Source organism: Bradyrhizobium sp. Ken64 (genome assembly GCF_055807555.1).
The window spans coordinates 1-56,479 of the sequence record NZ_JBVVPA010000030.1 but is presented as its reverse complement, the minus strand read 5'-3'; the positions used below and the strand labels follow the sequence as shown (position 1 = coordinate 56,479).

Below are 56,479 nucleotides of genomic sequence, written 5' to 3'. Positions count from 1 at the left end.
CGGCAAATCCCGACTGGCAAGACAAGCTTCGCGCGGAAGTCATGGCGCTGGGGCTCGCCCCTGATGCGCCGAGCAGCTTCGGCGATCTCGAAAAGATGCCGCTGTCGGAGATGGCGTTCAAGGAAGCGCTGCGGATCAAGCCGCCGGTGCCCTCGATGCCGCGCCGCGCCATGCGCGATTTCAGCTTCAAGGGCTTTACGATTCCGGCCGGCACCGCGATCGGCGTCAATCCGCTCTACACCCACCACATGAAGGAGATCTGGCCGGAACCGGATCGGTTCGATCCGCTGCGTTTCACCGAAGAGGCCCAGCGCAACCGCCACCGCTTCGCCTGGGTGCCGTTCGGCGGCGGCGCGCATATGTGCCTCGGCCTGCACTTCGCCTACATGCAGGCCAAATGTTTCGCGCGGCACTTCCTGCAGAACATCGAGGTCTCGCTGGAGCCGGGTTACAAGCCCGACTGGCAGATGTGGCCGATCCCGAAGCCGGGCGACGGATTGCGCGTGCGGGTGAAGGCGGTTTAGCGCTCCATTTGCGTGTCCCGGACGCGCGAAGCGCGAGCCGAGACCCAGAATCGTGAGCCACGTTCCGTGCGAGAGATGGGCCCCGGCTCTGCGGAGCGGCACTTCGCGCCGCGCCGCGTCCGGAGCACGAGACCAACCTCCTACGCCCCCTGATCGAACGCCTTGCGCAGCGCCACATAGCCCTGCTGCTGCTGGCTCCAGTTGCGGCCGCCGGTCATCGCGCCGTCGATGACGAGGTCATGGCCATTGATGAAGCTGGATTCGTCGCTGGCCAGGAACACCGCTGCATGGGCGATGTCATCGGGAAGGCCGGCGCGCGGGATCGGCTGCGCGGTCTTGTAGATCTCGCGCATCACCGCGGGCGTCTTCTCCGCCGCGTCGGTCGAAAGCCCGAGCGCCTTGCCGAAAATACCGGTCGCGATGGCGCCGGGCGAGATCGAGTTGACGCGGACGTTGGATTCGCCGAGCTCCATCGCCACGCATTTGGTGAGATGGATCACCGCCGCCTTGGCCGCACCATAGACCATCGACGACGAGAAGCCGGCAAGACGGCCGGCGATGCTGCCATTGTTGATGATGCTGCCAAATCCCTGCTTCTTCATGTGCGGCGCGGCGTGCTTCATGCCGAGCATGACGCTGCGCACCAAGGTGGCCATCGCCGCGTCGAAGCGCTCGACCTCGAGGCCTTCGATGCCGCCGGTCTGCGCGGGGCCGCCGGCATTGTTGAACAGGCAGTCGATGCGGCCGAATTTGTCCACCGCGAGCGCGATCAGCGCCTGCATCTCCGCTTCGACCGTCACATCCGTCTGGCGGAAGACGCAATTCGCCCCGAGCTGCTTCGCCAGCGCCTCGCCTTCCGGTATACGCCGCCCCGCGATCACAATTTTGGCACCTTCGGCAACGAAGACTTCTGCAGTCCGCAACCCGATCCCGCTCGTCGCGCCCGTGATCACCGCGACCTTGCCATCCAGCCTGCCCATGGAATGTCCCTGTTTTCGAACCCCTTGACGCCAAATGGCGGACACCGATCGACGACGGCGCCAAGACGGTCGGCGCCGCAGCAGGCACTATTCCTGCCGGCTTCCGAGAAGGCAAGCTTTGCTTGGGGCCAGCGACATGCGTAACATTCCTGGCGACCGCTCGATTGTCGAACGCATATCGCGACCGGACTGCTTATGGGGAAGCTGATCGACGAATTCCGCAAGGGCTGGCAGGGCGTGGCACCGCCATCGCTCGGCCTGAGCCTTGCGTTTGCGGTCGCCTGCCTGCTGGTTGCGACGCTGGCGCGCTGGGCTCTCGCCCATGTGCGGCCCGACGTCTATTTCACGCCGTATTTCCCGGCCGTGTTCTTTGCGGCCGCGTTCGGCGGCTTCCGCATCGGCATCATCACAGCGCTGGTCGGCGGCGTGCTCGGCGTCGTTGTGAATTTCGGCGATGCCCTTGCCGATCACGCGCGATTCGCCCTGCTGGCGCTCTATTGGGCGGTCTGCGCGCTCACCATCTGGGGCGTCGAGCACTATCGCACGCTCCTCGTCGAGCAGCGCCGGATTTCCAGGCGCCTGATCGAAGAAGAAGACTACCGCAAGCTGCTGGTCGACGAGCTCCAGCACCGGCTGAAGAACAAGCTGTCGACGGTGCATGCGGTGCTGCATCAGGTGCTGCACGATCAGCCGCAAATCTGGGCCCGGATTGATCCACGGCTGCGATCGCTCGCCGCGACCGACGATTTGATTTCGCGGATCGACAAGGCCGGCTGCGACATTCGCGACCTCCTGATCTCCGAGCTCGGCCCTTACGGCCATGTCCGCTTCACGCTCAACGGCGAACGGCTGTTCCTGCCGCCGAAGCTTGCGGTCACGCTGTCCCTGATGTTTCACGAACTCGCCACCAACGCGGGCAAATATGGCGCGTTCTCCGCGCCGCGCGGCTTGTTGCAGGTGTCATGGACCGTCAGCGACGACCGCCTGACCGTGACCTGGGATGAAACCGAAGGCCCGAGCGTCGACAAGGTCTCCGAGCCGGGTTTCGGCACCAAGCTGTTGAAGTCGGCGCTGTCGGCCTTCGACGGCAAGACGGAGGTCTCCTATCTCAGGACCGGACTTCATTGCACCATGCAATGCCGAATCCCCAAGGACGGTTAGACACGGCGCAAACGAAACGCGTTCGCGTGCGCCGTTCGCGGTTTCGCCGGACGCGTTGACGCCCTGTTAATGACGATAGGCTGCGCGCGTCGCATCGCCGCAAAACACCACCGTAATTCTCCGGACCCCTTAACCAAACTTAAGAGGGAACCGCGCAAGATCGCGGTCATTGCAAAAGCGCGCTGAAACAACAAGATTCATGACTTCTATGAACGACAACAAATATTCCGGCGCGAGCGAAGCCGAACTCGGATTTCTCAAGGAAATCGTTAGAATGCTGCCTGCCGGCCTGACCGTGCAGGACGCACAAGGCGAACTTCTCCTGGTCAACGATGTCGCGGCCGCCCAGCTTGGCATGGACGGCAGCCGCCCCTCGCGCGATCTCGCGCCGCGCCAGGAAGCCTGCCGGCAGGCCCTCAGCTCCGGCCGTGCGGTCGTCGCCGAGGAAGCGCTCCACGACGGAGCCGCGCGCCAGGTGCTGCTGACCACTCATCGTCCGGTCCGCTTCGATGGACGCGAGCTGCTGATCTCGGCCTCCTCCGACATCACCGAGCAGAAGAATTTCGAGGACCAGCTGTTCCGCTCGGCCTATTTCGACGAGCTGACCGGTCTGCCCTCGCGGCGCGTGATCGAACATCGCGCCACCAGCCTGCTCGCGCAGGGTCGCGCCGGCGAGCGCTTTGCGCTCGCCTTTCTCGACGTCGATAATTTCAAGCACATCAACGACTATTACGGCCACGCGGTGGGCGATGCCCTGCTGGTCGAGCTGTCGAAGCGGCTTGGACGCGGCCTGCGCGACTCGGACATGCTGTCGCGCATCTCCGGCGACGAATTCCTGCTGCTGCTGTCGCCGATCCAGAACCAGGAGGAAGTCGCCGAATTCATGCAGTCGACGCTGGAGCGGCTGACCGCGCCGTTCTTCATCGACAATTCGGAAGTCTTCGCCTCGACCTCCGTCGGCATCAGCCTCTACCCCGATCACGGAAGCAGCTTCGAGACACTGCGTCAGAACGCCGACATCGCGATGTACCGCATCAAGAATGACGGCAAGGGATCGGCAGCCTTCTTCGACTCCAGCATGGAGCGCGAGGCGCTGGCCCGGATGAAGATCGAGCAGTCGCTGCGGCTCGCCATCCTCGAGAAACGCTTCTGCTGCGCCTTCCAGTCCAAGGTCGACATCCGCACGCAGGACGTGAAGGGCATCGAGGCCCTGGTGCGGCTGCGCGACGACGAGGGCGTGATCCAGGCGCCGGGCTCGTTCATCAATCTTGCCACCGAACTCGGGCTGATCGACGAGCTGACCCATCTCGTGCTCGCCGAGATCGTCAAGTCGATCGACCTGATCAACGAGACGTTCGGTGCGGAAGCGACCATCAGCATCAACGTCGCGGCCAAGCAGGCCGGCAACCCCGAGTTCATGCGCAGCTTTGCCCAGGCGCTCGACGACACCGGTTTCCCGCAGCGCTTCATGATCGAGGTGACGGAAGACGCCTTCGTCGCCAAGAATCATTTCCAGGCCGAGATCCTGCCGATGTTCCGCAAGCTCGGCGTCGCCATCTCGATCGATGATTTCGGGACCGGCTATTCCTCGCTCTCGGCGCTGGCCGACATCACCGCGGACGAGATCAAGATCGACCGCTCCTTCATCACCGATATCCATAAGCGTCCACGCAACCAGGGAATCTTGCGCGCGATCGAATCCCTGAGCGAAGCGCTCGGCATGACCGTGATTGCCGAAGGCATCGAATCTTACGAGGAGCTCGCCTACCTCCAGGCTGCGACCAAGATCCGTTACGCGCAGGGTTATTATTTCTCCCGGCCGATCTTCCTGGAGGAGCTGAAGCTCGCAACGCCCATCTCCAGCGAAGCACGCGCCAGCGTCACAAACCGCTCGACGCAACAGAACCGGCAGGGCTATTCGCGCGCGAACGGATACCGGCGGTAACTCGGGCCTGATCGTTACTTTGCAAGGCTTGAGCAACCCGGTCCACGGGTGAGGTCAACATTTGCATCTGCCGATTTCCTCGGCAGAAGCGATCCAGCGCGGCCGCGCCGGGACAATGTCACACATGCTCGTCGCGTGGTCCGCCGGAAGGTGGAATTGCAATGTCCGCACGGTTGTGCAAATCGCTATGGCCAAAGAATTCTTCAGGAGGGACCATCGTGCGCCGATCGCTCATCTTAGCAACAACCATCCTCGCCCTCGCCGCGGGCACCTCCGCACAGGCCGACGATCTCAAGGTCGCGCTGATCTATGGCAAGACCGGCCCGCTCGAGGCCTATGCCAAGCAGACCGAGACCGGCCTGCAGATGGGTTTTGAATACGCCACCAAGGGCACCATGACGCTCGACGGGCGCAAGATCGTCGTCATTACCAAGGACGACCAGGGCAAGCCCGATCTCTCCAAGGCCGCGCTCGCGGAAGCCTATCAGGACGACAAGGCCGACATCGCGATCGGCACGACCTCGTCGGCTGCGGCACTCGCGATCCTGCCCGTCGCCGAGGAGAACAAGAAGATCCTGATCGTCGAGCCCGCGGTCGCGGATCAGATTACCGGCGAGAAGTGGAATCGCTACATCTTCCGCACCGCGCGCAACTCGTCGCAGGACGCGATCTCGAACGCGGTCGCGATCGGCAAGCAGGGCGTCACCGTCGCAACGCTGGCGCAGGACTACGCCTTCGGCCGTGACGGCGTCGCCGCCTTCAAGGAGGCGCTCGGCAAGACCGGCGCGACGCTCGCCGCCGAAGAATATGCCCCGACCTCCACCACCGACTTCACCGCGGTCGGCCAGCGCCTGTTCGACGCGCTGAAGGACAAGCCGGGCCGCAAGGTGATCTGGGTAATCTGGGCCGGCGCCGGCAATCCGCTGGCAAAGCTCCAGGACATGGATCCGAAGCGCTACGGCATCGAACTGTCCACCGGCGGCAACATCCTGCCGGCGCTCGCCGCCTACAAGGGCCTGCCCGGCATGGAAGGCGCGACCTATTATTTCTACACGATCCCGAAGAACCCGGTGAATGACTGGTTCGTCGCCGAGCACCAGAAGCGCTTCAACGCGCCGCCGGACTTCTTCACCGCGGGCGGCTTCGCCGCCGCGATGTCCGTCGTCGCCGCCGTCACCAAGGCGAAGTCGACCGACACCGAGAAGCTGATCAGCGCGATGGAAGGCCTGGAGTTCGACACGCCGAAGGGCAAGATGATGTTCCGCAAGGAAGACCATCAGGCGCTCCAGAGCATGTATCACTTCAAGGTCAAGGTCGATCCGAATGTCGCCTGGGCCGTGCTCGAGCCGGTGCGCGAGCTGAAGATCGAGGACATGAACGTTCCGATCAAGAACAAGCGCTGAGTTTTTTGACTTCACCTCTCCCGCTTGCGGGAGAGGCCGGGAGAGGGCTCTGTCCTCTTGGGGGTTCTCGATTGCGGAGACACCCTCTCCCCAACCCTCCCCCGCAAGCGGGGGAGGGAGCCCAGCGTGATCGCGGAAATACTCTCTCTCATATTTGCCAGACGCCCATGACGCTCTCTCTCGAAACCCGCGACCTCACCATCCGCTTCGGCGGCCATGTCGCGGTCAACAGCGTCACCTGCAGCTTCCGCCCGGGCGAGCTCACCGCGATCGTCGGGCCGAACGGCGCCGGCAAGACCACTTATTTCAACCTGATCTCCGGCCAGCTGCGCGCATCGAGCGGCAGCATTCTGTTCGACGGCACCGACATCACCCAGCATTCCGCGCCGATGCGGACGCGCGCAGGCCTGGGGCGCGCCTTCCAGCTCACCAATCTCTTTCCGAATCTGTCGGTGGAGGAAAACGTCCGCCTCGCCGTGCAGGCCGCCGCCGGCACTCACTACGACATGCTGCGGCCTTGGATGGTCCGCCGCGATCTGATCGTCCGCGCCGATGCTATCCTCGACCAGGTCGCACTCGGCGGTCGCCGCGGCGTCGCCGCGACCGCACTGTCGCATGGCGATCAGCGCAAGCTCGAGGTCGCGCTGATGATGGCGCTCGAGCCAAAGGTGTTCATGTTCGACGAGCCGACCGCAGGCATGAGCATCGACGAGGTGCCGGTCGTGCTGAACCTGATCGCGCAGCTCAAGCAGGACAGGAGCAGGATCATTCTGCTCGTCGAGCACAAGATGGACGTGGTGCGATCGCTCGCCGACCGCATCATCGTGCTGCATAACGGACAGCTTGTTGCGGACGGTCCGCCGGCCGAGGTGATCGCGTCACCGGTCGTACAGGAAGCCTATCTCGGCGTCGCGCCCAAGACAGTTGAAGGGAAGACGGCTGCAGGGAGCGCCGCATGACCGACCTGTTAAAGCTCTCCGGGGTGCACACCCATATCGGCCGCTATCACATCCTCCAGGGCATCGACCTCGCTGTCGCGCAGGGGCAGACCACGATGCTGCTCGGCCGCAACGGCGCCGGCAAGACCACGACATTGCGCACCATCATGGGCCTCTGGCAGGCCTCCTCCGGCGAGATCAGCCTCGCCGGCGAGCGCATCGAGAGCCGTGCGACGCCTGACATCGCGCGGCTCGGCGTCGGTTACGTGCCGGAGAGCATGGCGGTGTTCTCCGACCTCACGGTGAAGGAAAACCTGGTGCTGGCGGCGCGCGACGGACCACTCGACGACGCCCAGCTCGACTGGATTTTTGGCTTCTTCCCCGCGCTGCGCCGGTTCTGGCTGTCGCGCGCGGGAAGTCTCTCGGGCGGACAGAAGCAGATGTTGTCGATTGCCCGCGCCATCATCGAACCGCGCAAGCTCTTGCTGATCGACGAGCCGACCAAGGGGTTGGCGCCGGCGATCGTGATGGCGCTGATCGAGTGCCTGAAAGAGATCAAGCGCAAGGGCGCCACCATCCTGCTGGTCGAGCAGAACTTCTTTGCCGCCCGCGAGCTCGGCGACAACGTGCTGGTGATGGACAACGGCACCATCGTTCATCGCGGCGAGATGGCGGCCCTGGCCTCCGACGTGCCACTGCAGGAGCGGCTGCTCGGCCTGAGCCTGGAGACGCATCAATGACCGAGCTCGCCTCAACCGATCCGCTGCCGAAGCCGAAGCGCGACATCGCGCCCATCCTGCTGCCGATCGCGGTCGCGCTCGTGATGATCCCGCTGATCGGCTCCCCCAGCACCTGGCTGACGCTGACGGCCGCGAGCCTCGCGATGGGCATGATGATCTTCATCATGGCCTCCGGACTCACGCTCGTGTTCGGCCTGATGGACGTGCTCAATTTCGGCCATGGCGCCTTCATCGCGGTCGGGGCTTATGTCGCAACCCTGGTACTGGCGCCGTTCGCGACCTCGCTCCAGGTGGATTCGCTGTGGGTGAACCTCGCGGTGCTGGCGCCGGCTGCATTGCTGTCGATGGCGGTCTCCGGCGCGCTCGGCCTGATCGTCGAGCGGGTGCTGATCCTGCCCGTCTACGGCCAGCATCTGAAGCAGATCCTGATGACGACGGGTGGCCTGATCGTCGCCGAGCAGACGCTCTATGCGGTGTGGGGGCCGCAGATCATCCCGACGCCGCTGCCGACGTCGCTGCGCGGCTCCTTCATTCTCGGCGACGTCGCGATCGCGAAATACCGCGTGCTGGCGACGCTGATCGGCCTTGCCGTCTTCATCGCGATCCAGCTCGTGCTCAACCGGACCAAGCTCGGGCTTCTGATCCGCGCCGGCGTCGAGAATCGCGAGATGGTCGAGGCGCTCGGCTATCGCATCCGCCGTCTGTTCCTCGGCGTGTTCATGACGGGATCGGCGCTCGCCGGCCTCGGCGGCGTGATGTGGGCGCTGTATCGCGAGCAGGTCCACGCCTCCATGAGCGACGACCTCACCGTCTTGATCTTCATCGTCGTCATCATCGGCGGCCTCGGCTCGATCGGCGGCTGCTTCATCGGCGCGATCCTGGTGGCGATGATTGCCAATTACGGCGGCTTCCTGGTGCCGAAGCTCGCCCTCGTCTCCAACATCCTGCTGATGGTCGCCATTCTGATGTGGCGGCCGCGCGGCCTCTATGCGGTGACCAGCCGATGATGATCCTGTCAGGCGATCCGCCGCGCAGCCGCGTGCTCACGCTCGTTCTCGTCGTCATCATCATGGCGCTGGTGGCGACGCCGTTCCTGTTCCCCGGCGCGAAGGCGCTGAACGTCGCGGCCAAGATCTGCGTCTTCGCCGCGCTGGTCGCCTCCTACGACCTCCTGCTCGGCTATACCGGCTCGGTGTCGTTCGCGCACACCATGTTCTACGGGATCGGCAGCTACGCGATCGCGATCGCGCTGTACGGGATGGGCCCGAATTGGGGCGCGGTCGCAACGGGCATCGTGGTCGGCCTGCCGCTTGCCGCGCTGCTTGCGCTTGCGATCGGGCTGTTCTCGCTGCGGGTCGCCGCGATCTTCTTTGCCATGATCACGCTCGCGGTCGCATCCGCCTTCCAGGTGCTGGCCTCGCAGCTGTCCTGGCTGACCGGCGGCGAGGACGGGCGCAGCTTTCAGCTGCCCGAGCTGCTCAGACCCGGCACGGTGCTGATGTCGAAGAACTTCATGGGATTCGAGGTCAACGGCCGCATCCTGACCTACTATCTGGTGTTCGCAGTCTCGGCCCTGATGATCCTCGCTTTACTGCGGGTGGTGAACTCGCCGTTCGGGCGCGTGCTGCAGGCGATCCGCGAAAACCGCTTCCGCGCCGAGGCGCTCGGCTTCCGCACCGTCTTCCACCTGAGCTACGCCAACTGCATCGCCGCACTGGTCGCCGCCGGCGCCGGCATCCTCAATGCGCTGTGGCTGCGTTATGCCGGTCCCGATACCTCGCTCAGCTTCTCGATCATGCTGGACATTCTCCTGATGGTCGTGATCGGCGGCATGGGCACGATCTACGGCGCGATCATCGGCGCCACCATCTTCATCCTCGCCCAGAACTATCTGCAGTCGCTGATGGGCGTCGCCTCCAAGGCGGCGTCGGAAGCCGGCCTGCCGCTGCTGCCCGGGCTGCTGCATCCCGATCGCTGGCTGCTGTGGCTCGGGCTGCTCTTCATTGCCAGCGTCTACTTCTTTCCGACCGGCGTGGTCGGACGGCTGCGCAATCTCGGCGGCGACAAGAGCGCGGACGGATCGCCTTAACGCGCGATTCATGATGCAGCGCGGCGGCTCGCTGGACACGACCGTGATCACGCAACGAGATTAACGCTCAGGTAACTGGCTTTCCTAAGCTTTACGCCATTTGTGTGATGTATTCCTGTCCCTCCAGGGAGGGGGAATGCGCCAGGTCTTTGCAAGGATCGCAGCCGGAATGTTCCTAGCCGCGAAGCACGGCTGGGAGGCAGCCATTCGGCGCGGACCGGTGCTGTGGCTCACTTTGTGCGGCGTGTTGCTGGTCGCGGGGATCTTCGCCGTGACCGCCATGGCCGTCGGCGAATTTCGCGAACGTACCCTGGCCAACCGCGAGCGCGAGCTGGAAAATACGGTGCAGCTGATCGCACGGCACTTCGATCAGCAATTTGAAGATTCCGACATCGTCGCCGCCGATGTGATCGGGCAGATGAACCTGCCGGAGATCAGTTCGGCCGCGATGTTCCGCGAGCGCATGTCCGGACCCGCGACGAACCAGATGCTGCGGAGCAAGATCGGCCCGGTGTCTTACCTCGGCGACATCGCGATCTACGATGCCGACGGCGAACTGATCAACTGGTCGCGGGCCCAGCCGCTCCCCAAGATCAACATCTCCTCGCGCGCCTACTTTCAGACCTTCAAAGCGAATCCGATGGCCGAACCGGTGATTCTGGAATCGGTCCGCAGCTTCATCATCGGCAAATGGACCACGGTCGTCGCGCGTCGGCTGAACGGCGTGGACGGCAGCTTCTTCGGCACGATGGTCCGCCGGATCGATCCGGACAGCTACCAGAACTATTTCGCATCCGTTGCGCTTGCGGAGGGCACGGCGATCTCGCTGTTCGACCGCAATGGCAAGATGCTGTCGCGCTACCCGCATGTCGAAGAGCTGATCGGCAGGGACTTCAAGGACGCGCCGCTGATGCGCAAGATGCTGGCCGAAGGCGGCCGGCACACCCTGCGCGTCAGGGGCCCGATCGACGGCGACGAGCGCCTCGGCTCCGGGGCCTCGCTTTCGCATTTCCCGCTGATCATCGTCGCGACCAACACCACGAGCGCGGCGCTGGCCGACTGGCGGCAGCAGACCGGTTTCATGGTCACCACCGCCGCGCTTTCAGCAACCGTGATTGCGCTGATCCTGTTCCTGATCGTTCGCCAGATCAACCGGCAGAACCGCGAGGCGCAGCAACGGCTGGAAGCGGAGCGGGGCCGGCTCGACACCGCCTTGAACAACATGTCGCAAGGGTTGATCCTGTACGATGCCGCCGGATACATCGTCACCTGCAACCGCCGCTACGCCGACATGTTCGGCCTCTCGCACGACGTCATCAAGCCCGGCTGCCACATCCATGAGGCGATGCTCCATCGCAAGGAGCGTGGCGCGTTCGGCGGCGACGTCGATGCGTTTTGCGTCGACGTCATGAAGGTCGTCGCCGAAGGCACGGTCTCCACCAGGCTGCACGAGCTGCCTAACGGCCGCACCTTTCAGGTCATCAACACCCCGCTCGCGCAGGGCGGATGGGTCGCCACGATCGAGGAGATCACCGAACGCCGCAAGCTGGAGCAGGAACGCGACCGCAACTACATGTTCTTGCGCGAGATCATCGACCATATCCCGTCACAGATCACGGTGAAGGATGCTCAAACGCGGCAATATCTGCTGGTCAACCGGACCGCCGAAGAACAATTCGGCCAATCGAGTGAAAACATCGTTGGCAAGACCCCCTTCGACATCTACCCGGATGCCTCCGCCAGGATCGTCACCGAAGATGACAGCAAGGCGCTGAAGTCGGGCGGGGGATTGTTCAAGGACGAGCATGCCTGGCAGAGCCAGGCCAAGGGAATGCGCTACATCACCTCGACCCGGATCGGAATCCGCGACGAATCCGGCGAGCCGCGTTACATCATCAACGTCGTCGAGGATGTCACCGAACGGCGGCGCGCCGACGAGAAGATCGCGCATATGGCGCATTACGATGCGCTCACCGACCTGCCCAACCGGGCGCTGTTCCGCGAGCAGATCGAGCGTGAACTGGAGAAGGTCGGCGGCGGCAGTCAGTTCGCGCTGCTCTATATCGACGTCGACGAGTTCAAGGGCATCAACGATTCGCTCGGTCATCACGTCGGCGACGAGCTGTTGAAGGGAATCGCCGCCCGCATCCGCGGCTGCCTCGGACCGGGCGACCTGATCGCGCGGCTCGGCGGCGACGAATTCGCGGTGATCCAAACCGGGATCGAATCGTCTGCCGACGTGGTGTCATTCGTGACGCGGATCTTCGAGGCGATCCGCCGGCCCTACCACTGCTTCGGCCATCAGCTCTCGACCGACGCCAGCATCGGCATCGCGATGGCGCCGCAGGACGGCACCGATCTCGACCAGCTCGTCAAGAATGCCGATCTCGCGATGTACGGCGCCAAGGCCGAAGGACGCCGCACCCACCGCTTCTTCGAGCCGGAGATGGATGCGAGCGCCAAGGCGCGCCTGAGCCTGGAGCAGGATCTGCGCCAGGCCCTGGTGAACGGCGGCTTCGAGATCCACTATCAGCCGCTGGTGGACCTGCGTACCAACGCGGTCACGGGCTGCGAGGCGCTGCTGCGCTGGCGGCATCCCCAGCGCGGCATGGTGTCGCCGGCGGAGTTCATTCCGATTGCCGAGGACACCGGCCTGATCAACGAGCTCGGCGACTGGGTGCTGCGCATGGCCTGCAGCGAGGCCGCAACCTGGCCGGCGCATGTGCGTGTCGCGGTCAATGTCTCGCCGGTACAGCTCAAATGCGACACGCTGGCACTGCGGATCGCCGGCGCGCTCGCCGCTTCCGGACTTGCTCCGTCCCGGCTCGAGCTCGAGATCACCGAGGCCGTGCTGATCCGCGACGACGAGGCGGCGCTCTCGATCCTGCACCAGCTCCGCGCCATCGGCGTGCGCATCGCGCTCGACGATTTCGGCACCGGCTACTCCTCGCTCAGCTATCTGAAGCGCTTCCCGTTCGACAAGATCAAGATCGACCGCTGCTTCGTCGCCGATATCGCCGAGGCGAGCGGCGCGCCCGTGATCGTGCAGGCGGTGGTGAACATCGCCGCCGCCAGCAACATGACCACGGTCGCGGAGGGCGTCGAGACCGAGGCACAGCGCGAGATGTTGCGTGCGCTCGGCTGCACGGAGATGCAGGGCTATCTCTTCAGCAGACCGAAGCCGGCCAGCGAAGTGCGAAAGCTGTTCGGCCCGAGCCATGCCTTGCCGGTGGCAGCGGTGGCCTGACATGGCGAAGCCGGGGAAAACGTCAGCCAAGACGGTCGACGTTGCGGATTCCTATGCCGTGCGGCTGATGCAGCATCTGGTGGTGCCGACCTTCGTGATCGATCCGAAGCGCCGCGTCGTGATCTGGAACAGAGCCTGCGAGCGGCTGACCGGCGTCGCCGCCTCCGAGGTGATCGGCACAAATAAGCATTGGCAGGCCTTCTACGAGACCAGGCGCCCTTGCCTCGCCGACCTCGTCGCGCTCGACCGCCCGGAACAGCTGCCGGAGTTCTATTCGGAATATGCCGCGCGCGGCCATAACGGAGTCGGCTTCAGCGCCGAGAACTGGTGCGTGATGCCGAAGCTCGGCAGCCAGCTCTATCTCGCCATCGACGCCGGCCCCATCCACGACGAGGCCGGCCATCTGATTGCGGTGGTGGAGACTTTGCGCGACCTTACCGACCAGAAGCGCGCCGAGATGGCCCTGAAGGAGCTCGCCACCAAGGACGGGCTGACCGGCCTGTCGAACCGCCGTGCGTTCGACCAGATGCTGATGAGCGAATGGGCCCGCGCCCAGCGGACGCAGAAGCCGATGGCGCTGCTGTTCGTCGATGTCGATCATTTCAAGCTGTTCAACGACCGCCACGGCCATCAGAGCGGCGACGAATGCCTGCGCGCGGTCGCGTCCGTCGTCAGCCGGTATGCCGTGCGCCCGCTCGATCTCGCCAGCCGCTATGGCGGTGAGGAATTCGCGCTGATCCTGCCGGACATGGATTGCGATACCGCCTGCGTCATCGCCGACGAGATCCGCTGCGCCGTGATGGCCTTGCGGATCGCGCATGGCGCCATCGGGGCCGGCGACCACGTCACCCTCAGCGTCGGCGTCGGCAGCCACATTCCCGGCGAAACCGACGGCGGCCCCGACCGGTTGCTGGGCGCAGCCGACCAGGCGCTCTATGCGGCCAAACGGCTCGGCCGCAACCGCATCATGTGTGCCGAACGGCTGCTCGCCGAGTTCGCCAAGCTCGGGCGGGACGGCGTGCCGGTTCCTGGCCGCACGCCCCGTAAATCAGCCTAGCCGGAGATGGCGGAAGCGGTTGCCCGCCCCCCGCCAATCGGCTAAATGAACCTCCACTAGCACCCGTAGCTCAGCTGGATAGAGCGTTGCCCTCCGAAGGCAAAGGTCACACGTTCGAATCGTGTCGGGTGCGCCAGTCTCTTCCGATGCAGGCTGGGGTCATCGCCTGCTCAGCCGAGCCACGCTCAATTCAGCATCGAGATGATCGCCTGGACCTGGTCGGAAGCCGACGTGACCAGTCCGTCGTACGACGTCTGACCGTGTGCGGCCGCCTTCAGGATGCATTCGGCTACGGCCGCTTTCAGGCCGAACACCGACTGATCGGGCGGCACGCTCGCCATCACGGCCTCGAGCGCCTGACGCATCGTTCGAATGAGTTCGGAGCTGTATTGCATGGGCTGTCCTCCGCGACCTCATATTAGATCGCATGCCCGTGCGTGCCACTCACAAGCCTGAGATTGCTCTGTGAATCACACCTCACCTCGCACTTCTCATCGCTCAATTGTATCATCCTGCCATGAGCGAATCCGACACGGTGGCCGGCGAGGCCTCGCCCGTCCGCAAGATCATCCATATCGACATGGATGCCTTCTACGCGTCCGTGGAACAGCGCGATCATCCGGAGCTGCGCGGAAAGCCGGTCGCCGTCGGAGGCTCCGCGGAACGTGGCGTCGTCGCGGCCGCCAGCTATGAGGCCCGCGAGTTCGGCGTTCGCTCCGCCATGCCATCCGTAACGGCGAAGCGACAATGTCCCGATCTGGTCTTCGTCAAGCCGCGCTTCGAGGTCTACAAGGCGATCTCCAGGCAGATCCGCGACATCTTCGCGGAGCACACACCCATCATCGAGCCGCTGTCGCTCGACGAGGCCTATCTCGACGTGACGGAAAACCTGAAAGGCATCCCGCTGGCGCGCGACATTGCACTCAGGATCCGCGAGAGGATCAAGGCCGAGACGGGTCTCAACGCTTCGGCCGGCATCTCCTACAACAAGTTCCTGGCCAAGCTCGCCTCCGATCATCGCAAGCCCAACGGTCAGTTCGTGATCTCACCGGAGATGGGACCCGCCTTCGCCGAGACGCTGCCGGTCGGAAAATTCCATGGGATAGGCCCGGCCACGGGCGCGAAGATGAACGCGCTCGGCATCTTCACCGGTCTCGATATTCGCCGTCAGACGCTTGAGTTCATGAATGCGAATTTCGGCAAGTCGGGCGCCTATTATTACTGGATCTCGCGCGGTGTCGACGAACGGCCGGTCCGGGCCAACCGGGTCCGCAAGTCCATCGGCGCGGAAACCACGTTCTCAAGCGATCTCACCGAATTCGACACGCTGGTCACCGAGCTCAAGCCGCTCATCGACAAGGTGTGGCGCCATTGCGAGGCGACGGGCAACCGTGGCCGCACTGTCACCTTGAAGATCAAGTTTGCCGACTTCGAGATCATCACGCGCAGCAGGTCCGCTCTTTCGCCGGTTGCAGGCCGGGACGATCTTGAGCGGCTGGCTTGCGGCCTGCTCGAACTCGAGATGCCGCTGCCCAAGAGCGTCAGGCTGCTGGGGGTCTCGCTGTCTTCCCTCCAGGCCGGGGACGATGCGGAGCCGCCGCAGCTGACTCTCGGCATCTGAACCAAACTGACGGGCTTTCGGCGGACGCAGACAGCCACGCAGAGCGCGCTCGCAACGCGAATCTACGGGGGCGGGCGTTCAGACTCGCCACCGAAGGTCGGTCCGCCGGCGCCGATCAATGCCTCACGTGCTCGAACACCACGATCACGCCCGTCGGCTGGGGCTCGTGCGCCATCAGGCGGGTCAGCTCGGAATCGCCCCAATCGGCGAGGCTGACGACTTCGCCGCTCTGGCGCTCGGTGCCGGGCGGCGCCGTGGGCTCGACGACCTTCAGCCCCGTCTCATCGACGAAGAAAGTGTGCTCGCCGAACATGCTGTTGAGCTGCGGCATCGCGGGATGCTCGTCGGGCAGCACTTGAGCGCCGAGCTGGTTGACGGTCTGCTTCACCTGTTCGGATGTGAGCTTCATGAGCTGCTCCGTTTCTGTCACGTCGGTTTCATTGAGCTGAGCCAGAGCGGGCGTTCCCTGCGCCGATGTTCGCGTGGCCCAATCTCCCGAACAGGTGCTACGCACAAATGTTCCGGAGAAATGCATTTCGTGATCGCGCGTCGCGTCTGCCGCGCTTGCGGCACGAGATCGCCACAGGACGCACATGATTCGACATTCCAAGAGCCGAATTCCAAGAGCCGAATTCGCTACTCGCTTCTGTTCTCGCCAACAGAGAGCGCGCAGATGCGTGACAGATATGTGTAGGACAGCCCGGTCTCCTCGGCCCAGGCGTTGAACTGCGCCTGCACTCTTGCCAGATCGCCCTTCGACTTGACCTCTTCGGCAATGTCGAGACCGGCATCGCGCAGGCACGCCACGACGTCCCTGGACGTCACAAAGCCGTCCCAGCCGACGAACCGCAACAGCATCTGGCCGGTATTGCCACCCAACCGGCTGCCGCGCTTGCTCAGGAAATCGAGCAGGCCGATCTGGTCGGACGGCGGCCATTTCGCCAGAAACTTGCCGAAACTGCCGTGCTCCTTTGCGATCTCCTGGACGAAGGCCGCGTTGTCGCGCACCGACATGATCTTGGCACCGTTGCGCACGATGCGCGCGTCGCGCAGCAGGCCCTCCCAATAATCCTCCGGCTGGAAGGTGAGCTTGGCCGGCTGGAAACCCAGGAAGGCGTCTTCAAACCCGTCCCATTTCGTCTCGATCACGCTCCAGGCAAAGCCGGCGCAAAACACACGCTTCGTCATCTCTGCGAGGATGCGGTCGTCGCCGCGTTTGGCGAGGCCCTTCAGGTCGGGCTTTTCGGGCATCAGCTTTTCGAGCGCCTTGGGCCCGCCCTTGCGTTTTTCGGCGCGAGCACGAATGGTCTTGAAGGAGGTCATTGGGGACGAGCTGTTGGGGACACGAGCTGTTGAGGATACGCCACGACATCAGAATTCGATGATCCGGTCCAGCCCGGCGACGCTTCGATGCTTGCACCCGCGGATGCGCCGCAGCATACTGCCCGCGTTGAATTGGCGAGAGATGCGGCTGGTCTGCTCTTGCGTTCAGATATTTTGCAATCCCGAGCATTTTTGACGTCTCACCCGTGGATTTCCAATGCGCTGCCTGGTCGTGGCCGACCTGCACTATTCGCTGCCTCAGCTCGACTGGCTCGTCAGCGCCGCTCCGCGATTCGACCTCGTGATCTTCGCCGGCGATGCGCTCGACATCGGCTCGATGGTGGATTTTCGCGCGCAGATCGTGGTGGTGAAGAAGTACCTCGCCCTGCTCGCCAGCAAGACCCGCGTGATCCTCTGCTCCGGCAATCACGACCTCGACGAGCGCAATGCGGAAGGCGAAAAGATCTCGCGCTGGATCTCGGAGGTGCGCGAGTTGGGCATTGCCTGCGACGGTGACGGCCTCACCGTCGGTGACACGCTGTTCACGGTGTGCCCATGGTGGGATGGGCCGCTGGTCAAGCAACGTCTCGTCGCGCAGCTCGGCGCCGCCGCGGCCGGCCGGCCGCAGCGCTGGATCTGGATCCATCATGCGCCGCCGGCGGATTCACCGACGAGCTGGGGCGGCAAGCGCTTCTTTGGCGACGTCGAGCTGGTGCAATGGATCATGCAGTACCAGCCCACGATGGTGATCTCGGGCCATGTGCATCAATCGCCGTTCATTAACGATGGCTCGTGGTTCGACCGGCTCGGCCAGAGCTGGGTCTTCAACACCGGCCTGCAGCCCGGCCGCCCGCCGACCTATATCGTGCTGGACCTCGACGCGGACAGGGCGTTCTGGCTTGCGGCCGGCGAGGCGCAATGGATCGATCTTGGCGCGCCGCTGCAGCGGCCCGCCGCTCCGATCGAGGCGCCGCCCGACTGGCTCACATTCTTGGATCGGATTGCCGATCCGAACCTGGCGAGACCTCGAGCGGCGGCAGGTTGATCATGCTCTGGAGCACCTCGCCGACCATGGCCAGATGGGTGCCATGGCCGGCATATTGCTGCTTGAGATCGGCGAGATAGGTGTTGGCCACATTGAGCCGCTGCGCCAGCATCTTGGCGATCAGAAGCGCCACGCCCGCCTCCTGACTGAGGAACGAGGCGGCATCCTCGAATTCGTAGACGACGGAATCGGAGCAGGCCCGTACGGTCGCCGTGTGCGGCTGCCCCAGCAGCACCGACATTTCGCCCAGCACCGCGCCGGGCTCGGCCACCGTGGCGACCACCATCTCGCCCTTCAGCACTTCGAGCTTGCCCTGCATCAGCACATAGAGATGACCGGTGGTGCCGCCCTCGGCGACGATAGTCGTGCCGGCCGCAACCTGCCGCTCGGTCCCGCCGGTGCAATAATCCAGAACTGCGCGCATCCGACCAAAGCTCCGTCGCAGGGAGATAATAGGGCACGATCGGCGTCGCGCGCTTGCTCAAATTTGTGGCAAGCCGCGCACCCGCGACAGACGCTTCGCGAGATGGACCGACTGCCAGTCTCCGAGACCAGTGTCCTCGAACCCAGCCTTCTTCGCAAGGCCGCGCATCTCGGCGTTCACGCGCGCGGTCTCGGCGGCAATCATCTCATGACCGAGATCGCTCGCGTGCCTCTCCATTGCCGTCATCATCCGGAGGCCGACGCCCTGGCGCTGAAAGACATCGGCGACGGAGATGGCAAAATCACCATGCCGTGCAGCCGCATCATAGGCGTATCTGGTTTCGCCGATGATGGTGCCTTGCCCTTCCTGCCTGATCTCGGCGAGCAGGGTGAAATGATCGGGATGGCTGGTCCTGGCGACGCATTCGGCCGCGACCATTGCAAAGTCCGCCCGCGCGCCCATGAAGCGCTTGCTGCGCGATGTCGTGGAGAGGCTCTTGAAATAGATCGAGAGGCTCTCGACATCGGACGCGCCGGCCGGCCTGATACGAAGCGTGGCGTTGGCTTCGGCTGACTCGACAATGGCATCCAGCAATGACTGTGACATGCGCAAGGCTTTCGGCAGGTTGCATCGAATGCACACCTAGCCGAGACCGCGCGCTTACCGCTTGGACGGTACTGCCAATCTTGCGGCCGAAAACGAACAGTTCGTTGCTCAGTGCCGGGCCTCACACGCGAGAGAGTGAAGGCACCTCCTCCGGCACGATCGCCTGCAGGCCGCCGAAGCGACGCTCGCGGCCGTGGAAGGAGACCAGGGCCGCGGCGAGATCACCCGCGTCGAATTCGGGCCACATCCGCTCGGTGAAGTGCAGCTCGGCATAGGCACCTTCCCAGAGCAGGAAGTCCGACAGCCGCTTCTCACCCGAAGTGCGGATGATGAGGTCGACGTCGCACAAACCGGCCTCGCCGGTGACGAGCTGCGAGAACGCCTCGCGGGTGAGGCTCGTCAGCGCCGCCGCCTTCGCCGCCGCGTTGAGGATGGCATCGCGGGCGGAATAGTCGACGGCGATGCGCAGATGAAGCGTGCCGCCGTGCGTGGTGGCATCTTCCGCACGCGCGATCGCGTTAGCAATCCCATCGGGCAGGCGGTCGCGGCGGCCGATCACGGTGAGGCGCACGCCGTTCTTGACCAGGCTCTGCACCTCGTTGGCGAGGTAGAATCGCAGAAGCGTCATCAGCGCGGCGACCTCGGTCTTCGGCCTTCGCCAATTGTCGGTGGAGAAGGCGTAGAGCGTCAGCGTGCCGATGCCCTGCTTGGGCGCGGCTTCGACGATGCGGCGGATCGCCTCGACGCCGGCCTCATGGCCGCGCACGCGCGACAGGCCGCGCCGCGTCGCCCATCTGCCGTTGCCATCCATGATGATGCCGATGTGAAGCTTCTCGTTGCGGGACGCAAGGTCACTTTGCATCGCAAAGTCTCCGGTCAAAAAAGGGGGAGGATCAGGTCGAGACGATGCCGAGACGGCCGAGCGGCGCCGCCTCGCGGCCGGCGGCCTTGGCGGCGTCGCGCACCAGGCGCTCGAGCACGGCGAGATAGTCGAGGAAGCGGCGGCGGCCGGCCTTGGTCAGGCGGCAGGTCGTGTGCGGGCGATTGCCCTCATAGCCCTTGGTCACCTCGACGAGGCCGGCTTCCTGGAGCACGGCGAGATGCCGGCTGAGATTGCCGTCGGTGAGGCCGCAGAGCTGCTTGAGATCGGCGAACGCCAGCCCCTTCGGATGCGCCATCAGCGAGGTCAGAAGTCCGAGCCTCGCCTTCTCGTGGATCACGCGGTCCAGCCCTTCATAAGAGAAGGGTGCGCTGTCAATCTTCGACATCATGGTCTCCGGATGCGAAATGCAGAATGCTCGCCATCACCGACTGCCCGATTGCGAAGGGCAGGCCCATGGTCCATGGCGACAGCGTGTGGGTTTGGCTCGCGAGCACGACGACCGCGAAGCCGGAGATGAAATACCAGGCGCCGGCGAGCGCCACGGTGCGTGGCAGCGAGCGGACGGAGGCGAAAATGCCGAGTGACACCAGGATCTGCCACAGGCCCGGCAGCAGCCACAGCGTTTCGCCCGCGAACTTCCACATCACCACCGCAAGCAGCACACCGGCAACGCCTGCGGGCAGGAACTGCTCGACGGCCTGGTGGATCATGGCATCGGCGAGGCCCGAATGATGGCGGCGCGAACGTGCGCGCATCTCGACACCGATCATCAGGCCGGAGAGCGCGGCGGCAATGAACCAGCCGAAGAAGAAACCGAGCGGCTCGCCGGTGGGATCGCCGAGCAGCCAGAATTCCAGGATTGCGGTGAGAAGCGCGACCGCACCGGTCGCGGCCATCGTCGCCGGGCCGTAGCCGCGGAATGCCGTGCCAGCCGCAATCTGGCTGCGGATCGCCACGATGTCGGCCAGTGCCTTGTCGAGATCGCGCATTGGCAACGCCAAAACCTCGTTCCGCCCATGTTTGCCGGGACTATCGGTCCCCGTTACTTTGTACCGCAAAGTATATCGGATGGCAAAGTAAAGACAAGCCCCCCAGCGCCGCCCGAGAAGTCCGGTCCTCGGCAGACAACTGCCGGTTGCACGACACATGCTCCCGCAGATAAGATGCACGCGAACGCGCTCTGGGGGGAAAGTATGTGGCTTAGGTCATTCATCGTTGCGTCTTTATTGCAGGTGAGCGTTGGCAGCGTTGCGCACGCGGCCGGACCATTCGGCAGCGTCAAAATCGGCAACTGGGTCGGCGGCGCGTTCAGCAATGACGAAACCGGAGCCTTCTCGCATTGTGCCGCGACGGCGGCTTATGCCAACGGCGTCATTCTCGTCGTCGGCCAGAATACTGGGGGCTCGTGGATATTGAGCTTTGCGAGTCCCAGCTACCGCTTCAAGCAGGGCGAGAACGCCGCGATCGACGTCGTCTTTGACGGACAGGAGCAGGCCAGACTGTTCGCGACGGCCAACCAGACGAACATGCTCAGCTCCGTCATGCCTGCCAACGTGGTACGAACGTTTCAGAAGGCAAGCCTGATGGTCGCGACGAGCGGCCGCACCGTGCTGAATTTCGACCTGACCTCGGCCGGGCCCGTGATTGCGGCATTGGCCAATTGCGTCACCAAGGTGAAAGCCGACGGGCTGAACAAGGCCGGCGATTTTACCAAGATCGCCGCCAAGCCGCAGGCCGCGCCGGACAAGCAGACGCCATCGGCCGGCAGCAAACCTGCCAGAGCCAAGAGCGGCACCGGGTTCGTCGTGAGTGCCAGCGGACACGTCGTCACCAATAACCATGTGATCAGTGGCTGCGTCGGCGACATCAAGGGCAATCTCACGGGCGAAGCCGGGATGGTTTTGCGGGTGGTGTCGAGCGACGCCAACAACGACCTCGCGTTGCTGCAGGCGCCGTCGACGACCACATTCAAGGAGTTCGCCCGGATCCGCGACCGCTCGATCCGCTCCGGCGATTCCGTCGTCGCGATCGGCTTTCCCTTCCATGGGCTGCTGACTTCGGACTTCACCGTGACGACCGGCATCGTCAGCTCGCTCAGCGGCATGCGCAACGATTCGCGTTTCCTGCAAATCAGTGCGCCGGTGCAGCCCGGCAATAGCGGCGGCCCGCTGTTCGACACGACCGGGCAGATCGTTGGCGTCGTTACGGGAAAACTGGACGGATTGCGGATGGCCGCTGCGACCGGCAACATCCCCGAGAACATCAACTTCGCGATCAAGACCGGCGCGCTGCGCGATTTCCTCGACAACTCCGTGGTGCCCTACCAGACTGCCGAACCGAAGAGCGAGATCAAGACCACCGACATCGCCGGCAACGCGCGACCGTATACGATGCTGATCTCGTGCAACGGCACGGAGCAGGCTGAGGCGAAGCGGTAGCAGGCAAGGCAGGCGGCGTCTGCGCGGCCGCCGCGAAACGCACCACGCCGTTTTATTCCAGATCGACGGGCGTTGGCGTGCAGGAAGCCTTGATACGCAAGAAAAAAGCCCTGCCGAACGGGCAGGGCTCCAATCGCGCACATCACAAGATCGCTACTCGACCTTGAGGCCCGCGAACTCGACAACCTTCTTCCATTTCTCGGTTTCGGCCTTGATCTCCTCGCCGAACGCCTCGGGCGTCTGCGCCCGCGGCTCGCCACCGAGCTCGACCAGGCGCTTGGCCATGTCCGGCTCCTTGATCAGCGTGTTGATCTCGCTGTTGAGCTTGGCGATGACCTCCTTGGGCGTGTTCTTCGGCGCTCCCATGCCGAACAGCGCGCTCGCCTCGTAGCCCTTCACGGTCTCGCCGATCGCCGGCACGTCGGGCAGCTGCGGCGAGCGCTCCGCCGTGGTGACGCCGATGGCGCGGAGCGAGCCGGACCGGATGTGCTGGATGATCGAGGGCATGTTGTCGAAGATCACCTGCACCTGGCCGCCGAGCATGTCGGTGATCGCGGGCGCGGCGCCGCGATAGGGCACGTGCTGCATCTTGCAGCCGGTCAGCGCCATGAACATCTCGCCGGACAGATGCACCGAGGTGCCGTTGCCGGAGGATGCCATGTTGACCTTGCCGGGATTGGCCTTCACGTATTCGATGAATTCGGCGACGGTCTTGGCCGGCACGTCCTTGTTGACGGTCATCACGTTCGGCACGCGCTGGAACGAGGCGACCGGCGCGATGTCGCGCACGAAGTTGAACTTCAGGTTGGCGTAGAGCGAGGCATTGATGTAGTTGGCCGGATTGATCAGTTGCAGCGTATAGCCGTCGGGCTCGGCGTTGACGACCGATTCGGTGGCGATATTATTGCCGGCACCCGGCTTGTTCTCGATCACGAATTGCTGGCCGAACTTCTCCGACAGCCGCTGGCCGATCAGCCGCGCCAGGATGTCGGTGGCCCCGCCCGGCGGATAGCCGACCACCCATTTCACCGGATGGGTCGGATAGTCGGCGGCAAGCGCCTTCGACAGCGGGCTGGCTGCAAGCGGACTGGCGGCGAGCAGGCTCAGCGCGGTACGGCGAGTGATCATCTCAAGGGTTCTCCCAAGTGTTGTTCTTGAAGCCAGATAGCTTGAAAATGGCGTCGGCGCGCTTGTACCAAAGCTTGCCACAGGCGGAAAGTGCACGGGGGGCATCGCGACGAAAGGATAAGGCATGGCGGTCAAGGTCGAAGCTCTCGATCATCTCGTGATCAACGTCGCGGACGTTGCAGTGACCGCCGAGTGGTACGGCAAGATTCTCGGCATGGAAGTCAAGGTGTTCGACCCCGGCGGCGGCAAAGCGCCGCGGACTTCTCTTCAATTCGGTAACCAGAAGATCAACGTCCGGCCCCGCGATGCCGACAAGGTGGAGTGGTTCACCGCGGACCACCAGACCGCCGGCAGCGAGGATCTGTGCTTCCTCACCTCCGCCAGTCCCGACGAGGTGGTGGCGCATTTGAAGGCACATGGCGTCGCGATCGAACAGGGCCCGGCTCCCAAGCAAGGCGCCCGCGGCACCCTGCACTCGGTCTATTGCAGGGATCCGGATGGCAGCCTGATCGAGATTTCGTCATATGAGGACGGCGGCCGGTAAGGCCAAGCCGCCTGCCCCACGCACCGTCATTGCGAGGAGCCCTTGCGACGAAGCCATCCAGGCTGCCTCCGGGGAGAGATTCTGGATTGCTTCGCTCCGCGCGCAATGACGGCGGAGAGAGCAGGAAGACGCAATCATCAAAACGCAGCCGCCGGCAAGATGCAGGCTGCACGGGAGGACACATGCCGAATTCGCAAGCCGCCGCCGGAATCGTCGGCCCATTCGACGGGCTCGACGTGCCCTGGCTGCTGAAGATGCGGGCCGAGGTGCGCAGCTCACATCCGTTCCTGATCTGGGCGCCGTTCGACGCGCCCGCGCGGCGCTGGAGCTATGGCGAGTTTCACGAGCGGGTCGGCGCGCTCGCGGCGGGACTGGCGAAGCGCGGCGTGAAGCCGGGCGAGTATGTGCTCATTCACCTCGACAATTGCATCGAGGCGCTGCTGGCCTGGTTCGCCTGTGTCGAACTCGGCGCCATCGCGGTGACCACCAACACGCGCTCGGCGCCGGCCGAGCTCGACTATTTTGCCGATCATTGCGGCGCAGTCGCCGCGATCACCCAGCCGGCCTATGCCGAGATCGTCGCGCAGAATTGCCGCAATATCCGCTGGATGGCGGTGACCTCGCACGATGCGGGCGCGGCGCCCGCGAACCCGGTCTCACGCGGCGACAGCTTTGAGGAGTTGTTCGCCGACAGTGCCGACCGTCCCAGGCGCGCGACCGATCCGCTCGCGCCGTGCAGCGTGCAATACACCTCGGGCACGACATCCCGCCCCAAGGCGGTGCTGTGGACCCATGCCAACGCGCTGTGGGGCGCCAAGGTCAACGCCGCGCACGAGGACCTGCACGCAAGCGACGTGCACCAGACCTATCTGCCGCTGTTCCACACCAATGCGCTGGCCTATTCGATGCTGGCGACGCTTTGGGTCGGCGCCACCTGCATGATCCAGCCGCGCTTTTCCGCCAGCCGATTCTGGGGCGCCGCGCGCGAGCACGGCTCGACCTGGACCTCGACGATCCCGTTCTGCATGAAGGCGCTGCTCGAGCAGGAAATCCCGAGCGATCACAAATTCCGTCTGTGGGGCACGGCGATCAACGAGCCGCCGGCCTTCGCCGCCTTCGGCGTCAAGATCATCGGCTGGTGGGGCATGACCGAGACCATCACCCACGGCATCGTCGGCGAGATCGACCAGCCCAACATCCCGATGTCGATCGGCCGCGCCGCGAGCGAATACCAGATCCGCATCACCGATGACGACGGCCGGCCGACGAAGGTCGGCGACACCGGCAACCTCTCGATCAAGGGCATTGTCGGGCTGTCGCTGTTCGCTGAATATCTGCACAACGAGAAGGCGACACGCGAGAGCTTCGACGAGCACGGCTTCTTTCTCACCGGCGACCGCGTGGTGCGGCTGGAGAACGGCACTATTCGCTTCGGAGATCGGAGCAAGGACATGCTCAAGGTCGGCGGCGAGAACGTCGCCGCGTCCGAGATCGAGCAGGTGATCGCAGTCGTCCCCGGCGTGCGCGAGGCCGCCGTGGTGGCGAAGACGCATCCAATGCTGGACGAGGTGCCGGTCGTCTTCATCGTCCCGCAGGGTGGCGTCGCCGGTGCGCGGCCCGATCTGCACGAGGCGGTGATGGCCGCCTGCCGCGCCGGCCTCGCCGACTTCAAGGTGCCGCGCGAGATCCGCTTCGTCGACGACATGCCGCGCTCGACGCTGGAGAAGGTGGCGAAGGCGGAGCTGAGGAAGATGGTGGGGTGAGTTTTTCTGTCGTTCCGGGGCGGTGCGAAGCACCGAACCCGGAACCTCGAGATTCCGGGTTCGCGCTTCGCGCGCCCCGGAATGACTCCTAAATCAGAACGATCCCAACGCCACCGGGCGGAACGCCTGCAACAGCTGCTGGTCCAGCTTGCCGCCCATGCCTTCCATCATCGCAAACGCGCGCGCGTGGGTGAAGGGCATGCGATAGGCGCGCTTCTCCACGAGGGCCGCGTAGATGTCGACGATGGTCGTGACCCGCACGATATCGCTGATCTGGTTCGACGAGAGATTGTTGGGATAGCCGGAGCCATCGAGGAATTCGTGGTGATGCAGCACGACGTCCAGCATCTCCGGCGGGAAGCCGCCTTGAGCTGCGAGCGCGTCATAGCCGCGGCGCGGATGCTGGCGGATTTCGGCCATCTCTTCGTCGGTGAGCTTGCCGGGCTTGTCGAGCAGCGCGGAGGGAACGAAGGCCTTGCCGACGTCGTGCAGCAGCGCGGCACGGGTCAGCCGGCGCTGGTCGTCCTCGCGCATGCCGAGATGCTGGGCGAAGGAGACCGCAAATCCGGTCACGAACAGGCAGTGGCGGTAGCTGCCGACATGGTGGCAGCCCACCGTGGTGAGCCACTCGCGCAGCGAGGAGTGCTTGATCGCCTTCAGGATCTTGCTCTCGGCGGCGATGACGTCGTCGAACGTGAGAGGTACCCCGAGCGGCAGCTTCTCGAACATCTTCTTCAGCACTGCGTGCGCGGCCTCGACGCCGCGGTTGAGCGTCTTGCCGCGATCGGTCGCATCATAGACGGCGGTGTCGGGGAAGGCCGCACGGATGCGCTGCAGGATGTCCTCGGGCTGAAGCGGCCGCGAGATGGTGTCGGTGGCGCCCAGCGCCCAGGCCTGCATGGTGCCGTGATGCAGGGCGTCCGCAAGCACGAACAGACGAGGCATGGCGCGATAGGCGTCGCCGCGCAGCTTGTTGCGCACCCGCTGCACGCTCTCGGGCGAGCGCAGATTGATGTCGACCACGAGGCCGGAGAGATCGCGCGAGGGCTGCTCGGGGAGCTCCTGCGTCGTCACTGTGGCAACGTCGCCGACCGCCTTGAGGATGCTGGCGAGTTCGGTGCTCTCGTCGCTCCGGTCGGAGGCGAGCAGAAGCCGGCGTTTGGCGGCGGGTTTGGTTGAGGCGTTCATGGCTTCCCCAAGAGCACGGGCGTGTTTCGGGCAGAAGCCTAAGCCGGATCAGGTTCTCCGGCCCTTAAGAGGCGTGCTCAATGGAACCCTGCGGAATCATCGACAATTTTACGGAACTCGGTTCCCCGGCGGTTCCAATCAAAAACCTCGAAAACAACCCCATGCACAGTAGAGATGTGCTTGCACAGAGCTTTTTTAACGACGAATCCGCCGGAGGCTGCCCCCCGGCGGATCATGTCAGGTCACAATCGCAACCAGCCTTACGCCTTCATCGCGCCCTTCACGGCCTCCGCCGTGATCGGCAGGGCCCGGACGCGGGCGCCTGAGGCGTTGAAGATGGCGTTGCCGATCGCCGGTGCGATCACCGTCACGGCAGGCTCGCCGACGCCCGTGGCTTTTTCGCCATTGGCGATCACGGCGATCGCGACCTCGGGCACCTGGCTCATGCGCAAGGGCGTGTAGCTGTCGAAATTGGTCTGTTCGATGCCACCGTCCTTGAGCGTCGCCTTCTCATACATCGCCAGCGACAGGCCCCACAGCGCCGCACCCTCGACCTGGGCGCGGATGTTGTCGGGATGCACCTGCGTGCCGACGTCGGTGGCGACCGTGAGCTTCTTCACGGTCACCTCGCCCGAGGGCGCGACGGCGACGTGGGCGACGCAAGCCGTCCAGCTTGCGGTCGCGCGTTCCTGCGACGAGACGCAGGCCACGCCCATGCCCTCACCTTTCGGCAGCTTCCTGCTGCCGTAACCGGCGAGACCCATCGCGGCGAGCAGCGTGTTGCGCAGCCGCTGCGCGCCGCCGTCGTTCTTGCCGGCGCCGTCGAGCAGTGAGATGCGGAACTGCGCGGGGTCCTTACCCGCGGCAACCGCGATCTCGTCGATCATGCTTTCGACCGCCCAGAAGGTCCAGCCCGGCGCGACGGAGCGGAGCTGGCCGGACGGCGTGGCGTTGTGCGCCATCTCGTTCTTGATCGCGCGCACATGATGGTTGGGCACGGTGTAGAAGAAGTCGGCCCCGTTCACCGTGAAGGAATCGAGCGGACCCTTCTTGTCGACAGAGGGCGTCAGGAAATCGGGGATTCCCCAGCGCTGGGTCGGCCAGGCCGAAACCACGTCGTGGCTGAGCGCGACGAGCTTGCCGTCGCCGTCCACGCCGGCCTTCACTTTCTGGTAGGTGAGCGGACGCGAGAAATCCATCGTCATGTCGTTCTCGCGCGTGTAGATCACCTTCACCGGCTTGCCGATGGCCTTCGCCGCCTGCACCGCCGGAATCATCATGTCGGCATCGAGCCTGCGGCCAAAGCCGCCGCCGAGCCACATCTGGTGCATGACGACGAATTTCGGATCGATCCCGGCCGCACCCGCCGCGATCGCGCCGGAGCGCGTTGCGAACTGATTGCCGGAATAGATGTGCAGGATCTCGCCCTTGAACTCCGCAGTGGCGTTCATCGGCTCCATCGGCGCGTGGATATTGATGCTGGTGGTGTACTCCGCCTCCAACACCTTGGCCGCCGTGCCGAACGCCGCCGCGGGGTCGCCGTCCTTGACGAAGAATTGCCCGGAATCCTCCAGCTTCTGAAGCCGCTTGGCCTCGTCGAGCAGCGACTGGCTCGACACCTTTGCGTTGGGGCCGCCGTCATAGGCGATCTTCAGCGCCTGCGCCGCTTTCTTGGCATTGGCGTAGGTGTTGGCCACCGCCACGACCCAGCCTGACGTCGTCTGCGTCTTGTCGTCGAGGGTGACGGCCTTGATGAAGCCCGGCACCTTCTTGGCGGCACTGTCGTCGACCGATTTGACCGTGGCGCCGAAGCGCACCGGCGGCGTCACCACCGCGCCATAGGCCATGCCCGGCAGCATCACGTCGATGCCGTATTTGGCCGTGCCATTGGTCTTGGAGGGGATGTCGAGCTGCGGCACCGACACGCCGATCATGGTGTATTGATCCGGCGTCTTCAGCTTGATCGCCTTGAGCTCGTCCGGCGTGAAGGTTTTTGTCGCCTTGCCGCTCTTGACGACGTCGGCGAACGACATCGTCTTCTTCGACTTCGGGTGCGAGATCATGGAATCGCGCACCACGAGTTCCGAGGCCGGCACGCCCATCGCGGCGGCCGCGCCTTCCGTCAACGCCATCCGTCCGGCGGCGCCGGCGCGGCTCATGGCGTCGAAGTTCATCATGGTCGACCAGCTGCCGCCGGTGATCTGCGCACCCAGCACGGGGTCGTTGAACTTCGGATCGTTGGAGGCGAGGTTGACCCGCATGTCGCTCCACTTCGCGCCCAGTTCTTCGGCCACGATCTGCGCCATGGTGGAGGCGATGTGCTGGCCCATGTCGGCCTTGCCGCAGGTGACGGTGACGAGACCATCCGGCGCGATCGCGTACCAGACGCTGGGCTCGAAGTTCGAAGGCGCGGCAAGCGCCTCACCGATGCCGGGGACGCCGGCATAGCCGAGCACGAGGCCGGTTGCGGCGGTGCCGACCAGGAAGGAGCGGCGGCTAAGATCAGCCGTTTCGGCTGTGACGGTCTTGATGTGCTTATTCATGTGGGCCTCCGTTCGTTGCCGGAGGCGGATGCGGTGCGCATCTCGGTTGCGGCGCGCATGATTGCCTTCTGGATCCGCGAATAGGTCATGCAACGGCAGAGATTGCCGTCCATATGCGCCACGACCTCTTCCTTGGTCGGATTGGGATTCTTCGCCAGCAGCGACGCCGCCTGCATGATCTGCCCGGACTGGCAGTAGCCGCATTGCGGCACCTGCTCGGCGATCCACGCCTTCTGCAAGGGATGGTCGCCCTTGGCGGCGAGGCCTTCGATGGTGGTGATCTTCTTGCCGGCGACATCGCCGACCATGGTCTGGCACGAACGCACGGCTTCGCCGTTGACGTGAACGGTGCAGGCCCCGCATAGGCCGGCACCGCAGCCGAACTTGGTGCCGGTCATCTGCAATTGCTCGCGGATCGCCCAGAGGAGCGGCGTGTCGTTCGCCGCATCCACGGACAGACTCCGCCCGTTGATGGTGAGAGTTGGCATAGGCGTCTTCCCCTGCCGGTGCATGAAGCCGCTTACGGCGGCAACTTGTGTTGACGGACGCCCACCGGGCCGGCGCCAGCCTTGCTCGCAAGAATGATCGGGTTCAGGCGCAGAGGCAAATGCAATTTGGAATCGATCGAAACAAACACCGGCGCGCGCATCTTGTGCGTTGCGAGAACAGCGGTGATGCAGCGGCTGAACGCAACAGAGTGCACGCCAAGCATGCGGGCCATCGCGGCACGGCGGTTTCTTCCAGTAACTTGGCGGGCTAGAGTACGAGCCCGCGTTGGGCGTCCCTTCTCCCCTTGCGGGAGAAGGTGGCATAGGCGGCCTTCGGCCGCCGTTCTAAAATGGACGCCGAAGCGAAGCTTCGGCTACGGCGCCGGATGAGGGGTATCTCTCCGCGGCCTCAACAGACAGTTTCGTGCGCGGATAGAACCCCTCACCCGTCTCGCCGCTTACGCGGCGAGCCACCCTCTCCCGCAAGGGGAGAGGGTGCACCGTCGTCGCAGCGAGAATAGAACAAAGGACGGATGCAATGCCTGGGATCAATCGGGACGGCGTCGAAATCTACTACGAGGTTCATGGCGAAGGTCCACCGCTGCTGCTGACCCACGGCTATTCCTCGACCTCGGCGATGTGGCATGGGCAGGTCGAGGCGCTTGCCAGGGATCACAAGCTGATCTTGTGGGACATGCGCGGTCACGGCCAGTCTGATTATCCCGACGATCCCGCCGCCTACAGCGAAGCGCTCGCGGTCGGCGACATGGCGGCGATCCTCGATGCGGTCGGCACTGAGCGCGCCATCATCGGCGGGCTGTCGCTCGGCGGCTACATGTCGCTCGCCTTCGCTCGCGCGCATCCAAAGCGCGTCCGCGCGCTGCTGATCATCGACACCGGCCCCGGCTTCAAGAAGGACGACGCACGCGAGGCCTGGAACGCGCGGGCGCTCGCCACTGCCGACAAGTTCGATCGCGAAGGGCTCGACGTGCTGAAGGCGGCGACGCGCGAGCGCGCCACCGCGAGCCATCGCAATGCCAGGGGATTGGCGCTCGCCGCACGCGGCATGCTGACCCAGCGCGATGCGAAGGTGATCGAGCTGCTGCCGGAGATCAAGGTGCCCAGCCTGATCGTGGTCGGCGCCGACGACACGCCGTTCCTCGCTGCGTCGGACTACATGGCGGCGAAAATTCCCGGCGCACAAAAAATCGTGATCCCCGCGGCCGGACACGCCGTCAACATCGATCAGCCGCAGGCTTTTGTTGACGCGGTGCTGCCTTTCCTGAAGAACTTGCCGGAATAGGACGATCTGACGGGAACACAGGCAATGAAGCGAGCGATGTTGGCTGCGGGCGCGGTGTTGCTGTCAGTATCCGCGCAAGCCGAGCCGTTCGGCGGGACACCGCCCCGCCTGCCCTTCGTCGCGACCTTGTCGAACAACACGCCGCTCGCTTTCGGCATGGATGCCGGGCAAACCGCGCGGGCGCTGGGGCAACCGTTGCAATATGTGCGCGGACGTCCCGGCAACGAGATCTATCTCGCGCTTCGCGACATCGGCGGCAGCGGACTGATCCCGTACCGTCACCGCCTGTTCCTGCAATTCCGTCATGGCCGGCTGGCGGGATGGAAGGAGGATTACGGCGAGAACTGGATGTGGGAGTGAGAGCGGGCGCACAAGCGCATCCCCTCATCCTGAGGAGCTTGCAAAGCAATCGTCTCGAAGGATGAAGGTTACGCTGCTGCATCTCGGCCTCTATCCTTCGAGACGCGCGCGAAGGGCGCGCTCCTCAGGATGAGGGGTGAGATTAGAGTTCGTAATAACAAGAAGGACAACCCGCGTGGGACAAGACATCAAGCTGACGGCCTCCGACAATTTCCAGCTCGGTGCCTATCGCGCTGACCCCGCGGGGACGGCGAAGGGCGCGGTGGTGGTGATCCAGGAAATTTTTGGGGTCAACCATCACATCCGCTCGGTCTGCGATCGCCTCGCCGGGGAAGGCTATGTCGCGATCGCCCCGTCGATCTTCGACCGGACCTCGCCGGGCTTCGAGTCCGGCTACACGCCCGACGAGATCGCGGAAGCGCGCAAGTTCGTTGCCAATCCGGATTGGGACGCGATGCTGCGCGACACGCAGGCGGCGATCGATGCGGTGAAGAGCGTCGGCCCAGTCGGCATCATCGGCTTTTGCCTGGGCGGCAGCGTCGCCTTCGTCGCGGCGACGCGGCTGTCCGGCCTGAAGGCCGCGATCGGCTATTACGGCGGCGCCGTCATGCGCTTCGCCGACGAAACACCCAAAGTGCCGACGCAGCTGCATTTTGGCGAGAAGGATGCCGGCATTCCCCAGACCGACGTCGAAACCATCAAGGCGAAACGTCCCGATGTCGAGGTCTTCGTCTATCCGGGCGCCCAGCACGGCTTCCATTGCGACGAGCGGGCGAGCTACGACAAGGCCAGCGCCGACATCGCCTGGCCGCGCAGCATGGAATTTTTCGCCAGGCATTTAAAATAGCCGGCCGTCATGCGCGGGCTTGACCCGGGCATCCATCAGGCGAAGCTTTTCGTCGATTGATGGATTGCCGGGTCAGGCCCGCAATGACACCTCAGCAGGAATCGGGTGGCTGCATCCTGCTGCCCGGCGATAGAGCTGGCCGATCAAGCCAACTCACGCCGGGAGATCGTCATGCAGCAGGCCAATACGAACATCGTCATCCGCAATCCGTTCGGCACCATGGACGTGCCCGCGCCGGATGATCGCGACGTCATGGATTATGCCGCAATCGCCACGCTTGCCGGCGATGCCGCCGACCTCAACGCGGCGGCTTGGGCAAAAATCGCGGCACGGTCAGACCCGCTCGACGGTATCTGGGCCAGCCGCTGGAATGGCGGCGCAGATCCGACCATTGCCGGCGATACGCCGCAAGCCTGGAAAGAAGGACGCGCGGAAGTGCGGGTCGCAGGCGGACGCATCTATCTGCGCTTCGATTGGGATCACGGCCGACGGCACGGGCTGATCGATGCTGCGCGCGAGGGCGCGCGCCTGGTGGGGAAATACATCAACCTAACCAATCCCGCGATCACGCGGCCATGGATCGGGCGCGTGGTCGATGCCGCGCGCATCGACGGATGTTTTCCGAACGGGCGGCTGGATTTCAGAAGGTGAGCTAGAACCAGCGTTCGCCGACGAACACGGTGTCGCCGGGGCTCAAGGGGGTGCCGAGTGGCACCACGGCGCGCATGGCGCCGCCGGCTTCGGTGTGCGTGACGGTGACCACGTCGCGCTTGGCGCGGGGCGAGAAGCCGCCGGCGATCGCGACGGCGCTTTCGACCGTCATGTTCGGCACGTAAGGATACTGGCCAGGCGCGGAGACTTCGCCGAGAATGAAGAACGGGCGATAGGCCTCGATCTCGACGGCGACGGAGGGCTCGCGGATGTAGCCGTTGCGCAGCCGTGCGGCGATCTCGCCGGCAAGGCCCGCCGGCGTGCGGCCGCGTGCCGGCACGCCGCCGATCAGCGGCATGGTGATGGAGCCGCCGGCGTCGATCGCGTAGCTGTTGGTGAGACCTTCCTGGCCGTAGACCACGACGCGCAGCCTGTCGCCGGCATCGAGATGGTAAGAGGCGTCATAGCGAACAGGCGCCGCCATCGGCGCGGCATAACCGACCGGCATGGGCGCCGGCGAGGAGGCAAAGGAATTGCTGAGCGCTGCGATGGCGCCGCCGCCGCTGCCGACGACGACCGGCTGCGGCGCGTTGTACGGCTGGCCATAGGCCATCGAATCGAGATCGGCGCGCGGCTGCACATAGGCGACGGGACCAGCGGTTTGCATGCAGCCGCCAAGGGTCAGCGCGGCGGACGCTGCCAAGGACGCTGCCAACTTCGACCATCGAAACGCGCGTGCAACCGGCACCGGACCTATCCCTCGAAACGAGACAGATCCAGTGATGCACCGGTTATGGTTAATAAAGCGTTGAGGGGGCGGGTGGCGCCACAGCGGCGTGAGCAAAGGGGCAAGGTGCGCTCCCTCTCCCGCTTGCGGGAGAGGGTTGGGGAGAGGGTGTCTCCGCACAGGGACGGTCCCCCAGAGGATAGAACCCTCACCCGGCGCTATGCGCCGACCTCTCCCGCAAGCGGGAGAGGTACACCACCTTCGTGGTTAGCTTACGCGCTCACACCCGCGCCGATCGGGCAGGACACGCCGGTGCCGCCCAGGCCACAATAGCCGGCGGGATTCTTGGCCAGATATTGCTGATGATAGTCCTCGGCAAAGTAGAATTCGCCGGCGGGTGCGATCTCGGTGGTGATGGTGCCGAGACCTTTTGCAGCGAGCGCCTTCTGATAGAGCGCTTTCGATTGATCGGCCGCTTTCTTCTGCGCGTCTGAAGTGGTGTAGATCGCGCTTCGATATTGCGTGCCGACGTCGTTGCCCTGACGCATGCCTTGCGTCGGGTTGTGGCTCTCCCAGAACGTCTTCAACAGCTTCTCGTACGACACCTTGTTCGGATCGAACACGACCAGCACCACTTCGGTGTGACCGGTGCGGCCCGAGCAGGTCTCTTCATAGGTCGGGTTCGGCGTGTGGCCGCCAGCATAGCCGACGGCGGTGGCGTAAACGCCCTCGCCGAGCTCCCAGAACTTGCGCTCGGCGCCCCAGAAGCAGCCGAGCCCGAACACGGCCTGCTCGAGACCAGCGGGATAAGGCGGCTGCAACTTCGCGCCGTTGACGAAATGGGTGGTCGCGGTCGGAATGGCTTGCGCACGGCCCGGCAGCGCTTCCGTGGCGCTCGGCAATGCGGTGGTCTTGCGCATGAACAGCATGGACGGATCTCCAAGAACGAGCTGCCCGTCGCCAAGGACAAGCTATTGAGCCAAGGCAATGAGCCAAGCGCTCAGGCGGCGTGCTCGCGATCAGTTGGGAATATAGGTCTTTACGCGCAAAGGGGCAGCCCTGTTACGCCGCGCGCGGCCGCTTCAGTCGCGCGAATTGAAAGCTCAATCCCGGGAATAGCCGATCAGCGGCTTGCGCGGGCGGAACAGGATCATCAGGAGGATGCCGAGAATGCCGAGGACAGCGAAAACCGGCTGATCCAGCACCAGCCGGATCACCGAGGTCCAGAGCCAGGGCGCCTTGGCCTCGACCCAGGTCCGGAATGCCGTCTGGCTGGCCTGATTGATGTCGTTCCAGAACTGGCCGAAGCGGGTGAACCGCAGGGTCTGGTCGGCCACCCAGCGGGCGCCGTCATAGACCATGAAGATGAACCCGCCGGCGAGCAGCAACAGCCCAATCAGTCGGAAAAAGCCGCGGATCATGCCTCACCCTATATAGTCGTCCGATCGGACGACCCTCGGAACGCCGCCAGCCAATACAAGGGAGACGGCAGAAATTCAACCTCTTCAGGGCGTTACGGCACTCATCCCCGCCCTGAGGGGCTGCTTTTGCAGCCCGGGAAAGCGTTGACGGTGCCAAAGACCCTCTCTATAAGGGCGCCAACTGGCGGCGGGCGCAATCCTGCCGCCGCTGTTCTTTGAGCAGATGCAGGCTCCTTGGGCTTAGAGGCTCCTTGAGCTGAGAGGCTCTTGGGCCTCAGAGACCGCCGCAAGGCTGTCGCTCATGTTCCGGGAACAGCCTAGCAACCGAACACCCTAATTCCGAGCGTCGATTACGCGGTCAAGCAAGCCGGCGCTACCCGACCAAGACGCGACCGGTACCCGCAAAGGACATTGAGACCATGGCCAATACCACTTCCGCCAAGAAAGCGACGCGCAAGATCGCCCGCCGCACCGCCGTCAACAAGTCGCGCCGCACCCAGATGCGCGGTGCCGTGCGTAACGTCGAAGAAGCCATCAAGACCGGCGACCGCGCCGCTGCCGTGACGGCGCTGGCGAATGCCGAGCCCGCTTTGATGCGCGCCGCGCAGGGAAACATCATTCATAAGAACAATGCCAGCCGCAAAGTCTCGCGGCTCACCGCGCAGATCGCCAAGCTCGCCAAGTAAGCTCACCAAGTAAGCTCGCGAGTGATCTAGCAGCATTCGTTCGATCGGACGATCCGGTCGCACATCGCATACGTCAAACAGCCCGGCATCACGCCGGGCTTTTTTGTTGCCTGCCATATTCACGCAAGCAGTCACGCACCGAGTGACCTTCGATCGGAGGATTGCGGCGTTTGCACCATGACGTGTCCCGTAGTTTTACCTGCGAACGGTTTTGCAACAGCGGAAACTTCCACCGCGGTGCAAAAGGTCCTTGCGAGGCGGGCTCAAGTTGAATTCGCGGCCCCTGCGAGTTCTGCACACCGTAGTTTCCCCGGATCGCGAGACGCGAGGGAGTTACCCTGTGAAACAAGACTCAAAAAACGATGTCTCGCTAATCACTTATCGACATAGTGAGGGCAAGCATTTGGAAAATTCGCCTGCGCGTCGTGCGCGTGACGCTTTTGTAAAAAATTTTTGGCGGTGGCGGAGAATTGTCACATCAGACGCGGCACCTTCGATTCTGTGCACGAATCCAAAACCTTGCTCTGAAGGCCTGTGCACAACTCCGCGTGGCGTTAACGCAGATCAAGATTTTTGATGCCTCAAGTGTGAATCAATTCCGTTGCGAGTCTTTCCGCATAGTGTATTCCTTAAGACGTCAGCGGCGCCCACGATCTTGAGACCAGCGCGGTATCGGAAACGGGGCGAGCGTGCAAATCGGCGGCGGTGTGCACGTAGGCGGCGCTTCAACAAGCGATGTCGGTTCAAAACCCACAGCAATGTGGGAACGGTAGCTCTTTGTCTGAATGTCTCCAAGCGGGATCTTTCTCTCGCGCTTAAGAGACGTCTTGAAAGCTGCCCCGACATGCATGATGGCGAAGCCGAGCGGACGACGAGTACACGGGCAGGCATCCGATGACGACGCGGGTGTCGTTTGGACACGCAGGACCTTGTCGCGAGCAATCACGGCAGGACGGGGAGGTATCATGTCTTACGAACTCAACGCGGTATTGAAACACATTTCGACTTCCAGCATTTCGACTTCCAGCGATGCCGTTTTAGATTCGTCGGACACCAAGCCTCCCGCGTGTCACGGAGCGCCGAGTACGCGCTGACCTCGCGACCCCTCCATCTCTAGACATTGCTGATCGGACGCGGCGTTTCCGCCGAACGGTCCAGCCATGCCTGCAGGTGAAATCGCTTGAGGTCGCGCCATTGCCAACATCCCTGGACAGGTATCCCTGGCAGGAACTCTGCATGGCGCTCACCACGCAACCTTATCTCTCAAGAAAAGTTCTCAAATGATGACAACCCCGGAACAGGATCGCTGGTCACGCGTGAAGAGTCGGCTGCGCTCGAACGTTGGCGAGGACGTCTATACGAGCTGGTTTGCTCGCATGGATCTGGAAGGCGTCCAGGACGAGAGCGTGCGTCTGTCGGTGCCGACCCGCTTCCTGAAGAGCTGGATCCAGGCCCATTATGCCGAGCGCGTGCTGTCGTGCTGGCAGGCCGAGATGCCCGAAGTCCATCGCATCGATCTCACCGTGCGCTCGGCCGTGCGCCCCGTGGTTCAGCAGAAGGAAGCGCCCGCGCCGGTCGAAACGCGCCGCTCGCCTGCGCCGGAGCTGCGCTCGACCGCGACCGCGCCGGTCTCGGCCAATCATGATGCGCTCGGCGGCTCGCCGCTCGATCCGCGCCTGACGTTTGCGAGCTTCGTCGTCGGCCGTTCCAACACGCTGGCGCATGCAGCTGCGCGTCAGGTCGCCGAGGGTCGTCGCGGCGATGCCGTCATGTTCAATCCGCTCTACATTCATGCGGGCGTCGGGCTCGGCAAGACGCATCTCTTGCAGGCAGTGACCTGGGCCGGCAATTCCGGCAACGAGCGCAAGGTGCTTTATCTCACCGCCGAGAAATTCATGTACGGCTTCGTCGCCGCGCTGAAGACGCAGACGGCGCTCGCCTTCAAGGAAGCGCTGCGCGGCATCGACGTGCTCGTGATCGACGATCTCCAGTTCCTGCAGGGCAAGTCGACCCAGGCCGAGTTCTGCCACACGCTGAACGCGCTGATCGATGCCGGCCGCCAGGTCGTGATCGCGGCCGACCGTCCGCCGTCCGATCTCGAAAGCCTCGACGACCGCGTGCGCTCGCGGCTGGCCGGCGGCCTCGTGGTCGAGATGGCCTCGCTCGGCGAGGAGCTGCGGCACGGAATTCTCAAGTCGCGCGTCGCCGCGGCCCGCGCCCATCATGCCACCTTCGAGGTGCCGGAGGAGGTGCTGACCTATCTGGCCCGCGCCATCACCCATAACGGCCGCGATCTCGAAGGCGCGATCAACCGCCTGCTCGCGCACTCGAAGCTCAACAACCGGCCGGTGACGCTGGAGATGGCGGAGCACGAGGTGCGCGACCTGATCCGGCCGCAGGAACCGAAGCGGATCAAGATCGAGGACATCCAGCGCGTAGTGGCACGGCAGTATAATGTCAGCCGCTCCGACCTCCTGTCCTCGCGCCGGACCGCCAACGTGGTTCGTCCGCGCCAGGTGGCGATGTATCTCGCCAAGACGCTGACCCTGCGATCGCTGCCGGAAATCGGCCGCCGCTTCGGCGGGCGCGACCACACCACGGTGCTGCACGCGGTGCGCAAGATCGAGGCCCTGGTTTCCAAGGACACGGCGCTGTCGGACGAGGTCGAATCGCTCAAGCGCCAGCTTCAGGAATAAGAGCCTAGGCCTTTCCCTTCGCTCCCGCCGCCCCGGCCCTGCCTGGGCGGCGGTCTTGGTCTGCCTGGGCAGCGGCCTTCCTCTGCCTCGGCGGCCCCCGTCTTTGCGGGTAAATCGTGGGGAACCATCGCGCAATCCCTTGAAACGGATGACTTTACGCGCCACCTTGCGCGACCCTGACGGCTTTGGTCATATCGGCTGGATGATCCGGCTTTCCGGGGTCTTCGGTGCCGTGGCGCGCGTCCCGCCGCCCGGCTTTTCCAGATTTGTGTTTCCTTGGGGATCGGGCGAGTAGTGCAATGAAGGTTACGGTCGAACGCGCGCAACTCCTGAAGTCGCTGGGCCACGTCCACCGCGTGGTCGAGCGCCGCAACACGATTCCGATCCTCGGCAACGTGCTTGTTAGGGCCGAGAATACTAAATTGTCGCTGAAGGCGACCGACCTCGACCTCGAGGTCACCGAAACGCTCGCGGCGGAAACCGCGACCGCGGGCTCCACCACCGTGCCGGCGCACATGTTCTACGACATCGTGCGCAAGCTGCCGGATGGTTCGCAGATCGTGCTCGAAGCCGACGGCGACCGCGCCGTGCTGGCGATCCGCGCCGGCCGCTCCCGCTTCACGCTGCAGACCCTGCCGGAGAACGATTTCCCGGATCTCGCCGCCGGCGACATGTCGCATTCGTTCAGCCTCGCCGCCAAGGACGTCAAGCGACTGATCGATCGCACCCAGTTCGCGATCTCCACGGAGGAGACCCGCTATTATCTCAACGGCATCTATCTGCATGCCGCGGGCTCCGCCAAGGCCGCCACCCTGCGCGGCGTCGCCACCGACGGCCACCGCCTCGCCCAGCTCGACCTGGTCCAGCCCAAGGGCGCCGAGGGCATGCCCGGCGTGATCGTGCCGCGCAAGACAGTCGGCGAGGTGCAGCGCCTGATCGAGGACAACGAGGCCGAGGTCACGATCGAGCTGTCGCAGGCCAAGATCCGCTTCACCATCGGCAATGTGGTGCTGACCTCGAAGCTGATCGACGGCACCTTCCCCGATTACGGCCGCGTGATCCCGCAGGGCAACGACAAGGAGCTCGTCGTCGACAAGAAGGATTTCGAGAACGCGGTCGACCGCGTCTCGACGATCTCCAGCGAGCGCGGACGGGCCGTGAAACTCTCGCTGTCGCCGGGCAAGCTGGTGCTGTCGGTGACCAATCCGGATTCCGGCAGCGCGACCGAAGAGCTCGAAGTCGAATACGCCTCCGACGCCCTCGATATCGGCTTCAACTCCCGCTACCTGCTCGACATCGCCGCCCAGATCGAAGGCGACGTCGCAACGCTCCGGCTCGCCGACCCGGGCTCACCGACCTTGGTGCAAGACCGCGACGACAAGAGCGCGCTCTACGTGCTGATGCCGATGCGGGTGTGAGGGACGTGCGCCCTCGCGGACGCCAGGTATTCCCCCATGAATCAAGCGCGATGCACATTATCGCGCCCTCTCCCCTTGCGGGAGAGGGCAGCTCCGCTGTTGGCCAAGGTCTCACTTGGGTGAGGGGTCCTCTCGCGGCACTTCCTATGTGGAGACAACCCCTCACCCGCCGCCGCTGCGCGGCGGCACCCTCTCCCGCAAGGGGAGAGGGAAAGGGCACCGTGCCCCAACAACATTCAGAATGAGCGCCGATGCCGCGCGACCCGCACCATCGGCCGACTGCCAGGCATCTTCGCCAGTTCGCGAAGAACATGCGGCACGAGCCGACGGATGCGGAAGCAGCGATGTGGCGCTTACTGAGGGATCGCCGGCTATCGGCCTACAAATTTCGCCGACAGGCTCCGATCGAGAACTACATTCTCGACTTCGTCTGCTTCGAGAAGCGCCTCGTTATCGAGATCGACGGCAGTCAGCATGCGGAATCGCAACGCGATGCAGCGCGTGATGCGGCTCTCTCCGCAGAGGGTTTCTCGATAGCGCGCTACTGGAACAACGACGTGCTCCAGCAGCCCACTTCTGTATTGGAGGACGTTCTTGCAAAGCTCGCCCTGCGGTAACATACCCCTCACCCGTCGCCTCACTTCGTGAGGCGCCACCCTCTCCCACAGGGGGAGAGGGGAAGAATCGCGGCCACGACGAAGATCTGATGACCCCCTCCCGCATTCATCGCCTGACGCTGACGCATTTTCGCAATTACCGGGCGGCGGGGCTCGAGGCTAAGGCTGACATGGTGGCGCTGGTCGGGCCGAACGGGGCGGGCAAGACCAATTGCATCGAGGCGATCTCGTTCCTGTCGCCGGGACGCGGCCTGCGGCGCGCGACGCTGGACGACGTCGCCGACAACCAGGGCGACGGCTCCTGGGCGGTGTCGGCGCAGGTCGAGGGCGCGCTGGGCCTTGCCACGCTCGGCACCGGCATCGATCCGCCGCGCGCAGATAGCCCGGTCAGCCGGCGCTGCCGCATCGACCGCGAACCGGTCAATTCGGCGGCGTCGTTCGGCGACCACATCCGCATGGTGTGGCTGACGCCGGCGATGGACGGGCTGTTCATGGGCGCGGCGTCCGAGCGGCGGCGTTTCTTCGACCGCCTGGTGCTTGCGATCGACAGCGACCATTCCAGCCGCATCTCCGCGCTCGAACGTTCGCTGCGCTCGCGCAACCGCCTGCTCGAGACGCGTAATTACGACGACCATTGGTGTGACGCGATCGAGCGCGAGACCGCGGAGCTTGCGGTCGCGGTCGCCGCAACCCGCGGCCAGACCGCGGCGCGACTGACCGGCATGCTGAACGTACGCGCGCAGGCCTCCGCCTTTCCCTCGGCGCAGATCGCGCTCGACGGCTGGATGGAGAACGCGCTGCTGACGGAGACCGCGACCTCGGTCGAGGACCGCTACCGCCAGATCCTGCGCGACAACCGTCCGCGTGACGCCATCGCCGGCCGCACCACGGATGGTCCGCATCTCACCGATCTGCAGGTGATCTACGCGCCGAAAAGCATGCCGGCGCGCGATGCCTCGACCGGCGAGCAGAAGGCGTTGCTGATCGGGCTGGTGCTGGCGCATGCGAGCCTGGTCGCCGAGATGACCGGCATCGTGCCGTTGCTGCTGCTCGACGAGGTCGTCGCGCATCTCGACCCGAGCAGGCGCGCGGCGCTGTTCGACGAGCTGCGCAAGCTCGGCGCGCAGGTGTGGCTGACCGGCGCTGACCCCGCCGCCTTCGCCGAGATCGGCGCCGGGGGCGAGATCTTTGACGTCGAAAGCGGACAGGTATCGGCCCGGCGCTAGTCGCCGCCGTTGAACCAGCCCCATTTCCGCCGCGACTAGTTGCCGGAGGCGGCGCCGACGGCGTCGCAGCCGTTTTGCAGTCGCGCAATAACATCACGCGCGAACCCCTGGAGAGTGAGATGCGGACGGCAGGGTCCGGGGCGCAAGCTCCGGCACGATGGCGGGCGTTTGCGTGCGGCCTCATCTTGCTCGCGACGTGCATGCTCGCGGCAAGCGCCGGCGCCTGGATGCCGCATCTCGCGTCGCTGCTTTCGGCCGATCTCACACCGGATCCCGATGCCAGGCTGCCCGCACCAACCCGCTACAGCTTTCGAGGAATCCACACCACCCTGATGCGGGGCGTTGAAGCGCCACTTCGCGTCAAGCTCGAAGCCACCGTGCCCGCCGAGCTCGCCGACGTCCTCGCTTTCTACCGCAGCGAACTCGGAAAGCTCGGCTGGCAGGAGCAGCACGATGACGTCGTCGTCTCCCCCGATCACGTCCAGATCGCGTTCGTCTCTCCGCTCGGGCCGGCCAAGCTGGAGCTCGGCCGCAAGGACGGCAGCACCTTGGTCCATCTCGTGCAGAAGAACTCGGATACTGCAACCAGGGCGAACGTCATGCCCGAACCGGGCCGGGCGAAGCTGGTGCTCAGCAACATCGCCGAGACGGAAGCCGTGCTCGGGATCAACGGGCGGATCATCAAGCGCGCCGCCGGCGCTAACGCCGTATCGCTGGATCTGGCGCCCGGCAAATATTCCTACGAACTGGGCGTGCCCGGTCGTCCGGCCCACACCGACATCCTCACCGTCGCAGCCGGCGACGCCTGGGAGCTCACCGTCGGGCGCGACGGCGAAGCATGGTCGCCGCTCCAGCTGTATTGACTAGTCCGGGAGCTTTGAACCTGCCCGGTTCCTGCCGCGACTTCTGGTCTGAGACCCGCCGACGGTGTCGCAGCCGTTGCAATCGCGCGCGCCAAAGCGCCGCGCGGCATCCTGGAGACGTAACGATGGCGATGATCCCGCGCGGGATGCAAATCCCGGCACGATGGCGGCTGCTTGCATGCGGTCTCTTCCTGATGGCGAGCTGCTCGATCGCGGCCGGTGCCGACGAGGGCATCGTCGACGTCCATGCGCTGCCGCAGCTCGAAGGTGCGATGGAAGACACCTCGCGCCCCGATTCCTATAGCGTCGAATATCGCGTACCGATGCGGCAGGCCGTGACACTGCCCGCGGTCCAAAAGCTCCTGAGCGACAACGGCTGGGTGCCCTATGTGATGCCGCTTGAGGAGAAAAGCAGCCTGCTGAAGTTCAGGAAGGGACGACAGGGCCTTTCCGTGCATTTCACACAGGCCCCCGGCCGGCCGGACCAGTCCGTGGTTTACTACACCACCGACCGGATCTACGGGAACGTGCCGTTTCCGGAAGGCGCAAGCGAGATCGTGTTCGACGGGACCCGACCCTATCTTGGCTGCGTCGCGCCGACGCCGCTCGATGCAACGTCGGATTTCTATGTCAGTCAGATGGCTGCGATCGGCTGGCAGAAGCTCACGTCCGAAACCGCCGCGCGCTGGACGACCAGTCTGGACGAGAGCGTTCCCAACGGCCTGCGCGCGTTCTACGCGCATGCCGATAGCAAGGAGACCGGCTTCTATCAGCAGAAGCCCGTGATGCTGACGCTGACGCGCCGCGACGACGGCCGCACCAATGTCGATATCCGGGTCGCGCCCTTCGCGCTGCCCAGCGAGCTCAAGGCCGATAGCGATCTGGCCGGCCTGCCGCGGCCGGGCCCGACCAAGACGGCCAGGGGTCTCGGCGGCGCGAGCGACAACAAGCGCGAGATGTCAGCCGCCGCGATGGCCGAGCTGCCCGCCGTGCTCGCCTTCTATCACCGCGAGCTTGCCGCGCGCGGTTGGCAGGAGGACGGCAGCGCGCCGCTCGCACCCGGCGACGAGGTCGCGATCAGGATCTCTTCGGCGGAGGAAACCGGCGTGCTGCGGCTCGGCCGCAAATATGATTTCACCATGGTCAGTCTGACCGCGCAGGTGAAAGAATCCGCGCTTGCCGCTCGCGCCAAGGCGAAGAAGGAGGCCGACGACAAGTTCCTTGGGGACGCGTTAGGTGCGGCCAAGCAGCTCATCACCGCCGACGAAGCCAGACGCAAGGTGCAGGCGGCTGCATTGTCCGACGCGCCGCTGAATGCGCTCGCCGACAGCAAGACGCCGGTGCCGCTGCCTGAAAACGCCGAAGGCGTGAAATTCGAGGGCGACGAGGGCAGGCTCGAATTCTCCTCGACATCGAGCGTGAAGGCGCTCACCGCGTTCTACCGCGCATCGCTCAAGCCGGCGGGCTGGAAAGAGCAGCCCTCCGTGATCAATCAGCCGAACATGGCGGTGATGGAGTTCGCAAAGAGCGGCAAATCGATATCGATGACCGTGATGCAGATGGGGCCGAAGGTGAACGTTAGCGCCAACGGCTCCGGTCTGGTCGTCGCCGCGGCGAAGCCCGTCGAGGCCAAATCGACGCAAGCCAAGACGGTCCAGACCAAATCGAAGGAGCCGCTCACGCCCGATCCCGATTCCGCCCTGCCGGTGCCGACGCAGCGCAGCTCGACCGGATTAAGCTCTACGAAATTCCCCGGCAGCGACCAGTCGTTCCGGACCGAGCTCGAAGCCAGCATCCCCGCCGAGCTTGGCGAAGTCCTCGCCTTCTATCGCGCGGAGCTGACCAAACGCGGCTGGCAGGAAAAGACCGACGGCGCGACCGTGACGGCCGAGCGGGCGGAGCTCGCGTTCACCTCGCCGGCAGGGCCGGCCATGCTGAAGCTCGGCCGCGCCAGGGATGAGACGATTGTCAGCCTGGTGCAGCGGAATCCGCAGGCCGCGGCCAAGGCCGACATCATGCCGAAGGCGGGGCAGGCGAGGCTGATGCTCGGCAATATGGGGCCGAAGGAAGCATCGCTGACGATCAACAATCAGACCGTGAAGATCGCGGCCGGCGCCGGCGGTCCGCAATCGCCGAAAGGTCCGATGCTCGATCTGCCGCCCGGCAAGTACCAGTACGCGCTGCGTCTGCCGGGACGCCCCGCTCGCACCGAGACCCTCACGGTGGCCGCCGGCGATGCCTGGGGCCTCCTGGTGGGACCAAGCGGAGATGTGCTGCCGCTTCAGATGTATTGAGCTGCAAGGCCGTTCCGGGGCGTTCCAGATGCCTTGGAACGTCCCTCGTCCCCGCAAAATCCACGCCTTCGAGAGCCCGAAACGGCTTCTCGAACCGCGCTTTTTCCAAGCCGCCGAATCGGCCTTCGAAGGCCTTGAAAATCGGCCGAAAAATCCTAAGTAATCAAGGACTTGCCGGGGGATACTTTGCGCTAGGCGCAATCCGTCTTTCGTGGCACAAATAGCCCGCATATCAGCGCCTTTTGCGCCGCTGATTCGGGCGACATCTCGAAGGCCTCTCATGACTGAACCTGCTCGGCAGACGCCTGCCGAAAACGAACCCTCAAATCCGAGCGATTACGGGGCGGAATCGATCCGCGTGCTCAAGGGTCTCGACGCCGTCCGCAAGCGCCCCGGCATGTATATCGGCGACACCGATGACGGCTCAGGCCTGCATCACATGGTGTACGAGGTCGTCGACAACGCGATCGACGAGGCGCTCGCGGGCCATGCCACGCGCGTGGACGTGATCCTCAATGCCGACAATTCCGTCACCGTGCGTGACGACGGCCGCGGCATTCCCGTCGACATCCACAAGGGCGAAGGCATCTCGGCAGCCGAGGTCATCATGACCCAGCTCCATGCCGGCGGTAAGTTCGACCAGAATTCCTACAAGGTGTCCGGCGGACTGCACGGCGTCGGCGTCTCCGTCGTCAACGCGCTGTCGAGCAAGCTCGGCTTGCGCATCTGGCGCGACAACAAGGAACACTACATCGAATTCGCCCATGGCGATGCGGTCGCGCCGCTCAAGGTGGTCGGCGACGCGCCCGGCAGGCGCGGCACCGAGGTGACGTTCCAAGCCTCGACCGAAACCTTCAAGAACATCGAGTATGATTTCGCCACGCTGGAGCACCGGCTGCGCGAGCTCGCCTTCCTCAACTCCGGCGTCAACATCGCTCTCTCCGACATGCGTCACGCCGTCGAGAAGCGCGAGGAGATGCACTATTCCGGCGGCGTCGAGGAATTCGTCAAATATCTCGACCGCAACAAGAAGGCGATCGTGCCGGCGCCGATCATGGTGCGCGCGGAAGCCAACGGCATCGGTGTCGAGGCCGCCTTGTGGTGGAACGACAGCTACCACGAGAACGTGCTGTGCTTCACCAACAACATCCCGCAGCGCGACGGCGGCACCCATCTCGCCGGTTTCCGCGGCGCGCTGACGCGCCAGGTCAACGGCTATGCCGAGGCCAATGCGAAAAAGGAAAAGATCGCGCTCACCGGCGACGATTGCCGCGAGGGCCTCACCGCCGTGCTGTCGGTGAAGGTGCCGGACCCGAAGTTTTCGTCGCAGACCAAGGACAAGCTGGTGTCCTCGGAAGTGCGTCCCGTGGTCGAGAACGTGCTCAACGAGGCGCTGCAGGCCTGGTTTGAGGAGCATCCCTCCGAAGCCAAGATGATCGTCGGCAAGGTGATCCAGGCGGCGGCAGCCCGCGAAGCCGCGCGAAAGGCGCGCGAGCTGACGCGCAAGAGCCCGCTCTCGGTCTCTTCGCTGCCCGGCAAGCTCGCCGACTGCCAGGAAAAGGACCCGGCCAAGTCCGAGCTCTTCATCGTCGAGGGTGACTCGGCAGGCGGCAGCGCCAAACAGGGCCGCAACCGCGAATTCCAGGCCGTGCTGCCGCTGCGCGGCAAGATCCTCAACGTCGAACGCGTGCGTCCCGACAAGATGCTGCACAGCGAGCAGATCGGCACGCTGATCACCGCGCTCGGCACCGGCATCAGCGACGAGTTCTCGATCGAGAAGCTGCGCTATCACAAGATCATCGTGATGACGGACGCCGACGTCGACGGCGCCCACATCCGCACGCTGCTGCTCACTTTCTTCTACCGGCAGATGCGCGAGATCATCGACGGCGGCTATCTCTACATCGCCCAGCCGCCGCTCTATAAGGTCAACCGCGGCAAGTCCGAGCAATATCTGAAGGACGAGCGGGCGCTGGAAGATTATCTGATCGATACCGGACTCGACGACTGCGTCTACATTCCCGGCACCGGCGGCGATCGCACCGGCCGCGACCTGCGCTCGCTGGTCGACGACGCCCGCGCCGTCCGCGGCGTCCTGCGCAGCCTGCACACCCGCTACAATCGCAAGGTGATCGAGCAGGCTGCCATCACCGGCGTGCTCAACAAGGCGATCTACGGCGATCCGGAGAAGGCCGCCGCGGCCGCGCAATACATCGCCGCCCGCCTCGACACCCTCGCCGACGAGGTCGAGCGCGGCTGGATCGGTCAATACGTCGAAGGCCATGGTTTCCAGTTCGAGCGCACGGTGCGCGGCGTCAAGGACGTCGCCCTCATCGACGACGCGTTCCTGGGCTCAGTCGAAGCCCGCAAGCTCGACGAGTACACGGTCAAGCTCCAGGACGTTTATGCCCGCCCCGGCAAGCTGCGGCGCAAGGACACCGAGCACATGGTTTACGGCCCGGTCGATCTGTTCGAAGCCGTCACCGACGCCGGCCGCAAGGGCGTCTCGCTGCAGCGCTACAAAGGGCTGGGCGAGATGAACCCGGAGCAGCTCTGGCAGACGACGCTGGATATCAATGCGCGATCACTGCTCCAGGTGAAGGTCAAGGAGGTCGACGAGGCCGACGACATCTTCACCAAGCTGATGGGCGACGTGGTCGAGCCGCGCCGCGACTTCATCCAGGAACATTCGCTGAGCGCGACGATCGATATTTGAGATCGTTCGCGCGCCGGCGATCTTGTTGGGGCCCATCCTTCGAGACGCCCGCTTTGGCGGGCTCCTCAGGATGAGGTCTCGTTTCGCGGCGAAACTCTAAACCCTCATGGTGAGGAGCGCCGCCTGCGGCGCGTCTCGAACCACGAGGCCGAGCTGCCAGGAGCTTGTGCTCGGGCCATCCTCTGAACCTCACCACCCGCCATCGCGACGAAGTGGCATGAACCCGCGAGGCCTGTTCCGGCCGGGAAGCGCCACGCCATGACCAGCTCCGTAGCAACCAGTTCCGCTGTACCATCTCGCCGTTTGGGCATCATCGGCAGCATTGTCGGCATGCTGGCGCTGATGGCGGCGGTGTTGCCGCATTGGATCGTGCCGATCGTGTTTCCGCCGGCACCGACGGACCAAGTCATCGTCGACACCGGACACCGCATCAGAGACCGCGTGATCGCGCGGGTGAAGGGCATGGAGTATCAGGCTCCGAAGGTCGAGAAATCGGCTGGACGAAGCTGGAGCGAAGCCTCCTCGGTCACGGCGATCTCGCTCGGCCTGCTCGCGATCCTGCTCTCGGTCCTTGCGCTCATTTTTCGGGAGGAACGGCTCCTCGCCGCCGTGGCGGCCACGCTCGGCACCGGCGCCGTCACGATCGAAATCTCCTTTGTCGTGATCGGCGCGCTGATCCTGATCGCGATCCTTTATGTGGTGGCGAATATCATCGGGTTGTTTTAAGTCCCGCCGGACAGGCTCGAGCCGCGGCCGGCGCAATTGCTACCGCGCTCAATTCTCTGTAGTTTCCGGCTCGAAAACCCGCCCGCCCCACCCAACAGGACAGCGAGAACCCCGTGGCGCCCATCCAGTACATCGTCGAGGGCGGTCACCGGCTCTCGGGCTCGATCGAGCCGTCCGGCAACAAGAATGCCGCGCTGCCGATCATCGCGGCAGCCTTGCTCACCGAGCATCCGGTGACGCTGGAAAACGTGCCGCGGATCCGCGACACCGAGACGCTGGTCGAACTGATCCGCTCGGTCGGCGCGGCGGCGGAATGGACCGCCCGCAACACGCTTCATATTCACGCCAAGAGCATCCGCGCCGCCGATCTCGATCCTGAGCTATGCGTGCGCATCCGCGCCTCGATCCTGCTCGCGGGCCCCCTGCTCGCCCGCTGCGGCGAAGTGATGCTGCCGCCCCCCGGCGGCGACGTCATCGGCCGCCGAAGGCTCGACACGCATGTGCTCGCGCTGGAGCAATTGGGAGCCAAGGTCACCGCCACCGACCGGCTCGAATTCCGCGCTTCCAAACTGACCGGCGCCGACGTGTTCCTGGACGAGCCCAGCGTGACCGCGACCGAGAACGCGCTGGTCGCAGCCGTCGCCGCCGAAGGCACCACCTATTTGCGCAACGCCGCGTCCGAGCCGCATGTGCAGGACCTCGCCAATTTCCTGGTCGCGCTCGGAGCTGAGATCGAGGGCATCGGCACCAACACCATGATCGTGCATGGCCCGGCGACGCTGGGCGGTGCGACCTACCGGATCCAGCCCGACCATATCGAGGTCGGCTCGCTGATCGGGCTTGCCGCCGTAACGCGTTCGCCGCTTCGCATCGTGCGCGCCGGCGTCGAGCATCTGCGCTCGATCCGGATGGGGTTCGAGCGGCTCGGCATCGTCTGCCGCATCGAAGGCGACGATCTCATCGTGCCCTCGAACCAGACGCTGAAGATCCAGGACGATTTTGGTGGCCACGTGCCGAAGCTGGAAGACCAGCCCTGGCCGGCCTTCCCCGCCGACCTGATGTCGATCGCGATCGTCACCGCCACGCAATGCGAGGGCGTGATCCTGATGTTCGAGAAGATGTTCGAATCGCGGATGTTCTTCGTCGACAAGCTGATCGCGATGGGCGCGCGCATCGTGCTGTGCGACCCGCATCGCGCCATCATCGCCGGTCCAAGCCGGCTGCACGGCGCGACGATGACCTCACCCGACATTCGCGCCGGAATGGCCATGCTGCTCGCGGCCGTCTGCGCGGAAGGCACCTCCACGATCAACAACGCCGACCAGATCGAGCGCGGCTACGAGCGCATCGACGAACGGCTGAATGCGCTCGGCGCGAAGATCCGACGCGTGCCCGAGCGGAAGGGGTGAGGCGGTAGCTTTCACCTCGCCCCGCTTGCGGGGAGAGGTCGGAATTTGCGCAGCAAATTCCGGGTGAGGGGGAGCCTCCGCGAGTCCGACTGTCACTGTTTTTGCGGAAGCAGCCCCTCACCCCGACCCTCTCCCCGTAAGAACGGGGAGAGGGAGAGAACGACCAAGCCATGTTTTCGTCGCCCGGCTGTGCTATTGACCCGCCATGCTCGACACCGTTCAGCCTCGTACGCAGCCGCAAGCCGGTGTGCCGCCAAATCTTCTCGCCGACGAGTTCGTCGCGACGCTGCGGCTGGCCGTGCCGATGATGCTGACGCAGCTCGGGCAGATCGCGATGATCACGACCGATCTCGCGCTGATCGGGCGGCTCGGCGAGAGCGCGGTCGCGGCAGCAGCACTCGCGCATACGGTCTATTTCGTCAGCTTCACGTTCGGGCTCGGATTGATGGCGGCGGTGTCGCCGCTGGTCGCGCAAGCCTTCGGCGCCGGCGACGTCAGGCGCGTCCGCCGCTCCTTGCGCGTCGGCTTGTGGGTCGCGTTGCTGATCTCGTTGCCGATGATGGCCTCGCCGCTCTATGGCGAGCACATCCTGGTCGCGCTCGGTCAGGCGCCGCACTCGGCAGCGCTCGCCCAGCGCTATCTGAATGGCCTCGCCTGGGGCATTGCGCCGGCGCTCGGCTTCATCGCGCTGCGCAGCATGATGAGCGCGGTGAACCGGCCGCAGGCCCCGCTGTGGATCACGCTCGCGGCGATCCCCGTCAATGCCGCGCTGGTGTACGCCCTGATCCACGGCCTGTTCGGCCTGCCGGAGCTCGGCCTGTTCGGCGCGGGGCTTGCGACCACGCTGGTCAATCTCGGCACGTTCGTCGCCACGCTCGCCATTGCGGGACTGCGCAAGCCGTTCGCGGACTATCGTCCGCTTGCCCATCTCTGGCGGATCGATTGGCCCCTGATGCGCAAACTGATCGCGATCGGCGCCCCGATCTCGTTCTCGCTGCTGCTGGAATATGGCCTGTTCTCTTCGGCGGCGCTGCTGATGGGGTTGATCTCAACCACTGCGCTCGCGGCACATCAGATCGCGCTCCAGGTCACCGCCGTGCTGTTCATGGTCCCGCTCGGCATCGGCATGGCGGCCACCGTGCGGGTCGGCCACGCCTTCGGCCGCGGTGAGCCGCTTGCGGTGAAGCGCGCAGGTCTCGTCGCCGCCGTGATCGGGATCGCGTTCGTCTCGGCCCTGACCGTCGCGATCATCTTCGGCCGCTATCAGCTCGGACGGCTGTTCTTCGGCGGCGGCGAGGCGAGCAGGGCGACCGTCGAGCTGACCGCGACGCTGCTGCTGGTCGGCGCGACCTTCTTCATCGCCGATGCCATCCAGACCATCATGGGCGGCGCGCTGCGCGGCATCAACGACACCAGGATGACGTTGGTATTCGCCGCGATCGGCTATTGGTGCGTGGGCTTTCCGATCGCCTGGTGGCTCGCCTTTCACGCCGATCTCGGTGCGGTCGGTGTCTGGATCGGACTGTCGATCGGATCGTTCGTCTATGCCGGACTTCTGATCTTGCGCTTCCGGATGCTGACGCGCAAACTGGCGGGATGAACGGGATCGTCCGCGAAGTCACCCCCGATGTCGACGCCGGCGCGCTGCTGGCCGGCGCGCAATTCATCGATGCCTTTCGCGTGGAGGTCGGCACAGCACCGGTGAATGCCCGCGAGGCCTGCACCAGGATGGTGTTGCACGGACCACGCTGGATCGGTGCACTGACACGCCTGCGCAACATCCTCGTGACGCCGTTCGGCCTGAAGACATCGGGCGAGGGCGCTCCGGCGCCGGGCGGCCTGATCGGCCTGTTTCCGGTGCTAAGTGAAACGCCGGAGCAGCTGGTGGCGGGCTTCGACGATTCTCATCTCGACTTCCGCATCGTGGTCGATGTGGCCGGCGAAGCGGTGCTGCGCCACGTCACCCTGACCACGCTGGTGCGGACCAACAATCTGCTGGGCCGCACCTACCTCGCGTTCATCACGCCCTTCCACAAGCTTGTGGCTCGCAGCATGATGGGGCGGCTCGCGGAGCCGGCCCGATGACGCTCTCCGTCGACCTCTTCTACTCCTTCCGCAGCCCGTTCAGCTATTTGGCGCTGCCCAAGACGCTGAAGCTCGTCGAAGACTACGATCTGGCGGTGAATTTGCGGCCGGTCTATCCGCTCGCAGTCCGTGTGCCCGGGTTTTTCAAGAAGGCCAGCCCGAACTTCATTCGCTATGTGGTGCTCGACAGCACGCGCGTGGCGCAGCACGAAGGCATTCCGTTCCGCTTTCCAAGGCCCGATCCGATCGTGCAGGACAAGGTGACATTCGATGTCGCGGCGGAGCAGCCCTATATCCACCGCCTGACCCGGCTTGGTGCCAAGGCGCAACTCGAGGGACGCTCGCTCGCATTCACCGACGCGATCGCCCGCGTGCTGTGGGACGGCTCGGTGGCAGGGTGGAACGAAGGCGATCATCTCGCGCGCGCCGCCGACAAGGCCGGCTTCGATCTCGCCGCAATGGATGCCGCAATCACCGCGGACCCGGATCGCTACGAGCAGGTGATCACGGAGAACGAGAAGGACCATGCCGCCTCCGGCCATTGGGGCGTGCCGACCTTCGTATTCGAGAACGAGCCGTTCTTCGGCCAGGACCGCATCGATTTGCTGGTCTGGCGCATGCAGGGCAAGGGGCTGAAAAGGCGTTAGCTCACTCCGCCGCGCGCGCGGGCTTGTCGGCCGCGGCCTCCGACCATTCGCCGACGACGCGATCGAGATCGCAGAGATTCTGGTGCATCTGCTCCAGCGAAAAGCCGAGCGCGAAGAAGCGCTCCGCGGTGTCGCTGGGCTGCCCCCGGATCAGGCCGTCCTGGCGCACAGCGGCAACCGCCTCGGCATAATGCTGGAGCGCGACATGCACGGGATGGATCGGCGGAGCGCCGGCGCCTTCGCGCAAGGCGGCGGCGGCCGAACGCAGGAAGCGCGCGATCACGGTCGAGACTTCCGTCAGCGGTGCGGCGAGCCGCGTCTGCACCTCGGCCGGCAACGGCACCACGGTCGAGCGGCCGATCATCACGACGTCATGGCGCAGCCGCAAGATCGTGCGCAACAACGGGCCGGTGTCCGGCCCGCTCGACAATCGCGCAGAGCGCTCGCGCTCGGCTTCGGCGCCAATGGTATTCATGCCGACCATTGCGGTGCCGATACCGTCCTGAATCCGATGCAGCGCGTCATTGTCCCGGCCGCGCGTCAGGCCCGCGAGCAATTCGGTGAAGGCCTCTGCGATCAGTTCGAGCAGTTTTGCCGCGCTGGCGCGAATTTGCCGCACCGCGCGCGATGGCAGCACCAGGAACGAGACCAGCAGCCCCGTCACCGCGCCGACCGAAACTTCGCTGACCCGATCAATCGCAGAGGCCATGGGATCGGCATGATGCATCGACGGAAGCACGAGCACGATCACGGCCGTCACCGTTGCAGAGCTCAGATTCGGATAGATCGATGCGACAAAGGCAAGCGGCGCCACGGCCAGCACCAGCAGACCCAGCAGGCCCAGTTCGCCCGAATAGGGGATCAGGATCGCGATGGCGCCGCCATAGATCGCGCCGCCGATGGTGCCGAGCATGTAGTCGCGTGTCGCCTTGAGCGAGCGCCCGACGCTCATCTGGGTCACGATGATGGACGTGAGGACGGCCCAGAGCGGCAACAAGAGATGCAGCGCGGTGGCGAGCGCGTAGGCGCCGGTGGCCGCCACCGTGACCCGGATCGCCAGCCCCAATTGGGTCTTTCGCGACCAGACCCTGTCGAACAGCTCTCCTGCGAATGCCATGATCGCGTATCCCGGTCCAACCCTCGTAAGCCAGCCAAAGCATAGCTGATGCCCGCGGCCCCGAGGCCGCTTGAAAGGCCAAATCAGCCCGCCTAACTTGCGCGCCAAAACGAGGAAACACGATGGCTCACGAAACCGCAACGCTCGCCGCCTATGTCGCCAACCTGAAATTCCAGGATATTCCGGCGGAAGTGCAGGATCGGGCAAAAGTGCTGACGCTGGACTTCCTCGGCAGCGCCATCCGGGCCCGCAGCGAAGCGGAATCGACGCCCTCGATCCTGAAGATGCTGGAGGCGCTCGCGCTCGACACCAAGGGCGAATCCACCGTGTTCGGCGACAGCAAGACCTGGACCCCGGCGGTCGCGGCGCTGCTCAACGGCGCGCTCGGCCATTCGCTCGACTTCGACGACACCCATGCGGACTCCTCGCTGCATCCGAGCGCGCCGGTGGTTCCGGCCGCCTTCGCCATCGGCGAAATGGTCGGCGCGTCGGGCCGCGACGTGCTGACCGCGATCGTTGCGGGCTATGAGGTCTGCTGCCGGCTCGGCAACGCGCTCGACCCGACCTCGCATTATGCGCGCGGCTTCCATCCGACCGCCACCGCCGGCACCTATGGCGCAGCGGCGGCCGCCGGCAAGCTGTTCGGCCTCTCCGAGCAACAGCTCATCGCCGCCTTCGGCGTCGCCGGCAGCCAGGCCGCGGGCTCGCTGCAATTCCTGGTCAATGGCGCATGGAACAAGCGCTACCAGGTCGGCGCCGCCGCGATGAACGGCGTGATCGCCGCGACGCTGGCGCGCAACGATTTCGTCGGCGCGACGGAATCGGTCGAGGGCAAGCACGGCCTGCTCGCCGGCTACACCGACGATGCGCATCCCGACAAGGCGGTCGCCGAACTCGGCAGGACCTACGAGACCATGAAGATCGGCGTGAAACCGTATCCGAGCTGCCGCTATACCCACGCCGCGATCGACGCGCTGATCGCGATGCGGCGCGAGCACAATCTGACGCCCGATCAGGTCAAGCGGGTCGAGATCGGACTGCATCGCAACGGCATCACGCTCACCGGCGACGCCGCGACCAAGCGGCACCCGACCTCGATCGTCGGCGGCCAGTTCTCGATGTTCTTCACCGGCGCGCTCGCGCTCGACCAGGGCTCATTTGGCTGGGACGACTACAACCGCCTGGGCGATGCCGCCATCGACGCGCTCGCCGACAAGTTCGACGTGGTGCAGGACGATCGCCTCGAAATCGGCCGCACCCACCCCTTCGGCGCGCGCGTGAGTATCACGACGGACGACGGCGTGCACGAGCGGCTCTACGCCGATCCCTCGGGAGAGCCGACCTCCTTCCCCGATGCCCAGGCCATGCAGCAGAAATTCTTGACGCTGGCCCGCCCGGTGCTGAACGCGCGCGCGGAGAAATTCGCGGACGCGATCATGACGCTGGAGCGGTTCGATCGCGTAGCGAAGGCGACCGAGCTGGGGAGGTAGCAGGCTCTCTCCCCACGAACGCTGCACCCTCGCCCCTTGTGGGAGAGGGTGGCTTCGCGAAAGCGAAGCCGGGTGAGGGGTTCTCTCCGCGGGTCCCACTCTCATTTGGATGCGTGGATAGTGATCTTCCCCCGAAAAAGTGGACGGGTTTAAGCGGCTTTTAGCTCCATTTCGATCGGGGCGATATATCCGATGGCGGAATGGAGCCTGGTTCGGTTGTAGAAGCCCTCGATGAAGGCGAAGATTTCGCGCTGGGCCTCGGCGCGGGTGTTGTAGTCGCGATGATGGACGAGCTCGGTCTTCAAGGTATGGAAGAAGCTCTCCATCGGGGCGTTGTCGTAGCAATCGGCCTTGCGGCTCATGGATGCGGTGATGTTGGCGTCGGTAAGAGCATCGCGATAGGCGCGTGAGGCATACTGCACGCCGCGATCGGAGTGATGGATCAACCCGGCCTGGGGCCGTTGCTGCTGGATCGCCATTTTCAGGGCCGCGGATGCGAGTTCGACCTGCATATGATCCCGCATGGCCCAGCCGACGATCTTCCGGCTGAAGAGATCCATGACGGCAGCAAAGTACAGCCACCCCTCCGCGGTCGGGATGTAGGTGATATCAGCGAGCCAGACCCGGTTTGGCGCATCCGCCGTGAAGTCGCGCGCGATCAGGTTCGGTGCGATCGGCAGGTCGTGGCGGCTGTTGGTGGTGCGCACCCGGCGCGGCGGCGCCATGATGGCGCGGATACCGTGTCGTTGCATCATTCGCTCGACCCGGCCGCGGCTGGTATCGCGTCCCTGCGCCCGCAGGACGGCATGGACGCGGGGGCTGCCGTAGCGGCCGCTGCTGTCCCGATGGACCTGCCGGATCACAGCCAGGAGCGCGGCATTGGATTTTGCCCGCTCGCTCACCGGACGCTCGCGCCAGGCATAATAACCGGCCGGTGAGACCTCGAGCACGGCGCACATCAAGCGGACCGGATAGCTCTCGCGGTGATCCTCGATGAAGCGAAAGCTCATGTCCGGGTTCCGGCGAAGATCGCGATCGACTTCCTAAGAAACAGCCGGATTGGCGTCGCCCGGGATGGCCTGCAACACGAAGCCTAGCGATT

Annotated in this window: 51 protein-coding genes, 1 tRNA gene and 1 pseudogene (1 of these 53 cut by a window edge); 34 read left to right on the top strand and 19 right to left on the bottom strand. The window is 64.7% G+C overall.

The annotated features are described in order from the left end of the window. A protein-coding gene (locus AC0L2F_RS31935) for a cytochrome P450 (RefSeq protein ID WP_473251101.1) crosses the window boundary here: on the top strand, positions 1-524 show its final stretch. The gene continues 853 nt to the left of window position 1, outside the view; 524 of the gene's 1,377 nt are visible here — the last part of the coding sequence; the start codon falls outside the window, past its left edge; it ends in the stop codon at positions 522-524. 140 nt (positions 525-664) lie between these two features. Here the strand turns inward: AC0L2F_RS31935 and AC0L2F_RS31930 are convergent, their stop codons facing one another. Then, entirely contained in the window at positions 665-1,504 is an 840-nt protein-coding gene (locus AC0L2F_RS31930; RefSeq protein WP_473251100.1) for an SDR family NAD(P)-dependent oxidoreductase, read from the bottom strand. Positions 1,505-1,699: 195 nt separating this feature from the next. Here AC0L2F_RS31930 and AC0L2F_RS31925 point away from each other — a divergent pair, with 195 nt between their 5' ends. The 10 genes from AC0L2F_RS31925 (at position 1,700) to AC0L2F_RS31880 (ending at position 14,220) form a co-directional block, all read left to right on the top strand. Next, positions 1,700-2,665: a sensor histidine kinase gene (locus tag AC0L2F_RS31925; RefSeq protein WP_007616024.1), complete on the top strand. Its 966-nt coding sequence runs from the start codon at positions 1,700-1,702 to the stop codon at positions 2,663-2,665. Between the two features lie 208 nt (positions 2,666-2,873). After that, on the top strand, positions 2,874-4,610 hold the full coding sequence (locus AC0L2F_RS31920) for a putative bifunctional diguanylate cyclase/phosphodiesterase (protein WP_473251099.1): 1,737 nt from the start codon (positions 2,874-2,876) through the stop codon (positions 4,608-4,610). Between the two features lie 218 nt (positions 4,611-4,828). Further along, positions 4,829-6,013, top strand: a complete 1,185-nt coding sequence (locus AC0L2F_RS31915; protein ID WP_473251098.1) for a substrate-binding domain-containing protein — start codon at positions 4,829-4,831, stop codon at positions 6,011-6,013. Between the two features lie 167 nt (positions 6,014-6,180). Continuing rightward, complete coding sequence (locus AC0L2F_RS31910) at positions 6,181-6,972, top strand: ABC transporter ATP-binding protein (RefSeq protein WP_473251097.1); 792 nt, start codon at positions 6,181-6,183, stop codon at positions 6,970-6,972. After that, positions 6,969-7,691: an ABC transporter ATP-binding protein gene (locus tag AC0L2F_RS31905; RefSeq protein ID WP_473251096.1), complete on the top strand. Its 723-nt coding sequence runs from the start codon at positions 6,969-6,971 to the stop codon at positions 7,689-7,691. Before AC0L2F_RS31910 ends, AC0L2F_RS31905 begins: the two co-directional genes overlap by 4 nt. Continuing rightward, positions 7,688-8,698, top strand: a complete 1,011-nt coding sequence (locus AC0L2F_RS31900; RefSeq protein ID WP_473251095.1) for a branched-chain amino acid ABC transporter permease — start codon at positions 7,688-7,690, stop codon at positions 8,696-8,698. The genes AC0L2F_RS31905 and AC0L2F_RS31900 overlap by 4 nt, the downstream gene beginning before the upstream one ends. Next, on the top strand, positions 8,695-9,780 hold the full coding sequence (locus AC0L2F_RS31895) for a branched-chain amino acid ABC transporter permease (RefSeq protein WP_473251094.1): 1,086 nt from the start codon (positions 8,695-8,697) through the stop codon (positions 9,778-9,780). Before AC0L2F_RS31900 ends, AC0L2F_RS31895 begins: the two co-directional genes overlap by 4 nt. Positions 9,781-9,916: 136 nt before the next feature. Then, positions 9,917-13,027: a bifunctional diguanylate cyclase/phosphodiesterase gene (locus AC0L2F_RS31890; protein WP_473251093.1), complete on the top strand. Its 3,111-nt coding sequence runs from the start codon at positions 9,917-9,919 to the stop codon at positions 13,025-13,027. Between the two features lies 1 nt (position 13,028). After that, entirely contained in the window at positions 13,029-14,084 is a 1,056-nt protein-coding gene (locus tag AC0L2F_RS31885) for a sensor domain-containing diguanylate cyclase (RefSeq protein ID WP_473251092.1), read from the top strand. Positions 14,085-14,143: 59 nt separating this feature from the next. Beyond that, positions 14,144-14,220, top strand: a tRNA-Arg gene (locus AC0L2F_RS31880). A 49-nt stretch (positions 14,221-14,269) separates the two neighbouring features. Here the strand turns inward: AC0L2F_RS31880 and AC0L2F_RS31875 are convergent. Next, positions 14,270-14,479, bottom strand: coding sequence for a hypothetical protein (locus tag AC0L2F_RS31875; protein ID WP_007598219.1), 210 nt, complete (start codon positions 14,477-14,479; stop codon positions 14,270-14,272). 122 nt (positions 14,480-14,601) lie between these two features. Between AC0L2F_RS31875 and dinB the strand changes: the two genes are divergently transcribed. Continuing rightward, positions 14,602-15,705: a DNA polymerase IV gene (gene dinB, locus AC0L2F_RS31870; RefSeq protein ID WP_473251091.1), complete on the top strand. Its 1,104-nt coding sequence runs from the start codon at positions 14,602-14,604 to the stop codon at positions 15,703-15,705. A 115-nt stretch (positions 15,706-15,820) separates the two neighbouring features. Here dinB and AC0L2F_RS31865 read toward each other — a convergent pair whose 3' ends face one another. Together AC0L2F_RS31865 and AC0L2F_RS31860 are read right to left on the bottom strand one after the other, a co-directional pair. Continuing rightward, positions 15,821-16,114 (bottom strand): hypothetical protein, encoded by a 294-nt coding sequence (locus AC0L2F_RS31865; RefSeq protein WP_063996497.1) that lies wholly within the window; start codon positions 16,112-16,114, stop codon positions 15,821-15,823. A 227-nt stretch (positions 16,115-16,341) separates the two neighbouring features. After that, complete coding sequence (locus tag AC0L2F_RS31860; RefSeq protein WP_473251090.1) at positions 16,342-17,028, bottom strand: DNA-3-methyladenine glycosylase I; 687 nt, start codon at positions 17,026-17,028, stop codon at positions 16,342-16,344. A 217-nt stretch (positions 17,029-17,245) separates the two neighbouring features. Here AC0L2F_RS31860 and AC0L2F_RS31855 point away from each other — a divergent pair, with 217 nt between their 5' ends. Then, a complete protein-coding gene (locus tag AC0L2F_RS31855; protein ID WP_473251089.1) occupies positions 17,246-18,073 on the top strand; it encodes a metallophosphoesterase family protein in 828 nt (275 codons plus the stop codon). Here the strand turns inward: AC0L2F_RS31855 and AC0L2F_RS31850 are convergent. The 5 genes from AC0L2F_RS31850 to AC0L2F_RS31830 all read right to left on the bottom strand — a co-directional run bounded on the left by AC0L2F_RS31850 (position 18,012) and on the right by AC0L2F_RS31830 (position 20,975). Next, positions 18,012-18,497, bottom strand: a complete 486-nt coding sequence (locus tag AC0L2F_RS31850; protein WP_473251088.1) for a Crp/Fnr family transcriptional regulator — start codon at positions 18,495-18,497, stop codon at positions 18,012-18,014. The genes AC0L2F_RS31855 and AC0L2F_RS31850 overlap by 62 nt on opposite strands. A gap of 57 nt (positions 18,498-18,554) precedes the next feature. Further along, the gene (locus AC0L2F_RS31845; RefSeq protein ID WP_473251087.1) at positions 18,555-19,103 is read right to left on the bottom strand and encodes a GNAT family N-acetyltransferase; all 549 of its coding nucleotides are present in this window, start codon (positions 19,101-19,103) and stop codon (positions 18,555-18,557) included. Between the two features lie 121 nt (positions 19,104-19,224). Further along, positions 19,225-19,965: a di-trans,poly-cis-decaprenylcistransferase gene (locus tag AC0L2F_RS31840; protein WP_473251086.1), complete on the bottom strand. Its 741-nt coding sequence runs from the start codon at positions 19,963-19,965 to the stop codon at positions 19,225-19,227. Between the two features lie 31 nt (positions 19,966-19,996). After that, complete coding sequence (locus AC0L2F_RS31835; RefSeq protein ID WP_007616058.1) at positions 19,997-20,371, bottom strand: winged helix-turn-helix domain-containing protein; 375 nt, start codon at positions 20,369-20,371, stop codon at positions 19,997-19,999. Then, on the bottom strand, positions 20,358-20,975 hold the full coding sequence (locus AC0L2F_RS31830; RefSeq protein ID WP_473251085.1) for a hypothetical protein: 618 nt from the start codon (positions 20,973-20,975) through the stop codon (positions 20,358-20,360). The genes AC0L2F_RS31835 and AC0L2F_RS31830 overlap by 14 nt, the downstream gene beginning before the upstream one ends. A gap of 204 nt (positions 20,976-21,179) precedes the next feature. On the opposite strand from AC0L2F_RS31830, the gene AC0L2F_RS31825 reads away from it, so the two are divergent. Then, complete coding sequence (locus AC0L2F_RS31825) at positions 21,180-22,424, top strand: S1C family serine protease (protein ID WP_473251103.1); 1,245 nt, start codon at positions 21,180-21,182, stop codon at positions 22,422-22,424. Between the two features lie 153 nt (positions 22,425-22,577). On the opposite strand, the gene AC0L2F_RS31820 is transcribed toward AC0L2F_RS31825, so the two are convergent. After that, positions 22,578-23,552: a Bug family tripartite tricarboxylate transporter substrate binding protein gene (locus tag AC0L2F_RS31820; protein ID WP_473251084.1), complete on the bottom strand. Its 975-nt coding sequence runs from the start codon at positions 23,550-23,552 to the stop codon at positions 22,578-22,580. A 124-nt stretch (positions 23,553-23,676) separates the two neighbouring features. Here AC0L2F_RS31820 and AC0L2F_RS31815 point away from each other — a divergent pair, with 124 nt between their 5' ends. Then, a complete protein-coding gene (locus AC0L2F_RS31815) occupies positions 23,677-24,096 on the top strand; it encodes a VOC family protein (RefSeq protein WP_473251083.1) in 420 nt (139 codons plus the stop codon). Between the two features lie 182 nt (positions 24,097-24,278). Then, a complete protein-coding gene (locus tag AC0L2F_RS31810; RefSeq protein ID WP_473251082.1) occupies positions 24,279-25,859 on the top strand; it encodes an AMP-binding protein in 1,581 nt (526 codons plus the stop codon). 93 nt (positions 25,860-25,952) lie between these two features. On the opposite strand, the gene AC0L2F_RS31805 is transcribed toward AC0L2F_RS31810, so the two are convergent. From AC0L2F_RS31805 to AC0L2F_RS31790, 4 genes are all read right to left on the bottom strand, one after another. Beyond that, positions 25,953-27,047, bottom strand: a complete 1,095-nt coding sequence (locus AC0L2F_RS31805) for an HD-GYP domain-containing protein (RefSeq protein WP_473251081.1) — start codon at positions 27,045-27,047, stop codon at positions 25,953-25,955. Positions 27,048-27,307: 260 nt separating this feature from the next. Further along, positions 27,308-29,590: a xanthine dehydrogenase family protein molybdopterin-binding subunit gene (locus AC0L2F_RS31800; protein ID WP_473251080.1), complete on the bottom strand. Its 2,283-nt coding sequence runs from the start codon at positions 29,588-29,590 to the stop codon at positions 27,308-27,310. Further along, a complete protein-coding gene (locus AC0L2F_RS31795; RefSeq protein WP_007616069.1) occupies positions 29,587-30,078 on the bottom strand; it encodes a (2Fe-2S)-binding protein in 492 nt (163 codons plus the stop codon). Before AC0L2F_RS31795 ends, AC0L2F_RS31800 begins: the two co-directional genes overlap by 4 nt. Positions 30,079-30,110: 32 nt before the next feature. Next, positions 30,111-30,302 (bottom strand): hypothetical protein, encoded by a 192-nt coding sequence (locus AC0L2F_RS31790; RefSeq protein ID WP_473251079.1) that lies wholly within the window; start codon positions 30,300-30,302, stop codon positions 30,111-30,113. Between the two features lie 314 nt (positions 30,303-30,616). Here AC0L2F_RS31790 and AC0L2F_RS31785 point away from each other — a divergent pair, with 314 nt between their 5' ends. From AC0L2F_RS31785 to AC0L2F_RS31770, 4 genes are all read left to right on the top strand, one after another. After that, positions 30,617-31,381 (top strand): alpha/beta fold hydrolase, encoded by a 765-nt coding sequence (locus AC0L2F_RS31785; protein ID WP_473251078.1) that lies wholly within the window; start codon positions 30,617-30,619, stop codon positions 31,379-31,381. A gap of 24 nt (positions 31,382-31,405) precedes the next feature. Continuing rightward, on the top strand, positions 31,406-31,741 hold the full coding sequence (locus AC0L2F_RS31780; RefSeq protein ID WP_473251077.1) for a hypothetical protein: 336 nt from the start codon (positions 31,406-31,408) through the stop codon (positions 31,739-31,741). 175 nt (positions 31,742-31,916) lie between these two features. Next, a complete protein-coding gene (locus AC0L2F_RS31775; RefSeq protein WP_473251076.1) occupies positions 31,917-32,588 on the top strand; it encodes a dienelactone hydrolase family protein in 672 nt (223 codons plus the stop codon). A gap of 171 nt (positions 32,589-32,759) precedes the next feature. Beyond that, positions 32,760-33,239: a hypothetical protein gene (locus AC0L2F_RS31770; RefSeq protein ID WP_007616077.1), complete on the top strand. Its 480-nt coding sequence runs from the start codon at positions 32,760-32,762 to the stop codon at positions 33,237-33,239. Between the two features lies 1 nt (position 33,240). Here AC0L2F_RS31770 and AC0L2F_RS31765 read toward each other — a convergent pair whose 3' ends face one another. The 3 genes from AC0L2F_RS31765 to AC0L2F_RS31755 form a co-directional block, all read right to left on the bottom strand. After that, on the bottom strand, positions 33,241-33,987 hold the full coding sequence (locus tag AC0L2F_RS31765; RefSeq protein ID WP_063996510.1) for a polysaccharide biosynthesis/export family protein: 747 nt from the start codon (positions 33,985-33,987) through the stop codon (positions 33,241-33,243). A 251-nt stretch (positions 33,988-34,238) separates the two neighbouring features. Then, entirely contained in the window at positions 34,239-34,895 is a 657-nt protein-coding gene (gene msrA / locus AC0L2F_RS31760) for a peptide-methionine (S)-S-oxide reductase MsrA (RefSeq protein ID WP_063996511.1), read from the bottom strand. A gap of 174 nt (positions 34,896-35,069) precedes the next feature. Further along, complete coding sequence (locus AC0L2F_RS31755; protein WP_007616084.1) at positions 35,070-35,387, bottom strand: hypothetical protein; 318 nt, start codon at positions 35,385-35,387, stop codon at positions 35,070-35,072. Between the two features lie 419 nt (positions 35,388-35,806). Here AC0L2F_RS31755 and rpsT point away from each other — a divergent pair, with 419 nt between their 5' ends. The 13 genes from rpsT to AC0L2F_RS31690 all read left to right on the top strand — a co-directional run bounded on the left by rpsT (position 35,807) and on the right by AC0L2F_RS31690 (position 52,770). After that, the gene (gene rpsT, locus AC0L2F_RS31750) at positions 35,807-36,073 is read left to right on the top strand and encodes a 30S ribosomal protein S20 (RefSeq protein WP_473251075.1); all 267 of its coding nucleotides are present in this window, start codon (positions 35,807-35,809) and stop codon (positions 36,071-36,073) included. 1,283 nt (positions 36,074-37,356) lie between these two features. Further along, on the top strand, positions 37,357-38,769 hold the full coding sequence (gene dnaA / locus AC0L2F_RS31745) for a chromosomal replication initiator protein DnaA (RefSeq protein WP_035974542.1): 1,413 nt from the start codon (positions 37,357-37,359) through the stop codon (positions 38,767-38,769). Between the two features lie 299 nt (positions 38,770-39,068). Continuing rightward, positions 39,069-40,187 (top strand): DNA polymerase III subunit beta, encoded by a 1,119-nt coding sequence (gene dnaN / locus AC0L2F_RS31740; protein WP_007603794.1) that lies wholly within the window; start codon positions 39,069-39,071, stop codon positions 40,185-40,187. A 251-nt stretch (positions 40,188-40,438) separates the two neighbouring features. Beyond that, positions 40,439-40,804, top strand: coding sequence for an endonuclease domain-containing protein (locus AC0L2F_RS31735; RefSeq protein WP_473251074.1), 366 nt, complete (start codon positions 40,439-40,441; stop codon positions 40,802-40,804). An 89-nt stretch (positions 40,805-40,893) separates the two neighbouring features. After that, complete coding sequence (gene recF, locus AC0L2F_RS31730; protein ID WP_473251073.1) at positions 40,894-42,030, top strand: DNA replication/repair protein RecF; 1,137 nt, start codon at positions 40,894-40,896, stop codon at positions 42,028-42,030. A gap of 119 nt (positions 42,031-42,149) precedes the next feature. Continuing rightward, entirely contained in the window at positions 42,150-42,893 is a 744-nt protein-coding gene (locus tag AC0L2F_RS31725; RefSeq protein ID WP_473251072.1) for a hypothetical protein, read from the top strand. A 125-nt stretch (positions 42,894-43,018) separates the two neighbouring features. Continuing rightward, a complete protein-coding gene (locus AC0L2F_RS31720; protein WP_473251071.1) occupies positions 43,019-45,187 on the top strand; it encodes a hypothetical protein in 2,169 nt (722 codons plus the stop codon). Between the two features lie 280 nt (positions 45,188-45,467). Beyond that, positions 45,468-47,903, top strand: a complete 2,436-nt coding sequence (gene gyrB, locus AC0L2F_RS31715) for a DNA topoisomerase (ATP-hydrolyzing) subunit B (protein WP_007603802.1) — start codon at positions 45,468-45,470, stop codon at positions 47,901-47,903. 258 nt (positions 47,904-48,161) lie between these two features. Beyond that, the gene (locus AC0L2F_RS31710; RefSeq protein ID WP_473251070.1) at positions 48,162-48,629 is read left to right on the top strand and encodes a hypothetical protein; all 468 of its coding nucleotides are present in this window, start codon (positions 48,162-48,164) and stop codon (positions 48,627-48,629) included. 113 nt (positions 48,630-48,742) lie between these two features. Continuing rightward, on the top strand, positions 48,743-50,038 hold the full coding sequence (gene murA / locus AC0L2F_RS31705) for a UDP-N-acetylglucosamine 1-carboxyvinyltransferase (protein ID WP_063992128.1): 1,296 nt from the start codon (positions 48,743-48,745) through the stop codon (positions 50,036-50,038). Positions 50,039-50,243: 205 nt separating this feature from the next. Beyond that, positions 50,244-51,638, top strand: coding sequence for an MATE family efflux transporter (locus AC0L2F_RS31700; protein WP_473251069.1), 1,395 nt, complete (start codon positions 50,244-50,246; stop codon positions 51,636-51,638). Further along, positions 51,635-52,123 carry a DUF2867 domain-containing protein gene (locus tag AC0L2F_RS31695; RefSeq protein WP_473251068.1) on the top strand — a complete coding sequence of 163 codons (489 nt, stop codon included), beginning with the start codon at positions 51,635-51,637 and terminating at the stop codon, positions 52,121-52,123. The genes AC0L2F_RS31700 and AC0L2F_RS31695 overlap by 4 nt, the downstream gene beginning before the upstream one ends. Continuing rightward, positions 52,120-52,770, top strand: a complete 651-nt coding sequence (locus tag AC0L2F_RS31690; protein WP_063992131.1) for a 2-hydroxychromene-2-carboxylate isomerase — start codon at positions 52,120-52,122, stop codon at positions 52,768-52,770. Before AC0L2F_RS31695 ends, AC0L2F_RS31690 begins: the two co-directional genes overlap by 4 nt. Position 52,771: 1 nt before the next feature. Here the strand turns inward: AC0L2F_RS31690 and AC0L2F_RS31685 are convergent, their stop codons facing one another. Continuing rightward, positions 52,772-53,887, bottom strand: coding sequence for an FUSC family protein (locus AC0L2F_RS31685; protein WP_473251067.1), 1,116 nt, complete (start codon positions 53,885-53,887; stop codon positions 52,772-52,774). A 122-nt stretch (positions 53,888-54,009) separates the two neighbouring features. Here AC0L2F_RS31685 and AC0L2F_RS31680 point away from each other — a divergent pair, with 122 nt between their 5' ends. After that, on the top strand, positions 54,010-55,377 hold the full coding sequence (locus AC0L2F_RS31680; protein ID WP_473251066.1) for an MmgE/PrpD family protein: 1,368 nt from the start codon (positions 54,010-54,012) through the stop codon (positions 55,375-55,377). Positions 55,378-55,526: 149 nt separating this feature from the next. Here AC0L2F_RS31680 and AC0L2F_RS31675 read toward each other — a convergent pair. After that, positions 55,527-56,411 (bottom strand): annotated as a pseudogene (locus tag AC0L2F_RS31675) (IS3 family transposase); the annotation flags it as partial. Between the last annotated feature and the right edge of the window lie 68 nt (positions 56,412-56,479).

What these genes read in the sequence shown, in the direction of transcription:
- AC0L2F_RS31930 (WP_473251100.1), bottom strand. Translation starts at nt 1,504, where the DNA reads ATGGGCAGGCTGGATGGCAAGGTCGCGGTGATCACGGGCGCGACGAGC.
- AC0L2F_RS31925 (WP_007616024.1), top strand. Translation starts at nt 1,700, where the DNA reads ATGGGGAAGCTGATCGACGAATTCCGCAAGGGCTGGCAGGGCGTGGCA.
- AC0L2F_RS31920 (WP_473251099.1), top strand. Translation starts at nt 2,874, where the DNA reads ATGAACGACAACAAATATTCCGGCGCGAGCGAAGCCGAACTCGGATTT.
- AC0L2F_RS31910 (WP_473251097.1), top strand. Translation starts at nt 6,181, where the DNA reads ATGACGCTCTCTCTCGAAACCCGCGACCTCACCATCCGCTTCGGCGGC.
- AC0L2F_RS31905 (WP_473251096.1), top strand. Translation starts at nt 6,969, where the DNA reads ATGACCGACCTGTTAAAGCTCTCCGGGGTGCACACCCATATCGGCCGC.
- AC0L2F_RS31900 (WP_473251095.1), top strand. Translation starts at nt 7,688, where the DNA reads ATGACCGAGCTCGCCTCAACCGATCCGCTGCCGAAGCCGAAGCGCGAC.
- AC0L2F_RS31895 (WP_473251094.1), top strand. Translation starts at nt 8,695, where the DNA reads ATGATGATCCTGTCAGGCGATCCGCCGCGCAGCCGCGTGCTCACGCTC.
- AC0L2F_RS31890 (WP_473251093.1), top strand. Translation starts at nt 9,917, where the DNA reads ATGCGCCAGGTCTTTGCAAGGATCGCAGCCGGAATGTTCCTAGCCGCG.
- AC0L2F_RS31885 (WP_473251092.1), top strand. Translation starts at nt 13,029, where the DNA reads ATGGCGAAGCCGGGGAAAACGTCAGCCAAGACGGTCGACGTTGCGGAT.
- AC0L2F_RS31875 (WP_007598219.1), bottom strand. Translation starts at nt 14,479, where the DNA reads ATGCAATACAGCTCCGAACTCATTCGAACGATGCGTCAGGCGCTCGAG.
- dinB (WP_473251091.1), top strand. Translation starts at nt 14,602, where the DNA reads ATGAGCGAATCCGACACGGTGGCCGGCGAGGCCTCGCCCGTCCGCAAG.
- AC0L2F_RS31865 (WP_063996497.1), bottom strand. Translation starts at nt 16,114, where the DNA reads ATGAAGCTCACATCCGAACAGGTGAAGCAGACCGTCAACCAGCTCGGC.
- AC0L2F_RS31860 (WP_473251090.1), bottom strand. Translation starts at nt 17,028, where the DNA reads ATGACCTCCTTCAAGACCATTCGTGCTCGCGCCGAAAAACGCAAGGGC.
- AC0L2F_RS31855 (WP_473251089.1), top strand. Translation starts at nt 17,246, where the DNA reads ATGCGCTGCCTGGTCGTGGCCGACCTGCACTATTCGCTGCCTCAGCTC.
- AC0L2F_RS31850 (WP_473251088.1), bottom strand. Translation starts at nt 18,497, where the DNA reads ATGCGCGCAGTTCTGGATTATTGCACCGGCGGGACCGAGCGGCAGGTT.
- AC0L2F_RS31845 (WP_473251087.1), bottom strand. Translation starts at nt 19,103, where the DNA reads ATGTCACAGTCATTGCTGGATGCCATTGTCGAGTCAGCCGAAGCCAAC.
- AC0L2F_RS31840 (WP_473251086.1), bottom strand. Translation starts at nt 19,965, where the DNA reads ATGCAAAGTGACCTTGCGTCCCGCAACGAGAAGCTTCACATCGGCATC.
- AC0L2F_RS31835 (WP_007616058.1), bottom strand. Translation starts at nt 20,371, where the DNA reads ATGTCGAAGATTGACAGCGCACCCTTCTCTTATGAAGGGCTGGACCGC.
- AC0L2F_RS31830 (WP_473251085.1), bottom strand. Translation starts at nt 20,975, where the DNA reads ATGCGCGATCTCGACAAGGCACTGGCCGACATCGTGGCGATCCGCAGC.
- AC0L2F_RS31825 (WP_473251103.1), top strand. Translation starts at nt 21,180, where the DNA reads ATGTGGCTTAGGTCATTCATCGTTGCGTCTTTATTGCAGGTGAGCGTT.
- AC0L2F_RS31820 (WP_473251084.1), bottom strand. Translation starts at nt 23,552, where the DNA reads ATGATCACTCGCCGTACCGCGCTGAGCCTGCTCGCCGCCAGTCCGCTT.
- AC0L2F_RS31815 (WP_473251083.1), top strand. Translation starts at nt 23,677, where the DNA reads ATGGCGGTCAAGGTCGAAGCTCTCGATCATCTCGTGATCAACGTCGCG.
- AC0L2F_RS31810 (WP_473251082.1), top strand. Translation starts at nt 24,279, where the DNA reads ATGCCGAATTCGCAAGCCGCCGCCGGAATCGTCGGCCCATTCGACGGG.
- AC0L2F_RS31805 (WP_473251081.1), bottom strand. Translation starts at nt 27,047, where the DNA reads ATGAACGCCTCAACCAAACCCGCCGCCAAACGCCGGCTTCTGCTCGCC.
- AC0L2F_RS31800 (WP_473251080.1), bottom strand. Translation starts at nt 29,590, where the DNA reads ATGAATAAGCACATCAAGACCGTCACAGCCGAAACGGCTGATCTTAGC.
- AC0L2F_RS31795 (WP_007616069.1), bottom strand. Translation starts at nt 30,078, where the DNA reads ATGCCAACTCTCACCATCAACGGGCGGAGTCTGTCCGTGGATGCGGCG.
- AC0L2F_RS31790 (WP_473251079.1), bottom strand. Translation starts at nt 30,302, where the DNA reads ATGCTTGGCGTGCACTCTGTTGCGTTCAGCCGCTGCATCACCGCTGTT.
- AC0L2F_RS31785 (WP_473251078.1), top strand. Translation starts at nt 30,617, where the DNA reads ATGCCTGGGATCAATCGGGACGGCGTCGAAATCTACTACGAGGTTCAT.
- AC0L2F_RS31780 (WP_473251077.1), top strand. Translation starts at nt 31,406, where the DNA reads ATGAAGCGAGCGATGTTGGCTGCGGGCGCGGTGTTGCTGTCAGTATCC.
- AC0L2F_RS31770 (WP_007616077.1), top strand. Translation starts at nt 32,760, where the DNA reads ATGCAGCAGGCCAATACGAACATCGTCATCCGCAATCCGTTCGGCACC.
- msrA (WP_063996511.1), bottom strand. Translation starts at nt 34,895, where the DNA reads ATGCTGTTCATGCGCAAGACCACCGCATTGCCGAGCGCCACGGAAGCG.
- AC0L2F_RS31755 (WP_007616084.1), bottom strand. Translation starts at nt 35,387, where the DNA reads ATGATCCGCGGCTTTTTCCGACTGATTGGGCTGTTGCTGCTCGCCGGC.
- rpsT (WP_473251075.1), top strand. Translation starts at nt 35,807, where the DNA reads ATGGCCAATACCACTTCCGCCAAGAAAGCGACGCGCAAGATCGCCCGC.
- dnaA (WP_035974542.1), top strand. Translation starts at nt 37,357, where the DNA reads ATGACAACCCCGGAACAGGATCGCTGGTCACGCGTGAAGAGTCGGCTG.
- dnaN (WP_007603794.1), top strand. Translation starts at nt 39,069, where the DNA reads ATGAAGGTTACGGTCGAACGCGCGCAACTCCTGAAGTCGCTGGGCCAC.
- AC0L2F_RS31735 (WP_473251074.1), top strand. Translation starts at nt 40,439, where the DNA reads ATGCCGCGCGACCCGCACCATCGGCCGACTGCCAGGCATCTTCGCCAG.
- recF (WP_473251073.1), top strand. Translation starts at nt 40,894, where the DNA reads ATGACCCCCTCCCGCATTCATCGCCTGACGCTGACGCATTTTCGCAAT.
- AC0L2F_RS31725 (WP_473251072.1), top strand. Translation starts at nt 42,150, where the DNA reads ATGCGGACGGCAGGGTCCGGGGCGCAAGCTCCGGCACGATGGCGGGCG.
- AC0L2F_RS31720 (WP_473251071.1), top strand. Translation starts at nt 43,019, where the DNA reads ATGGCGATGATCCCGCGCGGGATGCAAATCCCGGCACGATGGCGGCTG.
- gyrB (WP_007603802.1), top strand. Translation starts at nt 45,468, where the DNA reads ATGACTGAACCTGCTCGGCAGACGCCTGCCGAAAACGAACCCTCAAAT.
- AC0L2F_RS31710 (WP_473251070.1), top strand. Translation starts at nt 48,162, where the DNA reads ATGACCAGCTCCGTAGCAACCAGTTCCGCTGTACCATCTCGCCGTTTG.
- AC0L2F_RS31700 (WP_473251069.1), top strand. Translation starts at nt 50,244, where the DNA reads ATGCTCGACACCGTTCAGCCTCGTACGCAGCCGCAAGCCGGTGTGCCG.
- AC0L2F_RS31695 (WP_473251068.1), top strand. Translation starts at nt 51,635, where the DNA reads ATGAACGGGATCGTCCGCGAAGTCACCCCCGATGTCGACGCCGGCGCG.
- AC0L2F_RS31690 (WP_063992131.1), top strand. Translation starts at nt 52,120, where the DNA reads ATGACGCTCTCCGTCGACCTCTTCTACTCCTTCCGCAGCCCGTTCAGC.
- AC0L2F_RS31685 (WP_473251067.1), bottom strand. Translation starts at nt 53,887, where the DNA reads ATGGCATTCGCAGGAGAGCTGTTCGACAGGGTCTGGTCGCGAAAGACC.
- AC0L2F_RS31680 (WP_473251066.1), top strand. Translation starts at nt 54,010, where the DNA reads ATGGCTCACGAAACCGCAACGCTCGCCGCCTATGTCGCCAACCTGAAA.